The 57,671-nt window shown below is 73.9% G+C and carries 39 protein-coding genes and 2 pseudogenes (2 of these 41 only partly in view); 31 read left to right on the top strand and 10 right to left on the bottom strand.

Annotated elements, in window-relative coordinates; translation table 11 throughout:
• On the bottom strand, positions 1–291 hold the 5' portion of the coding sequence (locus SYYSPA8_RS22125; RefSeq protein ID WP_323448998.1) for a hypothetical protein. 252 nt of this gene lie to the left of the window's left edge; only the first 291 of its 543 coding nucleotides appear in the window; its start codon is at positions 289–291; the stop codon falls past the left edge of the window.
• Positions 292–355: 64 nt separating this feature from the next.
• Positions 356–1,162, bottom strand: a complete 807-nt coding sequence (locus SYYSPA8_RS22120; protein ID WP_323448997.1) for a VOC family protein — start codon at positions 1,160–1,162, stop codon at positions 356–358.
• A gap of 242 nt (positions 1,163–1,404) precedes the next feature.
• Between SYYSPA8_RS22120 and SYYSPA8_RS22115 the strand changes: the two genes are divergently transcribed.
• The 4 genes and pseudogenes from SYYSPA8_RS22115 (at position 1,405) to SYYSPA8_RS22100 (ending at position 8,637) form a co-directional block, all read left to right on the top strand.
• Entirely contained in the window at positions 1,405–1,656 is a 252-nt protein-coding gene (locus SYYSPA8_RS22115; RefSeq protein ID WP_323448996.1) for a DUF6158 family protein, read from the top strand.
• Between the two features lie 294 nt (positions 1,657–1,950).
• Positions 1,951–2,286, top strand: a pseudogene (locus SYYSPA8_RS22110) (TetR/AcrR family transcriptional regulator C-terminal domain-containing protein); the annotation flags it as partial.
• A 209-nt stretch (positions 2,287–2,495) separates the two neighbouring features.
• Positions 2,496–6,452: a phosphodiester glycosidase family protein gene (locus tag SYYSPA8_RS22105; protein WP_407706054.1), complete on the top strand. Its 3,957-nt coding sequence runs from the start codon at positions 2,496–2,498 to the stop codon at positions 6,450–6,452.
• Between the two features lie 25 nt (positions 6,453–6,477).
• On the top strand, positions 6,478–8,637 hold the full coding sequence (locus SYYSPA8_RS22100) for a PP2C family protein-serine/threonine phosphatase (RefSeq protein WP_323448995.1): 2,160 nt from the start codon (positions 6,478–6,480) through the stop codon (positions 8,635–8,637).
• Positions 8,638–8,679: 42 nt separating this feature from the next.
• Here the strand turns inward: SYYSPA8_RS22100 and SYYSPA8_RS22095 are convergent, their stop codons facing one another.
• Positions 8,680–9,741, bottom strand: coding sequence for an enoyl-CoA hydratase/isomerase family protein (locus SYYSPA8_RS22095; RefSeq protein WP_323448994.1), 1,062 nt, complete (start codon positions 9,739–9,741; stop codon positions 8,680–8,682).
• A 175-nt stretch (positions 9,742–9,916) separates the two neighbouring features.
• Here SYYSPA8_RS22095 and SYYSPA8_RS22090 point away from each other — a divergent pair, with 175 nt between their 5' ends.
• From SYYSPA8_RS22090 to SYYSPA8_RS22070, 5 genes are all read left to right on the top strand, one after another.
• Positions 9,917–11,107, top strand: a complete 1,191-nt coding sequence (locus SYYSPA8_RS22090; protein ID WP_323448993.1) for an acyl-CoA dehydrogenase family protein — start codon at positions 9,917–9,919, stop codon at positions 11,105–11,107.
• Between the two features lie 948 nt (positions 11,108–12,055).
• Complete coding sequence (locus tag SYYSPA8_RS22085) at positions 12,056–12,583, top strand: hypothetical protein (protein WP_323448992.1); 528 nt, start codon at positions 12,056–12,058, stop codon at positions 12,581–12,583.
• A gap of 208 nt (positions 12,584–12,791) precedes the next feature.
• Complete coding sequence (locus SYYSPA8_RS22080) at positions 12,792–15,128, top strand: hypothetical protein (RefSeq protein ID WP_323448991.1); 2,337 nt, start codon at positions 12,792–12,794, stop codon at positions 15,126–15,128.
• 56 nt (positions 15,129–15,184) lie between these two features.
• The gene (locus tag SYYSPA8_RS22075) at positions 15,185–15,913 is read left to right on the top strand and encodes a hypothetical protein (protein WP_323448990.1); all 729 of its coding nucleotides are present in this window, start codon (positions 15,185–15,187) and stop codon (positions 15,911–15,913) included.
• 733 nt (positions 15,914–16,646) lie between these two features.
• A complete protein-coding gene (locus tag SYYSPA8_RS22070; protein WP_323448989.1) occupies positions 16,647–17,366 on the top strand; it encodes a hypothetical protein in 720 nt (239 codons plus the stop codon).
• Positions 17,367–17,629: 263 nt separating this feature from the next.
• Here SYYSPA8_RS22070 and SYYSPA8_RS22065 read toward each other — a convergent pair whose 3' ends face one another.
• Both SYYSPA8_RS22065 and SYYSPA8_RS22060 read right to left on the bottom strand, forming a co-directional pair.
• A complete protein-coding gene (locus SYYSPA8_RS22065) occupies positions 17,630–18,148 on the bottom strand; it encodes an NUDIX domain-containing protein (RefSeq protein ID WP_323448988.1) in 519 nt (172 codons plus the stop codon).
• Between the two features lie 35 nt (positions 18,149–18,183).
• Positions 18,184–19,539: a tetratricopeptide repeat protein gene (locus SYYSPA8_RS22060; protein WP_323448987.1), complete on the bottom strand. Its 1,356-nt coding sequence runs from the start codon at positions 19,537–19,539 to the stop codon at positions 18,184–18,186.
• Positions 19,540–19,731: 192 nt separating this feature from the next.
• Here SYYSPA8_RS22060 and SYYSPA8_RS22055 point away from each other — a divergent pair, with 192 nt between their 5' ends.
• The 9 genes from SYYSPA8_RS22055 to SYYSPA8_RS22015 all read left to right on the top strand — a co-directional run bounded on the left by SYYSPA8_RS22055 (position 19,732) and on the right by SYYSPA8_RS22015 (position 32,350).
• Positions 19,732–20,481, top strand: coding sequence for a hypothetical protein (locus SYYSPA8_RS22055; RefSeq protein WP_323448986.1), 750 nt, complete (start codon positions 19,732–19,734; stop codon positions 20,479–20,481).
• 74 nt (positions 20,482–20,555) lie between these two features.
• Entirely contained in the window at positions 20,556–21,467 is a 912-nt protein-coding gene (locus SYYSPA8_RS22050; protein ID WP_323448985.1) for a BUD32 family EKC/KEOPS complex subunit, read from the top strand.
• Positions 21,468–22,160: a class I SAM-dependent methyltransferase gene (locus SYYSPA8_RS22045; protein ID WP_323448984.1), complete on the top strand. Its 693-nt coding sequence runs from the start codon at positions 21,468–21,470 to the stop codon at positions 22,158–22,160.
• A 15-nt stretch (positions 22,161–22,175) separates the two neighbouring features.
• On the top strand, positions 22,176–22,763 hold the full coding sequence (locus SYYSPA8_RS22040) for an HAD domain-containing protein (RefSeq protein WP_323448983.1): 588 nt from the start codon (positions 22,176–22,178) through the stop codon (positions 22,761–22,763).
• Positions 22,764–23,319: 556 nt separating this feature from the next.
• Positions 23,320–23,877: a sigma-70 family RNA polymerase sigma factor gene (locus SYYSPA8_RS22035; RefSeq protein WP_323448982.1), complete on the top strand. Its 558-nt coding sequence runs from the start codon at positions 23,320–23,322 to the stop codon at positions 23,875–23,877.
• A gap of 254 nt (positions 23,878–24,131) precedes the next feature.
• Entirely contained in the window at positions 24,132–27,350 is a 3,219-nt protein-coding gene (locus SYYSPA8_RS22030) for a helix-turn-helix transcriptional regulator (RefSeq protein ID WP_456115169.1), read from the top strand.
• On the top strand, positions 27,289–30,093 hold the full coding sequence (locus SYYSPA8_RS22025; RefSeq protein ID WP_456115170.1) for a LuxR C-terminal-related transcriptional regulator: 2,805 nt from the start codon (positions 27,289–27,291) through the stop codon (positions 30,091–30,093). Before SYYSPA8_RS22030 ends, SYYSPA8_RS22025 begins: the two co-directional genes overlap by 62 nt.
• Before the next feature lie 360 nt (positions 30,094–30,453).
• Positions 30,454–31,896 carry a hypothetical protein gene (locus SYYSPA8_RS22020; protein ID WP_323448980.1) on the top strand — a complete coding sequence of 481 codons (1,443 nt, stop codon included), beginning with the start codon at positions 30,454–30,456 and terminating at the stop codon, positions 31,894–31,896.
• Between the two features lie 139 nt (positions 31,897–32,035).
• A complete protein-coding gene (locus SYYSPA8_RS22015; protein WP_323448979.1) occupies positions 32,036–32,350 on the top strand; it encodes a zf-HC2 domain-containing protein in 315 nt (104 codons plus the stop codon).
• Between the two features lie 105 nt (positions 32,351–32,455).
• Here the strand turns inward: SYYSPA8_RS22015 and SYYSPA8_RS22010 are convergent, their stop codons facing one another.
• Positions 32,456–32,653 (bottom strand): hypothetical protein, encoded by a 198-nt coding sequence (locus SYYSPA8_RS22010; RefSeq protein WP_323448978.1) that lies wholly within the window; start codon positions 32,651–32,653, stop codon positions 32,456–32,458.
• A 1,174-nt stretch (positions 32,654–33,827) separates the two neighbouring features.
• Between SYYSPA8_RS22010 and SYYSPA8_RS22005 the strand changes: the two genes are divergently transcribed.
• The 4 genes from SYYSPA8_RS22005 to SYYSPA8_RS21990 all read left to right on the top strand — a co-directional run bounded on the left by SYYSPA8_RS22005 (position 33,828) and on the right by SYYSPA8_RS21990 (position 39,559).
• Entirely contained in the window at positions 33,828–34,679 is an 852-nt protein-coding gene (locus SYYSPA8_RS22005) for an oxygenase MpaB family protein (RefSeq protein ID WP_323449119.1), read from the top strand.
• Positions 34,649–36,868, top strand: coding sequence for a serine/threonine-protein kinase (locus tag SYYSPA8_RS22000; RefSeq protein WP_323448977.1), 2,220 nt, complete (start codon positions 34,649–34,651; stop codon positions 36,866–36,868). Before SYYSPA8_RS22005 ends, SYYSPA8_RS22000 begins: the two co-directional genes overlap by 31 nt.
• A gap of 218 nt (positions 36,869–37,086) precedes the next feature.
• The gene (locus SYYSPA8_RS21995; protein ID WP_323448976.1) at positions 37,087–38,688 is read left to right on the top strand and encodes a phytoene desaturase family protein; all 1,602 of its coding nucleotides are present in this window, start codon (positions 37,087–37,089) and stop codon (positions 38,686–38,688) included.
• A gap of 109 nt (positions 38,689–38,797) precedes the next feature.
• Positions 38,798–39,559 (top strand): PIG-L deacetylase family protein, encoded by a 762-nt coding sequence (locus SYYSPA8_RS21990; protein ID WP_323448975.1) that lies wholly within the window; start codon positions 38,798–38,800, stop codon positions 39,557–39,559.
• A gap of 347 nt (positions 39,560–39,906) precedes the next feature.
• Here the strand turns inward: SYYSPA8_RS21990 and SYYSPA8_RS21985 are convergent, their stop codons facing one another.
• Positions 39,907–41,796, bottom strand: a complete 1,890-nt coding sequence (locus SYYSPA8_RS21985) for a serine hydrolase (RefSeq protein WP_323448974.1) — start codon at positions 41,794–41,796, stop codon at positions 39,907–39,909.
• A gap of 181 nt (positions 41,797–41,977) precedes the next feature.
• On the opposite strand from SYYSPA8_RS21985, the pseudogene SYYSPA8_RS21980 reads away from it, so the two are divergent.
• From SYYSPA8_RS21980 to SYYSPA8_RS21970, 3 genes and pseudogenes are all read left to right on the top strand, one after another.
• A pseudogene (locus SYYSPA8_RS21980) lies at positions 41,978–43,072 on the top strand (nitronate monooxygenase); the annotation flags it as partial.
• Positions 43,073–43,146: 74 nt separating this feature from the next.
• The gene (locus SYYSPA8_RS21975; protein WP_323448973.1) at positions 43,147–44,697 is read left to right on the top strand and encodes an acyl-CoA synthetase; all 1,551 of its coding nucleotides are present in this window, start codon (positions 43,147–43,149) and stop codon (positions 44,695–44,697) included.
• A 71-nt stretch (positions 44,698–44,768) separates the two neighbouring features.
• Positions 44,769–45,860 (top strand): calcium:proton antiporter, encoded by a 1,092-nt coding sequence (locus SYYSPA8_RS21970; protein WP_323448972.1) that lies wholly within the window; start codon positions 44,769–44,771, stop codon positions 45,858–45,860.
• 83 nt (positions 45,861–45,943) lie between these two features.
• Here SYYSPA8_RS21970 and SYYSPA8_RS21965 read toward each other — a convergent pair whose 3' ends face one another.
• On the bottom strand, positions 45,944–47,206 hold the full coding sequence (locus tag SYYSPA8_RS21965) for a hypothetical protein (RefSeq protein WP_323448971.1): 1,263 nt from the start codon (positions 47,204–47,206) through the stop codon (positions 45,944–45,946).
• Between the two features lie 168 nt (positions 47,207–47,374).
• Between SYYSPA8_RS21965 and SYYSPA8_RS21960 the strand changes: the two genes are divergently transcribed.
• Positions 47,375–48,700, top strand: coding sequence for an alpha/beta fold hydrolase (locus SYYSPA8_RS21960; protein WP_323448970.1), 1,326 nt, complete (start codon positions 47,375–47,377; stop codon positions 48,698–48,700).
• 212 nt (positions 48,701–48,912) lie between these two features.
• Here the strand turns inward: SYYSPA8_RS21960 and SYYSPA8_RS21955 are convergent, their stop codons facing one another.
• Positions 48,913–50,538, bottom strand: coding sequence for an acyl-CoA synthetase (locus tag SYYSPA8_RS21955; protein ID WP_323448969.1), 1,626 nt, complete (start codon positions 50,536–50,538; stop codon positions 48,913–48,915).
• A 178-nt stretch (positions 50,539–50,716) separates the two neighbouring features.
• Here SYYSPA8_RS21955 and SYYSPA8_RS21950 point away from each other — a divergent pair, with 178 nt between their 5' ends.
• The 5 genes from SYYSPA8_RS21950 to SYYSPA8_RS21930 all read left to right on the top strand — a co-directional run bounded on the left by SYYSPA8_RS21950 (position 50,717) and on the right by SYYSPA8_RS21930 (position 55,598).
• On the top strand, positions 50,717–51,625 hold the full coding sequence (locus SYYSPA8_RS21950) for a crotonase/enoyl-CoA hydratase family protein (RefSeq protein WP_323448968.1): 909 nt from the start codon (positions 50,717–50,719) through the stop codon (positions 51,623–51,625).
• A 15-nt stretch (positions 51,626–51,640) separates the two neighbouring features.
• The gene (locus SYYSPA8_RS21945; protein WP_323448967.1) at positions 51,641–52,633 is read left to right on the top strand and encodes a Zn-ribbon domain-containing OB-fold protein; all 993 of its coding nucleotides are present in this window, start codon (positions 51,641–51,643) and stop codon (positions 52,631–52,633) included.
• Positions 52,630–53,730 carry a thiolase domain-containing protein gene (locus SYYSPA8_RS21940; RefSeq protein WP_323448966.1) on the top strand — a complete coding sequence of 367 codons (1,101 nt, stop codon included), beginning with the start codon at positions 52,630–52,632 and terminating at the stop codon, positions 53,728–53,730. Before SYYSPA8_RS21945 ends, SYYSPA8_RS21940 begins: the two co-directional genes overlap by 4 nt.
• Positions 53,720–54,886, top strand: coding sequence for a thiolase domain-containing protein (locus SYYSPA8_RS21935; protein ID WP_323448965.1), 1,167 nt, complete (start codon positions 53,720–53,722; stop codon positions 54,884–54,886). Before SYYSPA8_RS21940 ends, SYYSPA8_RS21935 begins: the two co-directional genes overlap by 11 nt.
• A gap of 211 nt (positions 54,887–55,097) precedes the next feature.
• The gene (locus SYYSPA8_RS21930; RefSeq protein ID WP_323448964.1) at positions 55,098–55,598 is read left to right on the top strand and encodes a hypothetical protein; all 501 of its coding nucleotides are present in this window, start codon (positions 55,098–55,100) and stop codon (positions 55,596–55,598) included.
• 55 nt (positions 55,599–55,653) lie between these two features.
• Here the strand turns inward: SYYSPA8_RS21930 and SYYSPA8_RS21925 are convergent, their stop codons facing one another.
• On the bottom strand, positions 55,654–57,671 hold the 3' portion of the coding sequence (locus tag SYYSPA8_RS21925) for a terpene synthase family protein (protein ID WP_323449118.1). 211 nt of this gene lie beyond the right edge of the window; only the last 2,018 of its 2,229 coding nucleotides appear in the window; its start codon lies off the right edge, out of view; its stop codon occupies positions 55,654–55,656.

Genomic DNA, 57,671 nt, shown 5'->3' with positions numbered 1-57,671 from the left:
GGCGAAGGGCGGCCAGAAGCCCAGGGCCGTGCCGGGGTCCCTGCCGTGCAGGTCGAGCACGCCGGCGGCCGGGACGCCGATCAGCGCCAGCGCGTTCAGCAGCCCCATCACCCCGGCCACGCGCCGCCCCCGGGGGCTCTGCGGGCCGTGCCGTTCCCGTATCGCGGGGGGACAGTCGTGGATCAGCGCGTCCCGTGCGACCAGCAGCCCGCCGACGACCACGGCCAGGAACAGGGCCGTCAGGACGAGTGCGTAACCGATGCCGACCGTTGCCACTTCCGTCCAGTCCATGACAATCAAGCGTAGCCCGGAAGATCGGCCGGCCGAGATCCCCGCGGCGGCGCGGAAGGGGCGTTCAGCGGCTGATCAGGGTGAAGAGGGCGCCGTCGGGGTCGCTGACGGCGGCCTCGTCCCGGCCGTCGGCCGTCGTGCGCCGCCCGAGCACCGTGCCGCCCCGGTCCTCGGCCGTCCGGACGGTCGTATGGAGGTCGTCCACCGGGAAGTGGACGTCCCAGCGGGGCCGTTCCATCGGGTCGGGCGCGGCCCCCCGCGCCCCCGAGGAGAGCCGTGCGAGCACATGGCCGTGGCTGACGAGCACCACCTCGTCGTTCTCGTACTCCACGTCGCAGGAGCCGAGGCGCCCGCTGGCCCAGTCCAGGACCTCGCCGTAGAAGATCGCGGCGTCGAAGGCGTTGCGGGTCCGCAGCAGCAGCCACGCGGGCGCGTCCCGGTGACCCGACTGCCAGTCGGGGATCAGCGCACCCTCCCAGATCCCGAAGACCGCGCCGTCCCGGTCCGCCGCCAGGGCGCCCCGCCCCAGGGAGAACGCGAGCGGACCCACCGCGACCGTCCCGCTGCGCTCCCGGATCCGGGCGGCCGCCACGTCCGCGTCGGGGATGGCGAAGTACGGCGTCCACGCCACCGCCACCTGGAGTGTGCGCGCCAGCGCGCCGATCCCCGCCACCGGGGACCCGTCCAGGAGCGCCACACTGAAGCCCTCGCCCAGATCGCCGGGGCGGAAGTCCCACCCCAGCACCGCCCCGTAGAAGTCCTGCGACGCGCCGAGGTCCCGGGCCATCAGGCTGACCCAGCACGGTGCGCCGGCCATCTCGGTGCTCGATGTCATCCCCGGCAGCGCGGCCGGGTCGGTCTGCTCGTTCATCGCACTCAAGTCCTGGGGGGTACGCGGCACCATGGCCCGGCCGGACGGCGCCGGCCGCGCGGGGAAACCGGCCGGGATCCGGTTCCCCATCCTGCCCCCGGTTCCGGCTCCACGCGACTCACCCCACGGGCCCCGGCGCTTCGGCCCCGGGTTGCGCCGCGCCCGGCGGGGCCGGAAGGTGCGGACAGCGCGGGTGGCCACCGGGGCAGCGGGGGCGCCGGCACGGAAGGAGGACGGCCGCCATGACGGAGCCCGAGGACCAGCACCGGGGTGTGGACGCCGCCGGGCTCGGCGAGCACGATCTGATCAAGGAGCTGGAGAACATCCACCGCAGCCGGCACGACACGCTGCTGCACGGTTCCCCGGCCGCCCTCGCCGCGCACACCACCCGGATGGCCGAGCTGGAGGAGGAGTACCTGCGCCGCCATCCGGAACGCCCGGTCGCGCCGGGCCGCACCCGCAGCGGCGCCCGTGCGCGTACGCCGAGGAAGTGACGCGCGGGCACAGGACATGCCCTGCGGCCCGGCCGGGCCCGTCAGCCGTTCGCCGTGGGTCCGGGATCGCACGGGAGTATCGGCGCCGAGTCCGCGTGGAGGGTGACGCGTACCGGGACACAGGCGGTGGCGCTCATCGCAACGGTGATCCGCGACGGCGTCCGGCCGGTCGTTCCCGGTCGGCCAGGACCGTCGCAAGACGTTGGTGGAGCGGCCCTGCGGGTCCACGTCCCGCAGGCGGGTGAACACGTCGGCGTGGCCGGTGTCCGTGGCGAGGCTCAGCAGCGCGGAGACCGGGCCCCGCACCCTGGCCTTACCCTGGCCTTCCTGGAGCACGCGCTCGCCGTCCTGCGGCCCACCGGACTGGACGGCGCGGCGAGGATGGAGAGGTGCGCCCGGCTCACCGCGTTCGTGGCCGGGCGTGCCGGGTGTGAGATCGCGCAGGCGGCGGCCGCGCGTCCCGTGGGCCGGGCCGGGCGGGGCCAAAGCCCGCTGCCTCGCCGCCGTCGCGGCGGACGGCCACCACCCCGAACTCGCCGAAGCGCTCTCCGCGCCCGGCCGCCCGTCACTCCCGAGGCCACCTTCGCCCGCTTCCTCCACCGCCTGATCGACGGCCTCGGCACCGACTGATCCTCCTGAAATCTCCCGACCTTCCCGAATCATCCTGATGCCCGGACTCCGGAACGGCGGTGTCCCGCCGGCCTCCCGCGTGTCCGGGCTCCCCGCCTCTGGCGTGTCCGGGCCGCCGCCCGGGATGCTGACGGCGGTGAGCGGGCGTCCGCTCCCACTCCGCACGTGTCAGGCGTCCACCGCTCGTGACCGGGAGAACGGGAGAATCCGTGCGCAGCAACCGCCCGACGCACCCCACACCCCTTCGCGGCCCCCGTACCGCGACCCTGCTGACCGCCACCCTCTGCGCGCTGCTCCTGGGGCTGGTCCCCCCGGCCGCCGCGGACGCCGGCCCGTCCGGCCCGCCCGGTGCTTCCAGTGCCTCCAGTGCCTCCGACCCCGCTGGCACCTCCGACACCTCCAGCGCCTCCTCCGACACCTCCAGCGCCTCCTCCGACCCTTCCGGCACCGATTCCGACCCCCGGCCCGCCCACCCGTCCGAAGTGCTGCGCCCCGTCGCGCCCCCGCCGCCGTCGGCCCCCCTGCGGGACAGCCCTGGCCCTGACGCCGAGTCCGCCGCGCCCCGGGGCATCGTGGACGGCGACGGCATCGAGACCGCCCGCAGCTCCCGCCCCGTCGCCCCCGGGGTCCGTCTCACCTCGTACGACCGGCTGGAATCCGGCAGCTGGCTGCGGGTCGACACCCTCGCCGTCGACCTCGGCGGCAGCGGCGTCCGCGCCGACTACCTCTTCCCGGGCCGGGTCGCCGCCCGCGAAACCGTCTCCGCGCTCGCCGCCCGGCACGACCCCGGGCCGGGCCGCCGCACCGTCGCCGCGCTCAACGGGGACTTCTTCGACATCGCCCAGACCGGCGCCCCCCAGGGCCCCGGCATCAGGGACGGCGAGGTCACCCACTCGCCCGCCGACGGCGCCCACCGGGCCGTCGGCATCGGCCCCGACGGCGCCGGGCGCGTGCTGCGGCTGTACTTCGACGGCACGCTGACCCTGCCCTCCGGCCCGTACCCCCTCACCGCCTACAACGCCGCCAACGTGCCCGCCGGGGGCATCGGCGCCTACACCCCCGCCTGGGGCAGTGCCGACCGGGCCCTGACGGTCGACGCGGCGGCCCCGACGGCCCCGGTCGCCGAAGCGGTCGTCCGCGACGGGGCCGTCGTCTCCGTGACCGGCCGCCCCGGCGCCGCGCCCGTCGAACCCGGCACCACCGTCCTCGTCGGCAGGGAGGCCGGGGCCGCCCGGCTCGCCGCGCTGCGCCCCGGCGACCCGGTGTCGTGGGAGTACCGGCCGCGCACCGACGGCGGACCGGTGCCCCGCACGGCCGTCGGCGGGCGGGAACTCCTCGTCGTCGACGGCGTACCGCAGAACCACGACGGGCAGGGCAACAACACCGCCGCCCCGCGTACCGCCGTCGGCTTCTCCCGCGACGGCGGCGCCATGCGGATCCTCACCGTCGACGGACGGCAGGCGGACAGCGGCGGTGTCACCCTCACCGAGCTGGGCGTGATGATGCGGGACGCCGGCGCGTACAACGCCCTCAACCTGGACGGCGGCGGCTCCTCCACCCTGCTCGCGCGGGCACCCGGCAGCGCGGCCCTGCGGGTGGAGAACAGCCCCTCCGACGGCAGCGAACGCACGGTCCCCAACGGCCTCGCGCTCACCGCGCCCGCCGGCAGCGGCAGGCTCCACGGCTACTGGGTCACCACCCGCACCCCCGCGCTCGCCGCGCCCACCGCCGACCCGGTCCGGGGCGGCCGTCCGGAACGCGTCTTCCCGGGGCTCACCCGCCGCCTGGCCGCCGCCGGGTACGACGAGACCTGGGGACCGGCCGCCGGTGCCCCGCGCTGGCGCTCCCTGCGCCCCTGGGTGGGCCGGGTGGACGCCGGCGGCGTCTTCCGCGCCCGGCACGGCGGTACGGCCGTCGTCACCGCCGCACGGGACCGCGCCCGGGGCCGTATCGCGCTGACCGTCCTCGACGACCTCGCCCGTATCGCCCCCACGACCCGCCGGATCGGCCTGGCGGGAACGGGCGCCACGGAGACGTTCGGCGTCGTCGGCTTCGACGCCCACGGCAACAGCGCCCCCGTCGAACCCGCCGATGTGCGCGTCGACCACGACCCGGACCTCTTCGACGTCCGCGACGACGGCGCGGGCTCCTTCGCCGTCACCGCCAGAACCCCCGGCGGCGCGGGCCGCGTCACCCTGACGGTCGGGGGCACGACCACCTCCCTCGCCGTCGCCACCGGCCTCGCCCGGCAGCCCGTCACCGACTTCGCGGACGCCGGGTCCTGGACGTTCACCCAGGCGCGCGCGGACGGCTCCGTCGCCGCGACCCCCGCCGGACACGACGGCACCGGCCTGGAACTGACGTACGACTTCACTCGTTCGACCGCCACCCGCGCCGCCTACGCGAATCCGCCCAGGCGGCTCGCCGTGCCCGGCACTCCGCGGTCGTTCACCCTCTGGATCCACGGCGACGGCCGGGGCGCGTGGCCGACCCTGCACCTCAAGGACGCGGCCGGATCCGACCAGCTGCTGCGGGGGCCGTACGTCACCTGGACGGGGTGGCGGCAGGTGGAGTTCACCGTGCCGGCGGCGGCCCCGGCGCCGTTCGCGGTGCACCGGTTCTACCTCACCGAGACCGCCGCGGCCCGCCAGTACACCGGACGCGTCGTCATCGACGACCTGGTGGCGCAGGTGCCGCCCCCCGTGGAGCTGCCCCCGCCGCCCCGGACCGCCGATCCGCTGATCGCGACGGCGGCCGCGACCGCCCGCCGGGACTGGCGGTTCGCGGTGATGTCCGACGCCCAGTTCGTCGCCCGCGACCCCGACAGCGCGATCGTGCGCCAGACGCGCCGCACCCTGCGCGAGATCCGGGCCGCCCGCCCCGACTTCCTGCTCGTGAACGGCGATCTCGTGGACGAGGGCGGCCCGGCCGACCTCGCCTTCGCCCGCCGGGTGCTCACCGAGGAGCTGGGGACGGCGCTGCCCTGGACCTACGTCCCCGGCAACCACGAGGTCATGGGCGGCCGGATCGACGACTTCACCGCCGAGTTCGGGCCCGCGCACCGGTCCTTCGACCACCGGGGGACACGGATCATCACCCTGGACACCTCCCGGCTGACCCTGCGCGGCGGCGGCATCGCCCAGATCGCCGCCCTGCGCGAGCGCCTGGACGCGGCGGCCGCCGACCCGGGCATCGGCTCGGTGCTGGTGGTGCAGCACGTACCGCCGCGCGATCCGACCCCGCAGCAGGGCAGCCGGCTCGGCGACCGCAAGGAGGCGGCGCTGCTGGAGGAGTGGCTGTCCGGCTTCCGCAGGACCACCGGCAAGGGGGCGGCCTTCATCGGCGCCCATGCGGGGGTCTTCCACGCCGAACGGGTCGACGGCGTGCCGTACCTGATCAACGGCAACACGGGGAAGACCCCGGCGGGCCCCGCGGACCAGGGCGGCTTCACCGGCTGGTCGCTGGTGGGCGTGGACGAGGTCGGCCCGGCCGAGCGGGCCGCCGCCCGGCAGCGCCCCTGGCGCGGCGGCCCGGACTGGCTCTCCGTACGCACCACCGCGCACACCGACGGCCTCACCCTCGACGCGCCCCCGGCGCTGGCACCCGGCCGGTCCGCGACGGTCCGCGCCACCGTGCTCCAGGGGACGCGGGAGGTGCCGGCGGCCCACCCGGTCAGCGTCGACTGGACCGGGTCGCGCGGGCTCCACCTGGGCCGCCCGGCCGCCGCCCGGCCCCGGCACACCGCGTCCTTCGACCCCGTGACGGGACGGCTCACCGCGCTGCGGCCGGGGACGGTGACGCTCACCGTCACCGTGTCCGGAGTGACCCGCTCCGCCGAGATCCTGATCCCGGCGACGACGCCGTCGGTACCGATGCCGACGACGACGATGCCGCCGGTGTCCGGGCCGGTGCCCGCCGCCCCGGCGCCCGTGCTCGTACGGCCCGCCGCCCCGTCTCCGTACGCGAATCAGGCGCCCGTCGTCGTACGGACCCCGGCCCCCGTGCTCGTACAGTCCCGGGCCCCCGCCGTCCATCGGCCCTCCGCCCCCGCCCCCGTACGGGCCTCCGCGCCCGCCCTCGTACGGGCCCTCGCGCCGTGCCGCACCCCCGCCCCGCCCCCGCGCTCGCCGTGCGAGAAGCCGCCGCACCCGGCAGCCTGGGGGTGAACCCTGGTGAGGAGGTGATCGCGGGATGGGCGGGCCGCAAGCCGCCGCCGGGGGAGCGACGGGCGGGGGAGCCGAGGCGGTGCGGCCGGTGCTGGCGCTCGCGCTGGCCGGCATGATGACCGACGTCCACGCCCACTCCGGCGCCCTCTACCTCCTCACCCCGGGCCCCGAACGGGACCGCCGCGCCCAGGTCCTGGAGATGGCCGTCAAGGCCGGCCTGCCCCGCGCCTTCTCCACGCCCTGGGAACGGATCTCCCTCGCCTCCCCGCTGCCCGTCGCCGACGCCGTCCGCCGGCTGCGGCTCGTCTGGGTCCCCGACGAGGAGGAGATGGCCCACCGCTACCCCCGGATCGCCGTCGCCCTCCCGTACCGCTACCGGTTCGCCGCCCTCCCCGTCGCCGTCGGCGAGCAGGTCTACGGCGCGGCCTACGTCACCTGGCCCGCGTCCCACCCGCCGACGCTGTCCCCGGCCGAACACAACCTCCTCACCGCGGCCTGCGACCGGCTGGCCCTGCGGCTCGCCGACGCCGCCCGCGACGGCGCACCGCTCCTGGCGGCCGAACCCGACTTCGTCGGCACCACACCGGTGCCCGACTGCGGCGGCGACCCGGCCGAAGTGCTGCGGACCCTCGCCCGGCTCCCGTACGGCGTCTGCGCCCTCGACGTCAACGGCCAGGTCACCTGCGCCAACCCCGCCGCCGGGGACCTCCTCGGCACCGACCCCGCCCGTCTCACCGGCCGCACCCTGTGGACCGCGCTGCCGTGGCTCAACGACCCCGTGTACGAGGACCGCTACCGAGCCGCCCTCCTCAGCCAGCGGACGTCCTCCTTCACGGCACTGCGCCCGCCCCGCGACTGGCTCGACTTCCGGCTGCACCCCGGCCACGACGGCCTCACCGTCCAGATCACCCGCGCCGAGGCCGCCGTCGGCGGCACCGGGGAAGCCGCGCCCGCCGAACGCCACCCCGCCCGGCTCGTCACCATCGCCCACATCGCCAACCTGGCCATCGCGCTGACCGAGGCCGTCGGCGTCTCCGACGTGGTCGACCTGGTCGCCGACGAGATCATGCCCTCGCTCGGCGGCAGCGCCCTGGTCCTCCTCGGCTCCGAGAACGGCCGGCTGAGGGTCCTCGGCCACCGCGGCTACGCCGACCCCCACACCGTGGAACGGTTCGACGGCTTCCCGCTGAGCGCGCCCCTGCCCGGCGCCCAGGCCCTCGTCGCCGGGGTGCCGTCGTTCTTCGAGTCCCGGGCCGAACTGGAACGCGTCTACCCGGAGCGGTTCGCCACCCCCGACGGCATGTCCGCGTGGGCGTACCTCCCGCTGATCGCCTCCGGCCGGCCCGTCGGCACCTGCGTCCTCGGCTTCGACCGCGAACACCACTTCACCACCGACGAGCGCTCCGTGCTCACCAGCCTCGGCGGGCTCATCGCGCAGGCCCTGGAACGGGCCCGGCTGTACGACACCAAGCACCGCCTCGCCCACGGACTCCAGTCCGCGCTGCTGCCGCGGACGCTGCCGCGGATCGACGGCCTGGAGGCAGCCGCCCGCTATCTGGCGGGCACCCAGGGCATGGACATCGGCGGCGACTTCTACGACCTGGCCCGCACCGGCGGCCGCAGTGCCGCCGCCGTCATCGGCGACGTCCAGGGCCACAACGTCACCGCCGCCGCGCTCATGGGCCAGGTCCGTACCGCCGTACGCGCCTACACCGCCGTGGGCCAGCCGCCCGGGCAGGTCATGGAGTCCACCAACCGGCTCCTCATCGACCTGGAGGCCGACCTGCTGGCGTCCTGCGTCCACCTGCGGATCGACCTGCCCGCCCACACCGCGCACATCGCCCGCGCCGGGCATCCGCAACCGCTGCTCCGCGCACCCGACGGCACGGTACGGGTGCTGGAGCTGACCGGCGGGCCGCTGCTCGGCGTCGACGCCCGGTCCGTCTACCCCACCACCTGGCTGCCGCTGCCACCCGGAGCCGTCCTCGCGCTCTACACGGACGGGCTGATCGAGACGCCGGGCACCGACATCGACGACGCGCTCGCGGCCCTCGCCCGGCGGCTCGCCGGGGCCGCGCCGGACGCCTCCCTGGAGGAACTCGCCGATCTGCTCCTCGGACCGCCGGAGGTCCGCGACCGGCGCGGCGACGACACGGCGCTGCTGCTCCTGCGCCCCACGGGCTGACCACCCGCCGGCTTGTGCGACCGGTCCGCGGGAGCCCGCGCGTCACCGGCCGAACAGGGCCCCGCCCGCCGCACTGTTCCCGTCCCGCCGGGCGAAGAAGCGGGCGACGTCCGCGTCCGACACCTCCGCCAGCGCCGCGGGCGACCAGCGCGGCGCCCCGTCCTTGTCGATGACCCGGGCCCGGATCCCCTCCACCAGATCGGGCCCGGCGAACGCGGCGCACGACACCCGGTACTCCTGCTCCAGCACCTGCTCCAGCGTGCCCAGCTCCCGCGCCCGCCGCACCGCCGCCAGGGTGACCTTCAGCGCGGTGGGCGACCGGGTGAGGATCGTCCGCGCCGCCTCCTTCGCCGCCGGATCGCCGTGGGCGAGCAGCCGCTCCACGATCCCCTCCACCGAGCCGCCCGCGTAACAGTGGTCGATCCACCCCCGGTGGGCCGCGAGTTCCCCGGCGGGCGCGGGCTCCGCGTACCGCGCCACCACGTCCGCCACCCCGCCGTCCGCGAGCGCCGCCGCGAAACCGGCCAGCCGCGCCGAGGGCACGTAGTGGTCGGCGAGCCCGCAGAGCACCGCGTCGGCGGCGCCCACCGGCAGCCCCGTGAGCGCCAGATGGGTGCCCAGCTCGCCGGGGGCACGGGCCAGCAGATACGTACCGCCGACATCCGGGACGAAGCCGATACCGGTCTCCGGCATCGCCACGGCGGACCGCTCGGTGACCACCCGGACACCGCCGTGCGCCGAGATCCCCACCCCGCCGCCCATCACGATGCCGTCCATGAGGGCCACGTACGGCTTGCGGAAGCGGGCGATCCGGGCATTGAGCCGGTACTCGTCCCGCCAGAAGCCGAGCGTGCCGCGCCCGCCGGAGACGGCGTCCGCGTGGAACGCCCGGATGTCCCCGCCCGCGCACAGCCCCCGCTCGCCCGCGCCCGCGACCACCACGACCCCGACCGCCGGATCCCCCTCCCACGCCGCCAGCGCGGCGTCCATGGCACGGACCATGGGACGGGTGAGGGCGTTGAGAGCCGCGGGCCGGTCGAGCGTGATACGGGCGGCCCTGCCCTCGGTACGCAGCAGTACGGAATCGGACGCGACACGGCCCATCGGCTGTCCCCTCGGCTCGTTCCTCCCGCCCCACCGGACGGGGGTCCATCCTCGCCGACGCCGCTCCCCGGCCTCCCGGGGGGCCCGCCCCACTTCCGGTTTACTGCAACACGTTCTACCGTGTCCGCCGCGCCGGGGACCGAGCCGGGGCCGACCACCGGACTCTGGAGGGGCCGTGCATCTCGCCTACACGCCTGAACAGCAGCGGTTACGCGCCGAACTGCGCGCCTACTTCGCCGGCCTGGTGCCGGACAACGCCTACGCCCGCCACACCGACACCGCCGAACAGAAACGCTTCTACCGGGCCACGCTGCGCCGCCTCGGCGCCGACGGCTGGCTCGGCGTCGGCTGGCCCGTCGAGTACGGCGGCCGCGGCCTGACACCCCTGGAACAGTTCATCTTCTTCGACGAGGCGGCCCAGGCCGGCGTACCGCTGCCGCTGATGGCCCTCAACACCGTCGGCCCCACGCTGATGCGGCACGGAACGGAGGAGCAGAAGGCGTACTTCCTGCCGCGCATCCTCTCCGGCGAGATCGACTTCGCCATCGGCTACAGCGAGCCCGGCGCCGGCACCGACCTGGCGTCGCTCACCACCCGCGCGGTGCGCGAGGGGGACACCGAAACCGGCCACTACACCGTCGACGGACAGAAGATCTGGACCACCAACGGGGACACCGCCGACTGGGTCTGGCTCGCCGTGCGCACCGACCCGGACGCCCCGCCGCACCGGGGCATCACGATGCTCCTGGTGCCCACCTCCGACCCCGGCTACTCCTGCACCCTGATCAGCACCCTCGCGTCGCACGACACCACCGCGAGCTACTACGAGAACATCAGGGTCCCCGCCTCCCGGCGGGTCGGCGAAGAGAACAAGGGCTGGCGCCTGATCACCGACCAGCTCAACCACGAACGGGTCACCCTCGCCGCCCACGGCACCGTCGCCATCCGCGCCCTGAGCGACGTCCGCGACTGGGCCGCGGCCACCCGCCTCACCGACGGCCGCCGCGTCGCCGACCTCCCCTGGGTCCGCGGCCGCCTCGCCCGCACCCACGCCCGTCTCGACGCGATGAAGCTCCTCAACTGGCAGATGGTCAACTCCGTCCAGGAGGGCACACTGACCCCCCAGGACGCCTCGGCCGTCAAGGTGTACGGCTCCGAGGCCCGCCGGGACGCCTACGCCTGGCTCCTGGAGATCACCGCCGCCGCGGGCCCCCTGAAGGAGGGCTCCGCCGGCGCGGTGCTCCACGGCGAACTGGAACGCGGCTACCGCTCCGCTGTGATCTTCACCTTCGGCGGCGGGAACAACGAGATCCAGCGGGAGATCATCTCCTGGATCGGCCTGGGGATGCCCCGGGTCCGCCGCTGATCCCGGTGTGACGAGGATTTTTAGTTGGCACTTAGGATGTCTCGTTGGCACCAAGATCACCTTCTCTTCTCTGAGGTGGCGGTGCACCGCTGTCCCGTCGCAGCACAGTTGACGGACTCTCACTCAGCCTCATCCGGGTTGGCGGATTCCCACAATGTCGCGCCCTGCGCGGCGGGGCGCTGCAGGTTCCTCTCGCACTCTGTGCATTCTCTCTGATCTTGCGCCCGCCCTGCGCACGCGCAAGATCAGCGAGAATTCCACAGGCGGCGTGACCCATCGCGCGGAAGGTTACGGCCTCTTGTAGTCCTTGCCTTGTTTGACACGGTCACGCATGCATGGTGAGAAGCGCGGGCCCGCCCACATCGGGCACCGGGCCTGGCTCCTCACCGGCACCCGCCTACTGGTTCGGCAGCGGGTTGGGTTACCTCACCTGGGAGTACGGGGCGGTCCATGCCCCGACGGAAGTCGAGAAGTCGAGCAGGGGTCCCTGGTTACGGTCCGCGTGGAGGCGCGTAACGCGGGCAGCTGGGTCGGCCATGAGGTGGTTCAGGTGTACCTGACCCATGAGATCCGGTGAGCGGACCCACAGATCGACCGGCGTAACAGGGTTTCCGGATACTTCCACCATCCGTGCGGCCACCGGTTTCCAGTCGCTTCGCCGCGGTACGGAGGATTCCAGGGTTGCCGTTTCAGTCCGGTGCGCAAGGTGAGGAATGCGGTACGGGCTGGCACAGGGGGATTCCGGGAGCGGCAATCGGCAGTTCAGTGGCCCGGGGAGCGTTGAAACCAGTCGCATATCCATTGGCTTGATTCATCATGTCAAGAGGTCGTATCCGGTCACGGCTCGGAGATTTCCTGATGATTCAAACCGTAAGGGTGACACTGTGAAACTCCGGCCGGATCCGTGCCGGGGTGTGAACTGCGGAGATCTCAAGAGGTGGGGACCAGATGAGTGACGTGTTTACCTTTCCGGTGCTGGCGGCATCCGCTCTCACGCAGGCGTTCGGTTTTCTCTATCGGCGTGCGGAAACCCTCCTTGACCGTCGGCGCGGGAACGCCTCCCAGCCGGAGACCGTGCCCGCTGTCGTGGTCGGCGACCCAGGGTCGGCGGAGGCCGACGGCGACGCCCTGACCCCAGAGCGCCTGGAACAACTGGAGTCCCTTTGGGAGGTACTTGGTGTATACGGCGATCACCAGGACCTGGTCAGGCCGGAAGACGAACGGCTGCGCCGCAACCTCGGCCAGCTGCGGGGACTTCTGGAGGAGATCTACGGCCGGCGTATCACCTTCGAGGGCGAGGACCGGGCGCGCAGCGGCACCCGAATCGTGCAGAACCTGGGCCAAGTGCACGGCAGTGCGCATGCCCTGAAGGTACAGACGATTGGGCGTGACGCGGCGGTGGAGGTTGAGCAGAAGGCCGAAGTGCTCCACCGCGGGGCCAGTGTGACCGCGGCCGAAATCAACCTCATCGAATAGATCGGCCGGGGCGCATGGAGCGGCCCGGCGGCACAGAAGGCATACAGAAAATCAGGGGAGGACGTGCATGAATCTACCCATGCCCGCGGATGATCACCGCACTGGTGACTTGGGTCCGAGTATTCCTGTTCAGCCAGGAAGGCAACCGCGTCCTGGTGCCCTACCCGACGATGCGGGCAGCGCCCCGCAGGCGGATGGGCTCTCTGGTTTGGACAAGGAAGCCGCAGACTTTGGGCGGCGGTTCGATCTTGACCCGCCGGGCGGGGGCGCGGGGACACCGTCCGCGCCCGCTCCGTTCGACAGCGGGAGCGGGTACACCGGCGATGCGACTGGGGAAGCCGGCCCGCAGGTGCCCGCGCATGAGGCCGGTGATACCGGCACCGCCGCTATGGATGAGGACGATCCCCGGGTACGTGACGTCTTGGCCCTGGCCCGTGCGGTAGCGAACCTGCGGCAAGAGGCCTTGTTCAACTTCGGCGAGATGACCGGTGTGAAACTCACCGCCATCCTCGGAGAGATGCTCGTGCACTCCGAACTGCCGGACAGTTACCTGGATACCGTGCGAGCCGTGTTCGCACAGCCGCAGGGCTATGCGGAGACCTATCGGGATTTTGAGGAGCGACCTGGCGCGGTCCTGGTGCTCTTGCGCAAGCCGGGAGCCGGGCAGGCGTTCACTGCCCATGCGCTCCTCGCCGACCTGCGGTTACGCACCGGTGCGCGGGTGGGCCCCTTGAGCTTCGGCGGAACCAACCGGTTCCCCGTGCGTAAGCTGCCGCTCGACCAGAACTGCGGGTACCTGCTCGAACTGCCCAGTGATGAGGGCAAGGAAGATGGCCAGGACGGCGACAGGTTCGAGATCGCGGCCGACTTCGGTGCCACGCTGACGAAGATCCAGTACAGCCTGGAGAAGCGGTCATCTCGGCTCGTGGTTCTCACTACCCCAGAGCAGTGGGAAAGGATCAAGCACGGAGCTCCCCCGAACGTGATCCCTACCCTTGGGCGCCCCGACCCCAAGGAGGTCGCCGCCGCATGGCTGGCGGCTGAAGCTCCTGAGCTTGACGCCGCCCTGTGGCTCGAACGTCCGGAGATCGGTGATCTCCTCAAGGAACAGGGCCCTTCCGAGGTGCTCCAGATCGTCACTCTCATCCTCAATGCCGACTGCGGCAAAGACCTCGTCACGTCCACTGATCCGGACCAGAACGAGTTCACCCGGCGTGTCATGAGTGTGGTGGCGGCGCGCCGTGACTGGCGCAAGGACCTGCGCAGTTGGCACAGCGACCCCGATCGCACCAGTTTCCACCGCAACTTTCTGCTGGTTGCTGCGCTGTTCAGCAATGCCCCGGTTGCCCACATCTACGCCAAGACATCGGAGCTGTGCGCCGCCTTGGAGGAGGGGGACCTGTCACTCAAGGGCCAGCAGGGCCCTGGCGTGATCGAGATGATTGAGGTCATCCATGCTGAGCTGAGCGACGAAGACGTCATCCAGTTTCCCAAACCTGGCTGGGACGACGCCGTGCTGAGCTACTTCTGGACCGACCGGCCCATGGCTCGCAAGCCCTTCCTCACCTGGATGGCCGCGGCCCCGGTAGCCAGAACCACGCAGTTCCTGGAGACGTTCACCACGGACGACCGGCTGCTGCTGGCCAACCGAGTCGGGGCGTTCGCCGTCCGCTGGGCGGAACGCCATCAGAAGAGTGAGCCCCTGGAAGAAATCGCCCAGGCATGGTGCAAGGACGACGCTTTGTGGCCCGCCGCCGTGTCGCTCGTCTCTGCTGCCGCCCTCCACCCGACCTTGGGACGCTTCATCCACGAGGCACTGCTGCGCTGGTCTAAGGGCCGCCGCGAGGGAAGTCTGGCACTCCAAAAACTCACGGTCGACGTCTGCGCCGGCGAGTTCGGCCGACTGCACACCGGCAAGGCGCTGCGCCGGCTGAGCCACGCTGCGGCCTCGCCCCACAAGGAAGTCCGGACCGCGCTGCACTCTGCGGTGCGCAACCTCTGGTCCGACCCTGCTGTACGGCAGACCCTCTTCGACGAAGTCATCACCTGGTGCGCGAAGGACCCCAAGCGTATCCAGGCGGGCCGCCATGCCTTCAACGCGCTGGCCACCCTCACCACCGTCGAGGAGCCCCGCGTGCCCGTGCTCCTTCCCAGTCTCAAGGAAGATGCCGAGACCGAACCGACCGTGGCCGATCTGGCCAAGGGGTGGAGGACTCTGCTCGATCCCGAAGCTGAAGACGAGAAGACCGCGGAAGCCCTGAGCCTGTGGATGGACACAGCCTGGCTGTACCCCGACCGGAGGCAGACGATCTTTGAGATCCTGCGGGGCGCGGTTGACGTCCCGGGCCGGGCTGGAGGAACCCACCCCCGCCACCGCCTGAGGGACCTGCTCTACCGCTGGCAGCCCGTCCCCGCACCCGACGCCGACCCAGAGCGCGTGCGGCTCCGCCACGAACTGGCTGACCTCCTTGACCACGACCGAGGTCTCGCCGTCGCGCAGTACCGCCGGGGCGCCGCGGCAGATGGCCAGGCAGCAGCGCGATGAGCATGTTCGCACGGCGTCGCTCTCGGCGTGGGAGCGGCGACCCGAGCCCGGGCTGGGTGCAGGAATTCCATGACGTCGTCGCGGGCGCGGAGCCCGGCATGGGATTTACCGCGCACTTTCGCGTCGAATGGCGCAGACCCTCCACTGTCACGGCTACCCGGGCCAGCGCCGTAGAGGCATGCGGGCTGGTACGGGCTCTGGTTGAAGGTGTGGCGGCAGGATGCAGTGTGCTGCGCCCTGCGGCCACCGAACAGGACATCAACGGTGTACTCGCACGCAAGATGCCCCTGCGCACCGATACCGCCGAGGTGACCTGGGCCCAGGTCAGCCTCACTGTTGACGAGCAGACCCGGCATGCCGCCCATCGCCTGGCCCAGATACGCCATGAGATCGAGCTCGATGCCTTGGCGCGGAAGCAGACCCTCGCACGAATCAACTTCCTGTACGACGAGGTTCTGCGGGACCCGGCAGCTGCCCGTATCTATCTGATGCTCGAACACTCCGCACGCATCGGGGACCTGCCGACCGACCTGGACCTGGACCGGGTGGTGCGGGAGATCCAGCAATGGCACCCCTCCTCGAAGTGGGTGGTCACCGCCCAACTCCTACACACCTTCGTCGAAGGTCTTACGACCGGCGACGCCGACGATCTGCTCCACACTCTTCATTCCCTCTTCACGGACTACGGCGAGAAGGAGCTGGCAGCTCGGCTCCCGTTACGGATCGCTGAGAAGCCAGAGTCGCCGGATTCTTCTGACGGACAAGGACAGCCGTGGCCAAACTGACGTGGACGCGCATCTTCCTGGCCCCGCTCACTAGCTGGCATGCCTACCGCATCATGCGATCCCATCCTGAGCAGATCGACTTCGACGTGGCTTGGAGGCAGGCCAGAATCCGCAGTCACCCCGACGAAGCGCCCTACCTGCTCCACGGCCACGGACGGATCGCCAACCCGTTACCAGACACCGAGGAGCGCCCCAGAAGCTCACCCGCATGGAAGACAAGGCGTATCTCGCCCTGCAGAAAGCGGCGCTGACTGCTGGCTGACGTCCCAGGCGGGCCTGCTGCCAGCGCTATGCCGCTCAGAGACGGCGCACGGACACGCGGGTGAGAGGACGACACGGTGCGGAACCGAGGCACGCCGTGGCTGACCGGCAGGTCACTGCCTGGCTCCCCGCGGGCCAGCGCCCCCTTCAGGAACCGCTGCCCGCCGGCCGGCACGTGAGCGGGATACCGGTGGCGAGGACCGTCGCTCTGCGGCGGTGAGCTTGATCCGCTAGTCGACTCACCTGTGCTTGTTCACTGTTGCTTTCACAGCAGCGCCTTGATACCTTGTCGCCGTTATGCAGACCCGGGCTCAAGTGCCGGGTCTGACAGCAATCACCCGGCAGGCCATGCGAACGAGCACGTAGCTCGGTCGACACGTCGATGTGCAGGGTGGGATTCCATTTGCTTATGGCGGTGTTGACATGTCGGCGCGTTCTATTTCCGCTTCCAAGACATCCAGTGAGGCTGACAATGATTTATTCGTTCATTGCACACACGAGCCCAGGGCGGAGCAGGGTATTCGCCCTTGTCAAGGACGACCCCGATCGGTTGGAGGCGGTCACTGCGCTGGGAGCAGGCGATCTCCACCTGGCCGAGGAGCTCGTCGGAGGCCTCAACAACTTCCTGGCCGATCGGGATGACACAGTGTTGCAGGCCGTGCTCGACCGCCTTCCGAACCCGGTGCGAATGGCTGCACAGCAGTACCTCAAGAATAAATGTAAGCCGGAGCCCGGCTCCTTCACCGGATACGGGCCGATCGACATAGTCCGTGAGGCCGTCTACTTTAGGCGACTTGATGACGAGCTTGAAGAGTACCTTGATAGTGCCTACATGATCGGGCTCGGTATCCGTATGTCGAACGAGCTCCGCCGTGCCGGTGGAATCACCTGGGTGGTCCAACTGCGCAGCGACGAGGTCTCCGTACCACTGAGCGCTGAGCCGCGCACGTGGGCACTTCCCGCAAAGGCGCAGCTTCTGAAGACTTGGACGAGCCAGCAGCCGCTCGCCCGTCTTGGGCCCGTTCGTGGTGCCCTCGACGTGGCGCGAGCCGCAAGTGCCGAGGGGCGTTGGGTCAGAGTTCATACACTGCTCCACAGCAGCAGTGATGTCGACTTCGAGGGCAGCGGTACTTCGGAGTTCGTTGTCGACGTCTTCGACGCGTCGATCCCACTGGAGGACACGGAAGAATGATTGGTTTCTTCGCTGCGCTGTTCTGATCCGTTGTCTGGATACGCCTCATGGGCTCAGGAGGGCACAGCGAAGTCGGCCACCCCGACTTCCGGAGTATGGCTGCGGGACAGGCTGCCCAGGGCGTCAGCAAGGGCCCGGGGGAGTCACGCGTCCAACGTCTGTGGGGCCGATGTCCGTCCTGGCCACGATGGGTCGCGGTCCGGGGTGGGGTCAGTGTCGTCAGCTCGTCGAGCTTCCTATCTGCGTGACCGGCTTAGGTCGCTTCATGCGTATGGTGGGCGGGGCGAAGACCAACCGTGCACGGAAATGGAAGCTCCTTGCGACAGGTGGTTCATGAGCGCGTCGCGCGTTGTTGCAACGAATGCCTCAGGGACGGAGTCGGCGTCGACCCATCGGACCTGGGAGTGTTTGCGGGGTTCCCGGTTCTCGGGTTCGCCCGTCCATTCGTGGGCGGCGAAGACGACGGTGAGGAAGCCGCCCGGGGCTTCGACGCCCCAGGCACTATGGATAACGTGGGCGACTTTGAGGGCTTCCGGCTTCACTTTCAGGCCGGTCTCCTCGTAGAGCTCGCGGACCGCCGTTTCCGTGATCGGCTCTCCAGGCTCGCTCTTGCCGACGGGTAGGTCCCACAGGCCCTGGGCGAACTTGGCGTTCTGGCCGCGTTGGAGGAGTACGACGCGGTTGGTGGCCTTGTCGTGGACGATGACGGCCGCGACCAGCAGGGTCATTGATTCGAGCGCCGGTTTGAGGGCTGGGGAGCGGTCGTCGGTCTGCCGGGCCACGAGGTTCCCTTCGTCGGGCGGGTCGTTCGGGCATGTTAGGCCAGTGCTTCGCGGACGCGGCGGGCGAGATCAGCGGCGCCTGGGACACGGCGGCGCTGGTACACGGCCAGGGTGGAGCGGATCGAGGTCATCGCCTTGCGGGTGCGGTCCGAGGTCATGCCTTCCATGAGGACCAGGGCTTGGGTCCAGGCGGCGACCGCCTCATCGGCGCGGGCCTGGGCGGCGAGGCTGTCGCCGAGGTCGGCGTGGGTGAGGGCGTGGACGCGCTGGTACTTCTGCGGGTCCCAGCGGGTGAGGGCGTCCCGGTGCTGTTGTTCGGTGCCGATGTGGTCGGCGAGGTCGGTCAGGGTCCGGGCGGTGTGGCTGGCCACGGTTCCGGCGGCGGGTCCACTGACGTGGGAGTAGCTGGGCTGGGGGCCGCTGTCCCGGAGGAGGGCGTCTTCGGCGGCGAGGAGGGCGCGGGCGGCTGAGGGGCTCTCGCCGACCGCCGCATAGGCGCGGGCATGGGTGATGTGGAGGAGGGCTTCGGTCCGGCCGTCGACGTGGCCGAGGCTGCGTGTGAGAGCGCCTTCGACGAGGTCGACGCAGTGGTGGGGCTGCTTGAGGCTGAGGGCCTGATGGGCGAGGGCGCGCATCATCCAGGCAGCGTGGCCGCGGGGGTCGGCCTCGCACGCGAGCTGGTAGCCGACCTGGTAGTAGCGCTGGGCGGCACCTTCGTGTCCGAGGTCGTGGTGTTTCCAGCCGGCGAGATAGGCGAGCTCGGCAACCGCGCCGAAGGCGGCCTGCCGTAGGAGTTCGGAGAGGAATCGTCCCCGGAGCATGGGGGCCGCCGTGTCGGCAAGGTAAGCGGCGACCGTGGTAAGACCGTGCCCACCGCCGAGGCGTTCGTCAGCGGCGCTGAAGGCCGCCGTGATCTGCCGTACGACATCAATGTCCGCACCACCGACGAGTGAATCGGCGGTGCGGGCACGGAGCATGCGGGAGGTGGCCTCTTGGTCGTGCAGAAGCGGCATGGCCACGCCGGTTGTGGTGAAGGCGGCGATGGCGAGGTAGCGGCGGCGTTCGACGTCCGCGCGGCCGAGGTCCGTGGCCGTGGTGACCGGGTTCGGGTCCGGCGGGGAGTCCACCTCTGACGTGCGGAGACCGATCTCGGTCTGGGTGACGACGCGGTCGAGGCGGCGGGACAGGGCCTCGGCGAGGTACTGGCCCGCCTGCCCGGACGGCGCGCGGGTGCCGTTCGCCCAGTGGGAGACGGCCGACTTGTTGGTCTGGAGCAGGTCGCCGTTCTCGGCGGCGATGCGGCGCACGTCCTTGGCGAGTGCCTCGTAGGTGCAGCCGGCGGCGTGGATTGTCTCGCGCAGGCGGGAGTTGGGGTGGGTCGGCGCCGACACGATCTCCTCCGCTTCGGAGCTGTAAACCGCGTATACCGCTTGGCATCGGACACACCGTACCCACTCTGTGTAGCGGACGGTTCACTTATCGACAGCGGCCCCACTTTCGGGCGGGGCAGCCCCCATTCCGTACGCCCCACCGGGCTCGGGCATTCCTGTGCCCCGGCCCGGCCGATCAGAGACGGAGAATCGATGACCACCGTCGACACCACGGCCATCACGGTCGAACTGCCCGACGCCTTCGACCCGCGCTGGAGCCGTCTGCCCGGCATCCAGGTGGACGGCCTGCGCATCACCATCGAGCCGGCCGAGTACTTCTTCCGCTTCGAGTCCAGCACCTGGCTCGTCGCCGACTGGGAGCTGGTCAAGTCCCAGCTCCTGGATGTGGACGAGACGACAGAGAGCGCGGTCGAGCAGCTCGCGCTCGACTTCATCAAGAACCACGGCGAGTCGACGTCGGATGCCGCCCGCGTGCTGACGACGGCGTACAAGGTCTACTCGTACCTCTTCCGCGAGGAGCACCTCGAATCGCTCGGGCTCCCGCTGATCACCGCCGGGCATCTGCGCATGCTGCGCGAGGCCGCCACACTGATGGCGCTCAACAAGGTCGAGCTGGACGGGCACATCTCCAACGTGGGCCCATGCTGGTTCTTCCCCGCGGCCACCTCCGTCGTCTTCGACCTGGACGACGAGACAGGCGGGATGCTGGACGAGGTCTACCACGGCAGCTGGTTCAACGAGCACCGCCGGATCGAGTCCATCAAGGCCCACGCCGCCCTCGGCGGCCGGCTCGTGCACGGCTGCCAGTCCGTGCCGGACCAGTCCGGCGGGGTCGTCGCACCCTACGGTGCCTCGATGGCGAACTTCCGGGACGACCTGGCCGAGTTCAAGGCGGGCTGGATCGAGCAGGTCCACGCCCACCGCGTCACCGCGGCCGAGTGACCCAACCCCACTACGGTTCCGGGGCGGCTGACCCGCTCGTCCGCCCCGGAGCCCACCATCTCGTGGAGACCCCCGTGGACCAGAGCCCGACCGCCGCCCTGCTGGACGACCTGTGCCGCCTTGTCGGCAAGCCCCTCCCCGAACGTGCCGAGATCCGCGTCTGGGGCATGTCCGGTGTCGAACGCGTCACCTTCCCCGACGGGGAGACCGCCGTCTTCAAGTACGCCAAGGAGCCCTTCGACCGCGAGGCCCGGGCCCTGCGGCTGGCGCACCAGCGCGGGCTGCCTGTCCCCGAACTGCACGCCACCACCATGCGGGACAAGTGGCTCGGGATGCTCATGGACGACCTCGGCACCCCTCTGCGGGATGCCGACGACCTCGACGGTGTCGCCGCCGCTGTGATGCTGCACGCCGCCCGCCCGGCAGACGGCCTGCCCCTCCTCGACCGTGCGGGCCTCACGGCCCTTCCCGACCGAGCCCTTGAACACCTCCGGCGGCTGCGGCAGGCCGGCCGCTGGACGGACTGCGACGACATCGAGACCAGCTTGGGAAAGATTTCCGCGGCGGCCAGGGACCGCGCCCAGGGGACGGTGCTCGACCCGTTCGGCTGGGTCCACTCCGAATTCCACCCCACCAGCGTCCACATCGGGGAGAACGGCTGGCACCTCCTCGACTTCGCCCGTGCCTTCACCGGGCCCGGCCTGATCGACCTCGCCTCCTACCACGGCACCACCGACGCACCGAGCCCCGCACGACTGCGGGTCCTCCTGGAGCAGTACGTCACGGCAGGCGGCCACCAGGACGCCCTCACCGCCCGAGGTGGCCTGGCCGCCGAGGCGTGGGCCCTGGGCTGGCACCGGATGTGGGCCGTGGAGTGGTTCATGGAGCAGGCCATCCGCTGGATCGACGACCCGGCCAAGGACCCCGCGTACATCCCCGTCGTCCGCCGCCACCTCGACGATGTGGTCCAGCTCCTGGAGGTCTAGGTGCTCGCCCAGGTCTCCCCCTGGTACGCCCACGCCGCCCAGCGGATGGCCGCCGCCCCCGCCCACGCCCTCGCCGCACCGGCCCGGATGGAATGGAGCACCCACCCGGGCCTCGGTCCCGGCGCCGAGATCCTCGGCCCGGACCTGCACCGCAAACACATACTGGAACTGGGCTGCGGCCCCGGCCACAACGCCGCCCACCTCGCCGAGCACCACCGGTCCCGCGTCACCGGCGTGGACCTGATCGGACTCCAGATACTCCGTGCCCGCTCCCACTACGGACACATCGACCGCGCCACTTTCGCCGTCGGCCACGCGCTGCACCACCTCCAGGCCACCGGCCGGACCTTCGACGCGATCTACTCCGTCTTCGGTGCCGTCGGCCTCGTCACCCCCGAACTCCTCCTCGCCGCGATTTTCCGCCGCTTGAGGCCAGACGGTGTCCTGGCCTTCTCGGTCCCGCACCCGGCACGGGCAGGAAGACATCCATCCGCTGACGACCGTCCGCGCGAGGACTACGTCATCATGCCCGACCGCACCCGGCTGCCCATCGCCCGCTGGGAGTTCGACTCCCGCCGGTGGGCCACTCATCTCCACCGGACCGGCCTGCGCATCACCTCCGCCCTGGAACTGCGGCACCCGCGCCTCGACCCATGGCCCACCACCCTCCTGATCACCGCCCGTAAACGCTGACCGACGGAGGTACCGATGCCCCTGCCCCGCCTGCTGCTGGACATCGACGGCGTCCTCATCCCGTTCCCGACGGCCGACGGGAGCACCCCGCCCACCCACATCCGCCACACCGTCCTGCCCACCGGCCGCAACCCCGGCGACTCCGTCACCATCTGGCTCAACCCCGCACACGGCCCCCTGCTCGCCGGCCTGCTGGGCAGCGGCCTCGTCGCCCCGGTGTGGTGCACCAGCTGGCGCAAGGACGCCACCACCATCATCGGACCGCTCCTCGGATTGCCGGAGTTCCCCTGCCTCGACCTCCCCCGCCCTCAGATCACCACCAGCCACCCCAACGGATATCTCTGGAAACGCGACCATGTCTCTCCGTGGCTCGGCGGAGACCCCGTCGCCTGGATCGACGACGACTTCACCGCCCTCGACCACACCTGGGCCGCCGAACGCACTGCCCGCGGGAACCCCACCCTGCTCATTCAGCCGGACGCGTACGCAGGGCTTCAGCCGCCGCATCTGGCAGACGCACACACGTGGGCGGTCCAACTGTGGGAAAGCTCCGTTCCGGCAGAAGAAACATCAAGGTGCGGACACCTTCCGAACGACAGTTGACCGCTCGTGTGACGGCAGTCGACTTCTGAGGTCGTGACCGGGAACGGGGCCTCAACGGAGCCGTACGCAAGGAGCGCCCCCCGGCCCGCCGCCCGCGGAAAGCGCCCCCGCCGCCGCGCTCCACCCGCGCTCCGGTGCTCGTACCCCCCCCGCCGCCCCGACCGCTCGGCCGCTCGGCGAAGCGCGGGCGACGCGGCAGGCGTTCGGATACCCGGCCGCGCGGAGGACCCCGTTCCAGCAGCGGTGACGCGGCGTGGGCGCATCTCCCGCGCGGCGGCGGGCCGGTGTGGCGAGGGGCGCGTGGTGATCGCTGCGGTTGTGACACGTACGGCCGGGGGCGCGGGTTCACCCCGGACCGTTCGACCACTCGTCGCTGCGCCGAACGGTCACCCCGTACCACTCGTCCGCCGACCGACGGGCTCTGTCAACTCCGCCACCCGGCGGATATCCGCCGCCCCGCCACGGCCGCAGGCTGACCGCACCCCGCAACTGAACCGTCACACAGCAAGCCACACAGTCAGCCAGCCACACAGCCAGCCAGACGAGGAGCGCAGCCGTGACCGCACCGGCCCCGGGACAGGCCCGACCGACCCCCCGCAGCACCCGCGCCACCGAGGAAGAACTGGCCCAGCTCCAACGTGAGCACGGCCGGGCCGTGTTCGGCTTCCTGCTGGGACTCACCTACGGCGACACCCAGCGCGCCGAGGACCTGCTCCAGGAGACGATGATCCGCGCCTGGCGCCACCCGGAAGCCCTGCACACCCGGCACGATTCGATGCGGCCCTGGCTCTTCACCGTCGCCCGCCGCCTCGCCATCGACGCCCGCCGCGCCCGCCTCTCCCGCGCCCGCGAGGCCGTCCACTGCGTGGAGAACACCCCGATCACCGCGGAGGACCCCATCGAGCCGTCCATCCAGGCCCTCGATGTGCGCGCCGCGCTGGCCCGGCTCTCCGCGGACCACCGGGCCGTGCTCCGCGAGGTCTACTTCCGGGGACTGTCCGTCAACGAGGCCGCCGAGGCCCTCGACATCCCCCCGGGCACCGTCAAGTCCCGCACCTACTATGCGCTCCGCGCGCTGCGCGGCGTACTGAAGGCATACGCGACCCTGGGCTGACGCGGACATCCGACGGCGACTTCCGGACAACACGCCCCCACCCGCCGCACACGCTGAACCACGACCCGTCCCCGCACGTAGCTGACTGCACAGCGAAGCGAGGGGAATCCGGTGGCACCGCCGGCCCGGCGACCAGGGCCGGCGACCAGGGCCGGCGACCGGGCCCGGCGACCAGGCCCGGCGCCGGGTCACCGGCCGCCGGTCGCCTGCCGGGGGTTCCCCGGTCCGTGGCAGCGGCGGTGAGGAGCGCGTCCGTGGTGGCAGAGCGAGACCCCGTCCCCGTACCCGCCCCCGTACCCGTGGCCCGGGAACCCCAGCTCCGCCGCGTCCGCGAACTCCTCAAAGCCACCGTCGCCGGGCACGGCGGCAGCCTCCTCGTGGACGGCGAACCCGGCTCCGGGAAGACAGCGCTGCTCGCCCGCGTCGCGGACGAGGCCGGCCGGCTGCGCTGCCGTGTCCTCGCCGGTACCGCACCCGAACTCTGCCCCACCCCCCTGGGCGCCCTGCTCGACTGCCTGGAACCCGATGCCACCACGGACGAGATCAGGCGGACCGCGCGGGCCGGCGGCCTCACCCCGGCGGGCCACCCCGCCACCGCCGTCCGCCGCCTCTTCGGTCTGATCGCCCAGACGTGCCGCACCACCCCCGTCGTCCTCGTCCTCGACAACCTCCACCGCGCCGACGAGGCCAGCCTGTTGGTGTGGCGACGGCTCACCGAGACCGCGTCCCGGCGGCCGCTGCTGCTCGCCGCCGCCGTCCCGAGCGCACCCGGCCGCCCCCTGCCCCGCCCCGCCGCCCGGATCGCCGACAGCGGTGCCACGCGGCTCACCCTGCCCCCGCTGACGCCCCGCGAGGCCGCCCGGCACGCGGGCGTCGTCCTCGGTGTCCCGCCCGGCCCCCGGCTGCTGCGCCGCCTCGGCGACGCGGCGGGCAACGTACGCCACCTGCACGACCTGCTCGCCGCACTCACCGCCGACGGCGCCGTCCGTCTCACCGCCGACTCCGCCGAACTCGCCACCACCGGAGCCACAGCCGAAGCCGCAGCCGGAGTCACCACCGGAGCCGCAGCCGGAACAGGCGGCACCGGTTCCGCACGCCCCGCACGCCCCGCACGCTCCGCAGGCCCCAGAAGCCCCGCAAGCACCGGGAACAACTCCCCCTACCCCCTGCCACCCCCGCTCGCCGCCGCCCTCACCGACCGGCTCGGCGCCCTCTCCCCGGACGTCCGCACCACCCTCCGGATCGCCGCCCTCCTCGAACCCCCCTTCTCCCGCCGCGAACTCGCCGTCGCCCTGGAACGCCCCCCGGGCGCCGCGCTCCCCGCCCTGGAGGAGGCCGTCGCCGCCGGAATCGTCGAAGAGGGGGCACCGGAGAGCCTGCGCCTGCGGAGCGAACTCCTCCGCCAGGCCCTGCACGCCGGTGTCCCCGCCACCCTGCGCGCGGCCATCCACGCCCGCGCCGCCCGCTCCCTCGCCGGGCTCCGCGCCCCCGCCCACCGCGTCGCCGCCCACCTCCTGGCCGCCGACCCCGCCGGCGACGACTGGGCCACCCCCTGGCTCCTTGGCCACAGCGCCGAACTCGTGGACCACCACCCCGGCGCCGCCCTCGAACTCGCCGGCCGCGCCCTCGACCGGCTGCCCCCCGCCCACCCCGGCCGCACCCGGCTCCAGGACGCCGCCGCCCAGAGCGCCTACCTGCTGCACCACCCGGACGCCGCCGGCCGCGCCAAGGACCTGCACGACCGCACCACCGACCCCGCCCGCCGCCACCGCCTCGGCTTCCTCACCGTCCTCGCCCTCCTCCAGGACGGCCGGCCCGCCCCGGCCCGTACCGTCGTGGACGACGCCCTCGCCGCCGCTGCCGTCACCGGCCACCCCACCCGGACCGCCCGCCTCCTCGCCCTGCGCGCGGCCCTCCTCTGCGCGTCCCACCGTCTCGACGAGGCCCGCTTCCTCGCCGACCGGGTCCTGGAACGGTCCCTCGCGCTCCAGGCCCCCGTACCCGAGGCCCACGCCCGCTCCGTCCGCGCCCAGGTGCTCACCCACACCGGCGACCACACCGCCGCGCTCCACGAGTCCACCCGCGCCCGCGCCGCCGCCCGCCGCCGCCGGGAGACCCGGGACCTCCAGCTCGTCCAGACCCTCCTGGGCGCCCATCTGCTGGGCGCCCACGACCGCGACGGCGAGGCCCGCGCCCTCCTGGACGACGCCCGCTCGCTCGCCGGCACCACCGGCTCACCGGCCCGCCGCGCCTGGGTGCACACCGTCGCCGCCCGGTTCCACTACCGGGCCGGCCGCTGGGACGAGGCCCTGGACTCCCTCGACCTCGGACACCCGCCGCCCGCCCCCTGGCTGCCCGTCCCCCCGCACGGACTCGACGCCGTGATCCTCGCCGCCCGCGACCAGCGCGACGCCGCCCGCGCCCGGCTCACCGCCGCCCGCGCCGCGGCGCCCGCCGACACCGACCCCGCCTACCTCCCGCTCGCCGCCGCCCTCATCGCCGAACGCGACGGCGACCCCGGAACCGCGCTGACCCTCCTCCGCGACTCCCTCGCCCCCGGCGGCCCGCCCACCGGCCGCTGGGCCCACCAGGCGACCCGGCTGCCCGACACCGTCAGGATCGCCCTCGCCCTCGGCGACCACGCCCTCGCCCGGGACGCCGTGGCCGCCGCCGAAGCGGCCGCCGCGCACGCCCCCGGCGCCCCGGGCCCCCGCGCCCTCGCCCAGCGGCTCTCCGGTCTCGTCGGCCACGACCCCGGACCCCTCACCGCCGCCGCCGACCACTATCTGCGCCAGGGCATGCGGCTCTGCCACGCCCGCACCCTGGAGGACCTGGCCGCCGTCCTCGCCGCACGCGGCGACACCGACGGCACGGACGGCGCCCGCGCCCGGCTCACCGCGGCCGTCGATCTCTACCGGTCCATCGGCGCCCACGGCTACACCGCCCGCGCCGACGCCCGCCTGCGCTCCCTGGGCGTACGGCGCGGACCGCGCGGACCACGCGGCACCAAGAGCCGCCCCGGCACCGGCTGGGACGCCCTCACCCCCACCGAACTCAGGGTCGCCCTCCTCGTCGCCGAGGGCCGCTCCAACCCGGAGACCGCCGCCGAACTCCTCCTCTCCCCGCGCACCGTCCAGACCCACGTCTCCCACATCCTCGCCAAACTCGGCGTCCGCACCCGGATCGACATCGGCCGGGAGGCAGGCCGCCGCAGACCACCGCACGGCCCGCCGCACGGACCGCCGACGGCCGTACGGCCCGCCGCAGGACCCACCACGAAGGAGACCGACGACCGTGACGACCGTGACGCAGGGGAGCCACGGGCACGAACCGGAGAGCCACGGGTACGAGCAGGAGAGCCACGAGGGCGAGCCGCGCGCGTGGACCGGCCGAACCGCCGAGACCCGGCGGCTGAACCGGCACATCGGGGAACTGACGAACGGCCGGGGCCACTCCCTCCTCATCGAGGGTGAACCCGGCATCGGGCGGACCGCCCTGCTCCACCGGGCCCATGACGAAGCCCGCCGCACCGCCCGCGCGAGCCAGGGAGGTCACGTCGTCCGGGCGGCCGGTTCCACACCCGGCGGCCCGCTGACCGCGCTCCTCGACGCCCTCGCCCGGACCGCACCGGACCGCCCCGCCCGCGGCGCCGAGGCCCAGCGCCTCCTGTGCGGCCTCCGCGCCCGCGACCCCCACCGGGCCGCCGACCCGGTCCTCGCCGAACGCGTCGCCGACCTCGTCCGCAAGGTCACCGACGACGGCCCGCTCGCCCTCCTCCTGGACGACCTGCACCACGCCGACACCACCACCCTCCTCCTCTGGCAGCGCCTCGGCCGGGCCACCGGCCGGCTGCCCCTGCTGCTCGTCGCCACCGCCCGCACCCTCCCCGGCCACCGCGACCTCGGCCGCCTCAGACGCGACCTCGCCGACAGCGGCACGACCCTGCTCACCCTGCCCCCGCTCACCGACGACGAAGTCCGCGACCTCGCCACCGCCGTCACCGGCACCGCCCCGGGACCCGAACTCCGCGAACGGCTCGCCCACGCCGGCGGCAACCCCCGCCGGGTACGCGAACTCCTGCCCGGCGGGCCCGCCCCCGGCCGCCACGACCCCGCCGCCGTCACCCGCCTCCTCCCCGCGGCCGCCCGCGAGACCCTCCGCGCCGCCGCCCTGCTCGGCCCCGACTTCACCGGCACCGAACTCGGCGCCGTCACCGGCCGCTCCCCGCTCGACCTGCTCACCCCCATCGACGACGCCCTCGCCGCCGGACTCCTCGTCGACACCGACGAACGCCTCCGGTTCCGCCACCCCTCCGTGTACGAGGCGCTGCGCGCCGGCATCCCCGCCCACGAACGCGCCGAACGCCACCACGCCGCCGCCCGCGCCCTCCACGTCACCGGCGCCACCCCGGCCCGCGTCGCCGGACAACTCCTGCCCCTCGCCAAGACCCTCACCGCCGGCCGGGACCGCTGGGCCCTCGACTGGCTCACCGCCACCGCCGCGGACCTCGCCGAACAGGCCCCCGGCACCGCCGTCGCCCTGCTGCGCGGCTGCCTCACCCGCCTCCCCCCGGACGACCCCCGCCACGACACCCTCAGGGGCCACCTCGCCCACGCGGCCCTCCTGCTGCGCGGCCCCGCCGGCACCGCGACCCTGCGTTCCCTCCTCGACGGAACCACCGACGCCGACACCCGCACCCAGCTCACCGCCGCCCTCGCCCACGGCCTCTTCCTCCAGGGCCGCTGGAACGACGCCCTCGCCGCCCTCGACCGCTCCCGGCGGGCCGGCCCCGTCGCCGCCCGCTGGAACCTCCTCCTCCAAGGGCTGCGCGCCACGATCCACCACGCCGCCGGACACGACGAACGGTGCGCCGTACTCGCCCGGCAGGTCATCGCACAGGCCCGCGCCGGCGGACACGCCTTCGGCGAGGCGTACGGCCGCCACGCCCTCTCCTGCGCCCTCCTGCGCGAGCGCCGCACCGCCGCCGCCCTCGCCGAGAACACCCTCGCCCTGCGGGCGTCCGCCCGCGTCGACCGCGCCGACGCCCGCTGGCTCACCTGCACCCTCACCGACCTCCGCCTGACCGTGCTGCTCCACCGGGCCGCCCTGCTCGACCAGTCGGACCGCCACGGCGACGCCCGCGCGGCACTCGACCTCGCCCGGGAGGAGACCGGGGAGCGGGCCACCGCAGGACAGCTCGGCGGCATCACCGTCTCCGCCGCGCACCTCGACTACCGCGCCGGCCGCTGGGACGAGGCCCTCGCCCGGCTCGACACCCTGTCCGACGACGCGGGCGACCCCTGGCTGCCCTGGCCGCGCCACGGCATCGCCGCCCTCGTCCACGGCCACCGGGACCTGGGCGCGGACGCCCGCGCCCACCTGGACGCCCTGCCCGAACGGCCCGAACGGCCCGAACGGCCCGAACGGTCCGAGCGGTCAGAACGGTCCGAGGCAGCCGGACCCCGGGGCGGCCGCCGCGGCCTGCTGCTGATGGCCCGCGCACTGCTCGCGGAACGCGCCGGCCGCCCCCGGGACGCGCTGGCCTTCCTGCTGCCCACCCTCGACCCCGTCCACGCCCGCGATCTCGACCAGCGGTTCCTGTGGACCCCCGACATCGTCCGGCTCGCCCTGCGCACCGGCGACCGGGCCACCGCCCGCGCGGCCGCCGTCATCAGCGCCGGAGAGGCCGACCGCGAACACCACCCGGGCCGGATCGCCGCCGCCGACCGCTGCCGGGGCCTCGTGGACGGCGACCCCGCACCCCTCGCCGCCGCCGTGGAGTACCACCGCACGGCCGGCCGCCCCCTCGACCTCGGCCACGCCCTGGAGGACAGCGCCGCCGTCCACGCGGCCGTCGGCGACCTGCCGGCCGCGCGGGAACTCCTGGAACGGGCCCTGGAGTGCTACCGCCCGCTCGGCGCCGCCTGGGACGTACGCCGCGCCACGGGCCGGCTCCGCTCCCTGGGCGTCCGCACCGGCCCCCGGGCCGCGCGCGGCGGCCGCCCGCAGGCCGGCTGGGACGCCCTCACCCCGGCCGAGTCCCGGGTGGCCCGGCTGGTGGCGCTGGGCCGCTCCAACCCCGAGATCGCGGGCGACCTCTTCCTCTCGCCGCGGACCGTCCAGACCCATGTCTCGCACATCCTCACCAAGCTGGGCGCCCGCTCCCGCACCGAGGTCGCCCGCCAGGCCGCCGAACGCGCCGCACCGCGCCACTGAGCCCCGACGGCCGTGGGGGTGCGCGCGCCGACGCGGCCAGGGGGTGTCTGACGGATCAGGCTGGGTCAGGGAGCGGGGTCTGGTGCATGGGGTCTCCCCAGGCCCGCCGGTGGACGAGGGATGGGGTCTCCCCAGGCCCGCCAGGGCCGAGGGGACGGATCGCAAGGCGGAGGATGGGGGTACTCCCCCTGGCTCCGCCGGTGGCACCCCCACCCGGGCCGCCAGGCCCAGGGGGAGCGCGGTGCCAGGGCACGCGAGCCCCAGCAAGATCCGTCAGACACCCCCTAGGGGTGAACCCGCGCCCGGACCGTGCCGTGCACCGGGGCGACAGCGCCGTCCCCGCGACTGTGAGGATCCCGCATGGCAGCACAGCACGTACCCCAGAGCCCGTCCGGCCGCCCCCGCCCGGGCCGCGCGGCGGTCGCCACCGCGGTCGCTCTCACCGGCCTGCTGCTGACCGCCGGAAGCCTGACGTACTACGCCGTCGACACCCCCGGGCGGGGCGCCCCCTCCGCCGGCGTCGTGAAGTACTACGTCGTCGCCGAACAGCCCGCCGGGGAGCCCGAGTTCCTGTGGACCATCGCACAGAGGACCCTCGGCGACGGCGACCGCTTCCCGGAGATCTTCGAACTGAACCGGGGGCGGCGGCAGCCCGACGGCGGAGTGAGGGAAGGCACCACCACCGTCCCGGCCGGCTGGATCCTCCGGCCGCCCGGCGACGCCTTCGGCCCGGAGGTACGGTCCGGCGCGCTGCCCGCGCGGGTGGCGGACGCGGCCCCGCCCGGACAGCCCGCCACGGGAACGACGAACAACGCCACCGGATCCCGCTCCGGCGCCCTGGCGCTGACCGCCGCCGGTGGCGCCCTCACCCTGGGCGCGGGGACGAGGGCCCTCGCCCTGCGCCGCCGCCGGCCCGCCGCGCCCTGTGCCTCCCGGGCCGTGACCGCCGTGACCGAGGCGTCCACCGGAGCCGGAGCCGGGGTCGAATCCGGGGCCGAATCCGGGTACGTGTACGAGGTCGTCCCGCCCGCCACGCGCGGAACCGGCCGGCCGGTGGCCCGCCGGGGGAACACGACCCGTGCGCCCCTGTCCCGTACCCCGGAAAGAGCGGCCGCGACGGGGGAACCCCCGGCCGACCCGGTGGCGCTCGCCACGGTGACCGCGCCGGTGAGTCCGGTGGGTCCGGTCACTCCGGTCGTGGAGCCCGTTGTCACGGTGCCCGCAGCCATGCCCACGGCCGTGCCCGCCATGTCCGCCGTGTCCGCCACCGCGCGCCCGGCCCGGGGGCCGCGCCCGGTTGCCAGGCGCCCCGCCGCGCGGACCGAACTGCTGCCCCCGGTCTCCGTCGCGTTCGGGGACGACACCGTCGACATCGACTTCGGCATCACCGGCCCCCGCGACCACGACGCCCGCGCCTGGACCACCGCGCCCCGTGAACTCCCCGAGAGCGGAACCGCGTTCGTCCGCGTCGGCTCCGGCGACCGGGGCTGCCTCCTCCTCGACCTCGCCCACGCGCCGGACACCCTCTGCCTCACCGGGGACCCGGCCGCCGCCCACCGCCTCCTCGAATCGCTCGCCCTCCAGCTCACCGAGGGCCCCGACCCGGCCCCGGTACACGCGTTCGCCACGGGCCCGCAGCCCCTCGCCGACGCCCTGGCGGGGCTGGACCGGCTGCCCGCCGCGCCGCACGAGGCCGCCGCCCTGCTCCACCTCGACGGCCGGACGGTGGCCGTCGTCCTGGGCGATCCGGGGCGCACGGCCTGGCGGTTCACCGCCCGCGAAGGGACCGTGGCCGACGGCTGACCGGGGGACACCATGCCATCCCTGCCGGACTGTCCGCCCTCACCACCCTTGTTGCCCGGCGGCGGCAGTCCGCAGAATGACCCCGGTATGTGCCGGGGCAGGGCTCCGGTGCGCCGGAGCACACGGATCGGGGGCCTGGGTGACTGAGCCGCGCCGGGCGGATGCCCATGTGACGCTGCTGCTGGGAGCGTATGTGCTCGACGCGCTGACGCCGGACGAGGACATGCTCGTCGCCGCGCATGTCCAGCGGTGCGCCGCCTGCCGTGACGAGTATCTGGAACTGGCCGAGATGCCGATGCTGCTGGCGTCGCTCGACGGCTCCGATCTGATGATCCCCCCGGAGTCGCCCCCGGAGTCGCCGCCGGAGTCGCCGCCGGAGTCGCCGCCGGAGTGGCCGCCGGGGGCCGACCGCGACGGCACGCCGGAGGACCCCGGCGCCGACCCGCACGGATAGAGCGCCGGACGCGCCGGACGCGCCGTGCGGTCCGGTGCCCGGGACCGTCCCGGGCACCGGACCGCACCGGCGGTTCGCGCCCCTGGGTCTGCCGTACCCGCCCGGTCAGTTCCGGTCCGCGCCGAACCGGGCCGGCTGGGCGAACTCGCCCAGCCAGTGGCTCGTGTTCACCGCTCCCACCCGGGCCGGCCCGTCGAGATCGAGCGGATCCACCAGCGGGTCCGCGGCCGGGTCGAACCGCTCGGCCAGGAACGGGGAGGGGGTCGCGCCCGGCCTGAGCGCCGCGATCTCCTGCTGGGACACCGGGTGGGCCGACGGGGCGACCGTCGTCGGACCCTGCTTCTCCTTCTTCGGCCTGCTCGCTCCGCCCTTCGGCCCACCGGGCGGCGGTGGAGGGGACGATGGGGGAAGGGACGGCGGAGGAGGAGGCGATACGGCGGTGGCGCGTTCACCGGCGCCCCGGCGGCCCCCACACCCAGGGAGGCGCTGCACGGCGAAGGCCGCTGCTCCCGCGGCCTGGGAGCGGTCGAGGGCATCGTGGACACATCGGCGGTGCTGCTCCCCGGCCGGATCGGCGCGCTGTTCGACAGCGTCGTCCCCTCGTTCCCCGTCCCGATGGGCGGAGGCGCGGAGGACTGGGGCTGCGGCGCCGGAGCCCCCGGGCCCGGCGACTCCGGAGGGGCACTCGGCGGCGGTGGCGGCGGAGTGTCGCTCCGCCCGCCCGGACCGCCGGGACCCCGGTCGGCCCTTCGCCGTACGCCCGCCCCGCCGGGCCCGTACGGAGCCAGTTCCGGCGGCACATCCGCAGACGGCCCCGAGACGGTTCCCGAAACGGTTCCGGGCTCCCGGCGGGGACGGTTCGCCACGACCGCCCCACCCGGCCCGGGTACGCCCGCCGTGACCGGGACGCGTACGGAGGAACGCGCCGCTGCCGCTGCGGCGGTGGGAGCCCGGCGGGCGCGCCGGTGTCCTCGCCCGGGGCGGTCGTCCGTCGTACGTCTGCCGTACCGGGCTTCCGTACGCAGGCGTACGCGCGGGCGGGTGCTGCGGCGCGGGTCACCCGTGCTGTCGGGCTTCCGCGCTCAGGTGTACGCGCGCCGGGTCCCCGCCGCTGCCCGGTGTCCGGCCGCCCGGTGTCCGGCCACCCCTGCTCCGGCCGTCGCGCGGGTGCGCCCGTGCCCGGGGCCCGTCGCCCCGGCGTCTGTGCGGGGTTGACGCCGGGCGCTCCCCCGGGGCAGCGTCCCTGGGAACACCTGATCGAGTCCCGTCCGGCGGGTGCTCCCGGCCGGTCCGCACGACCGAAAGGGGCCCCATGTCGCCCGTGCCCGCCGCGGACGGCCCGCATCCGCCCAGCCATTCGCCGACACATCCGCAGCCGCAGCCGCACCCGCGTCGGCGGCCTACCGCGCCCCCGCCGCCCGCCCCGCAGGCCACCGCCGACCCCGGTCTCTTCGGCCCCGACTCCGTCACCTGGCAGATGCACGGCGACCCGATGATGTGGATCGCCGGCGTCCGCGCCCTCTACCTCCAGGCCCTGCACCCCCGCGCGGTCCGGGGCGTCCTGGAGTTCTCCGACTTCCGCCGGGACGCCTGGGGCCGGCTGATGCGGACCGCCGACTACGTCGGCACCGTCACCTACGGCACCACCGACGCCGCCGAACGCGCGGGCGCCCGCGTCCGCCGCATCCACGAGCGGCTCAAGGTGACCGATCCGGCCACCGGCGAGCGCTACGGCGTCGACGAACCCGAGCTGCTGCTCTGGGTCCACTGCACCGAGATCGACTCCTACCTCCACGTCCTGCGCCGCTCCGGCTACCCCCTCGACGACGCCCAGGCCGACCGCTATGTCGCCGAACACCGCGACCGCACCCGGCTGGTCGGCCTCGACCCCCGCCGGGTGCCCGCGACCACCGACCAGCTCGCCCGCTACTTCGAGCGCGTCCGCCCGCTGCTCGCCGCCGGGCCCGACGCCCGTACCGTCGAGGACTTCCTGCGCCGGCCACCGGTCCCCGCCGCCCTGGTCCCCGCCCGCGCCCTGCTCTGGCCCCCGGTCAGCGACCTCGCCCACGCCGCCCTGCCGCCGTACGCGCACGAGCTGTACGGGCGGCCCGCCCCCGACCCCGCGCGGGTCACCCGCATGCTCACCGCGACCGGGCGGCTGCCGCCGGGCCATATCGTGGACGCGATGACACGGCTCGGCCCCGGCTCCCGCCCCACCCCGTACAAACTGTCCGTACCCGGGGCCATACTGGACCCCACGGGGAGAGCGGAGCACGGCGACGGGGGCGGCAGCGCGCGATGGCGGAGACGGAGACGGAGACCAGGCTGATCCAGGGCCGGTACCGGCTGCTGGAGGTCATCGGGCGCGGTGGCATGGGCGAGGTCTGGCGCGCCGTGGACGAGTCGCTGGGGCGGCGCGTCGCGGTCAAGTGCCTCAAGCCGGCGGGTCAGCCGCAGGGCGACGCCGGGTTCACCACCGTGCTGCGGGAGCGGTTCCGCCGCGAGGCCCGCGTCGCCGCCGCGCTCCAGCACCGGGGCGTGACCGTCGTCCATGACTTCGGCGAGTACGAGGGCGTGCTCTACCTCGTCATGGAGCTGCTGGAAGGGCACAATCTCAGCCAGCTGCTCGACCGGAACTCCGGCCGCCCGCTCGCCGTCCCGGAGATCGTCGACATCGCCGAACAGGTCGCTGACGCCCTCGCGTACACCCACGCCCGGGGCATCGTCCACCGCGACCTCAAGCCCGCCAACATCATGCGGCTCGGCGACGGGGCCGTGAAGATCTGCGACTTCGGCATCGCCCGGCTCGGCCAGGGCGTCGGTCTCTCCTCCCGCCTCACCGGCGTCGGCATCGCCATGGGCACCCCGCACTACATGTCGCCCGAGCAGATCGGCGGCGGCGAGGTCGACCACCGCAGCGACCTCTACTCCCTCGGCTGCGTCCTGTACGAACTCGCCACCGGCGTACCGCCCTTCGACCACGAGGACGCCTGGGCCGTCCTCGTCGGGCACCGCGACACCGTGCCCAGCCCCCTGCGCGACCACCGCGGCGACATCCCCGCCCACGTCGACCGCATCGTGCGCGACCTCCTCGCCAAGTCCCCCGACGAGCGGCCCGCCGACGCCCGGGAGCTGCGCCGGCGCATCCTCTCCGACGGCCGCTCCGCCACCGCAGGCCCGGCGCCGCTGCCCGCCTGGACCCGGGGCATGACCGCCGGCCACAAGGCCCTCCCCACCGGCCTGCGGACCGTCCTGCCCGACCACACGGCGGGGCTGACCGGCGAGTGGACCACCACCGTCGACCCGCGCGGGGCACTGCCGCCGCGCCCGGCCACCGGGGGCACGCGGCCCGCGCCCGCCGCCGCGCTCCTCGCCCAGCTCGCCACCCGGCACGGCGCCGGGCTCAGCCTGGGCCGCCTCGGCCGCTGGGAGGAGGCCGGCGAGGTGCACCGCGCCGTCGCCGCCGAGCGGGAGCACGTCCTGGGCGCGGACCACCCCGACACCCTCGCCAGCCGGTACGAGATCGGCTTCAGCCTCGGCCGCACCGGGCGCGCGGAGGACGCGCTGCGCGAGTTCACCCGGGTCGCCGACGGCCGCTCCCGAGCGCTCGGCCCGGACCACCCGGACACGCTGGCCGCCCGGCAGGAGACGGCGTACGTTCTCGGCCAGCTCGCCCGGCACTTCGAGGCCAACGACGTGTACACAGCGGTGCTCGCCGCCCGCGAGCGGAGCATGGGCCCCGACCACCCGGACACCCTGCGCTGCCGCCACAACCTCGCGTTCAACCTGAGCCGCCTGGGCCGTCTGGAGGAGTCCCTCCGGATGGCGGCCGGCGTCGCGGCGGCGCGGACCAGGGTGCTGGGCGGGGACCACCCGGACACCCTGGTCACCCGGTACGAGGTGGCGTACGCGCTCGGCCGGCTCGGGCGCTGGACCGAAGCCCTCGACGCCTACCGGGACGTGGCGTCCGCCCGTGGCCGCGCGCTCGGCCCCGACCACCCCGACACCCTCGCGGCCCGCTATGAGGTCGGCATCAGCCTCGGCAGGCTCGGCCGGGGCGCGGAGGCGCTGGAGCTGTACCGGGCGCTGGTCGCGGACCGCGCCCGGGTGCACGGCCCCGACGACCCGGAGACCCTGCGCGCCCGCCACGGCATCGGCGTGAACCTGGGCCGGCTCGGCCGCTGGGACGAGGCCCTGGCGGAGGCCCGTGACGTCAGCGCCGCCCGCACCGGGGCACTGGGCCCCGACCACCCCGACACCCTGGTCAGCCGGCGGGAGGTCGCGGTGGGCCTGGGCTGGCTCGGCCGCTGGGACGAGGCCCTGACGGTCTATCGCGAGGTCGCGACCGCCCGCGAGCGGGTCCTCGGCCTGGACCACCCCGAGGCGCTCGCCAGCCGCAACGACGAGGCGCACTGCCTGGAACAGCTGGGCCGGCCCGCCGAGGCGGTGGAGCTGTACCGCAGGGTCGCCGCCCTGCGCGAGCGACGCGGCACCCACGGCCGCCGCGCCCCGTCCTGACCGCCGGTGCCCGCGCTTTCCGCCCCGGTGGTGCGCCGGGGGAGCGTGAGGAATCCGCGGCCCTCCGGACAGGGGGACGGAGCGCCTGCCTCCGGCCGCTTGGCCCGACGGGCGGACGACGTCCGCTGCCGCGCCTTCCGGACAGTTCGGGACAGTGTCGGAGGACGAACCGCGCCGACGCCCTGCCGGGACCGGGGGACCGGTCCTAGGGTGACGCCATGCCCGTACCCGACTCGCCCGCGCACGCCTCGTCCGTACCCGACTCGTCCGCGCACGCCTCGCCCGCGCATGCCTCGTACGACGCCGTCATCGTCGGCGGCGGCCACAACGGTCTGGTCGCCGCCGCCTATCTGGCCCGCGCCGGCCGGACGGTCCTGGTCCTGGAACGGTCCGCGGCCACCGGCGGCGCCGCCGTCTCCGCCCGCCCCTTCGCCGGGGTCGACGCCCGGCTGTCGCGCTACTCCTACCTCGTGTCCCTGCTGCCGCAGAAGATCGTGCGCGACCTCGGCCTCTCCTTCACGACCCGCCGCCGGCGGATCTCCTCGTACACCCCGTCCGGCACCGGCGGACTCCTCGTGGGCGGCGACGGCACCCGGGCGTCGTTCGCCCGGACGACCGGCGGCGAGCGGGAGTACGCGGCCTGGCGGGAGTTCCAGGCGCTCACCGGCAGGGTCGCCGCCCGGGTCTTCCCGACGCTGACCGGGCCGCTGCCCCGACGGGAGGAGCTGCGGGCCGCCGTCGACGACGAGACGGCCTGGCGGGCCCTGTTCGAGGAACCCATCGGCGTCGCGATCGAGGAGCGGTTCCGCAGCGACCTGGTCCGGGGCGTGGTCCTCACCGACGCGCTGATCGGCACCTTCGCCGACGCCCACGACCCCGGACTCGCCCAGAACCGCTGCTTCCTCTACCACGTCGTCGGCGGCGGCACCGGCGACTGGAACGTGCCGGTGGGCGGCATGGGCGCGCTCACCGACGCCCTCGCCGGTGCCGCCCGGGCGGCCGGGGCCGAGATCCTGACCCGGCACGAGGCGCTGCACATCCACCCGGAGGGCACCGGGGCCGAGGTCGGCTACCGCACCGACCACGGCGAGGGCGCGGTCGCCGCCCGCCAGGTGCTCGTCAACGCCTCCCCGACGGAGCTGGCCGCGCTGCTCGGCGACGAACCCCCGCCACCCGCCGCCGCCCCCGAGGGCGCCCAGTTCAAGGTCAACATGGTGCTGCGGCGACTGCCCCGGCTGCGGGACCGCTCCGTCGACCCGCGCGACGCGTTCGCGGGCACCTTCCACGTCTCCGAGGGGTACGAACAGCTGGCGACGGCCTACCGGGAGGCGGCCGGCGGCTCGCTGCCGTCCGCACCTCCGTCGGAGATCTACTGCCACACGCTGACCGACCCGTCCATCCTCGGCCCGGGGCCCGCCGCCGACGGATACCAGACCCTGACGCTCTTCGGCCTCCACACCCCGGCCCGGCTCTTCGCCGCCGACCCCGAGGGGACCCGCGCCCGGCTGCTCGCCGCCACCCTCGCCGAACTCGACCGGCATCTCGCGGAGCCGATCGCGGACTGCCTGGCGCCCGACGCCCTGGGCGAGCCCTGCGTCGAGGCCAGGACCCCTCTCGACCTCGCCCGCGAACTGCGGCTGCCCGGCGGCCACATCTTCCACCGGGACCTCTCCTTCCCGTACGCCACCGAGGAGACCGGCCGCTGGGGCGTGGAGACCCGGCACCCGGCCGTACTCCTGTGCGGCGCGGGCGCGGTGCGCGGCGGCGGAGTCAGCGGCATCCCCGGCCACAACGCGGCGATGGCGGCCCTGGGCCACTGAGCGCCCTGCCCATGAGCACCGTGACACCGTGGACACAGCACCGGGGAGACGACGGACACCTACAGGCGCCGACGGATGACGCCGGACCTCACGAAAGGCGGTTCCTCCCATGCCCGTACCGAGCCTCCTCGGAGTCTTCGCCCACCCGGACGACGAATCCTTGTCGGCGGGCGGGGTGCTCGCCCGCCACGCGGCGGCGGGCGCGCGTACCGGGGTCGTCACGGCGACCTGGCACCCGGACACCGGGCGGGCCGCCGAACTGGCCGACGCGCTGCGGATCCTCGGCGCCGGCCCGCCCAGGATGCTCGGCTACGCGGACGCACGCGTACCGTCGTCGGCCCCGGGCCGCGCGCGGTTCCTCGACGCGCCGCTGGACGAGTCGGTACGGCGGCTGGTGGCCCATGTCCGGGAGTTCCGCCCGGAGATCGTCATCACTCACGACGCCTACGGCGGGCTGCCCGGCCATCCGGACCACGTGCACACCCACCGGGTGACGGTGCTCGCGACCGAGGCCGCCGGGCTCGACCGGTTCCACCCGGAGGCCGGTGCCCCCTGGCGGCCGCGCGCCCTCTATTTCGCCACCCATCCGCATGCGGCCATGCCGCCGCTGAGGGACGTCATCGGCGTGCGCAAGGCGGTGTACAGCGTGCCGGACGCGGACATCACCGCAGCCGTCGACGTCGGCCCCTGGCTCGGGCCGAAAGTCGCCGCCGTGCTCGCCCACCGCAGCGAGGTGGAGCGGGGAGCCCTGCCGGGGCTGATCGCCGGCCTGCCGCCCGAGGACCGGGCGCGACTGTTCTCCACCGAGTGGTTCATCCGCCACCCCCTGGGTTCCGCCGGGGCGGCCCGGACCACGGAACTGACCGTCTGACCCGGTCCATCCGCCGCACCGGCTCACGGCGTACCGGTTCCAGTCGCCCCACCGGGCCCACGGGCCCGCCGCACCGCCCCCACCGTCCGGCAGACCCGCCGACGGCATCGGCTCGCAGGCGCCGATCCAGCGCCACAGCAGCGACAGGAAGTGGTCCCTGCCCGTGGCCGGTTCTCGCTGCCCCAGGGCTCGGACGGCGCGCCCCGGGCCGCCGCCGGCAGGCATCCGGCCCGCGCGATCCCCGTACGGGCCTTCCGCTCCCGTACCGCCTCGGCCCCCGGCGGCCGTCCCCCGCGACCACGACGACGCCCCTTCCCCGTACCCCGGTTCCACCCGGAGTTCGCGGCTCAGTCGCGGGACGGGACCCAGCCGTCCGCCGTGATCCGCGCGGCGTCCCCGGGCCGTGACGCGTCGAAGACCGTACGCCCCGGCTCCGTCACCCGGATCGTGTCCACGTAGGCGCCCCGCCCGGTGGCCGGTCCGGCGGCGGCGTACCGCCAGCGCAGCCGTACCCCGGTGGCCCGCCAGCCGGAGAGGTCCGCCGTCAGCCGGTGCCAGACGCGGCCGGACCAGCCGGTCACCGAGCCGTCGGCGTGGTCCGCCGGCCCCTGCCCTTCACCACCGTCCTCGGCGGGGACGGTGGTGAAGGGCACCGGCCGCCAGGTGGCGCCGCCGTCGGGCGAGCCCTCCAGCGTCAGCGACTCGGTGGCGGGTTCGGTGTCCCACCACAGCGCGCACCGCAGCTCCGTCCGCGCGGCGCCGACCGCCAGCACCGGCAGGGTGAGGGTCCCCGCGCCGCTGCTCGCGGTGCCGGAGAACCAGGCGGTACGGGAGCGGAAGGGCCGTACGGGGATCGCGCGGGCCAGATGCCCGCCGGCGGTGGCCCGGGGCGCGCTGCCCGAGCGCCAGCGCCGCACCGGGTGCACGGAGTTGCCGAGGACGACGAGGAACGTGTCCGTGGTCGGGTCGATGACCAGGCTGGTGCCGGTGAAACCGGTGTGCCCGGCCGTGTACGGGGTGGCCAGCGCGCCCATGAACCAGTGCTGGTTCAGCTCGAAGCCGAGCCCGTGCTCGTCACCGGGGAAGGCGGTGTTGAAGTCGGTGAGCATCAGCTCGACGGACTCGGGGCGCAGGATGCGGGCCCGGCCGTACGCCCCGCCGTTGAGCAGGGTCCGGGCGAGGACGGCGAGGTCGAAGGCGGAGGAGAAGACCCCGGCGTGCCCGGCCACCCCGCCGAACGCGTGGGCGTTCTCGTCGTGCACCTCGCCCCGGACCAGCCCCCGGTCCAGGCCCGACCACGGCGGCCGGGAGTCCTCGGTGGCGGCGATGAACGGCTTCCAGGACGCGGGTGGGTTGAACCGGGTGCGGCGCATCCCCAGCGGAGCGGTGATCTCGTCCCGGAGCAGGGCGTCCAGCGGGCGGCCGCTGATCCGTTCCAGGATCAGCTGGAGCGCGATCAGATTGAGGTCGGAGTAGAGGTAGGCGCTGCCCGGCGGTTTCGCGGGGACCTCCGCCCACAGCATCCGCAGCCGTCCCTCCTGGGTGGGCTCCCGGTGGAAGGGGATCCAGGCCCGCAGCCCGGAGGTGTGCGTCAGCAGCTGCCGTACGGTGATCCCCTCCTTGCCCGCCGCGCCGAACTCGGGCAGATAGCGGGCGGCGGGGGCCTCCAGCTCCAGTTCGTCCCGCTCGATCCGGCGCACGGCGAGGATCGCGGTGAAGAGCTTGGAGACGGAGGCGAGGTCGAACACGGTCTCCCGGGTCATCGGGATCCGCTGTCCGGGCGGCAGTTCCACGCCCGTGTCGGTGGTCTCGTCGTACGCGGAGTAGCGCATCGCCCAGCCGATCGGGTGGTGCAGGGCGACGGTCCCGCCGCGCCCGGCGAGGAGGACCGCGCCCGCGTACCAGGGGTGGGTGGGGGAGGGGCCGAGGAACCGCTCGGCGTCGGTGACCAGCCGCTCCAGCGGGCCGGGGAGCAGTCCCGCCCGCTCGGGGGTGCCGTGGCGCAGGACGGTCCGCCGCCGTTCACCTCCCTGGCCGCCCGTTGCACCGGATGGGCTTCCTCCGGAGCCGCCGCCCGTCGCCTGCGCGAACGGTACGGGCGCCAGGGCCAGCGCGCCCCCCAGCGCCAGGACCCCGCCGCCCAGCCGCCGTCGGCTGATTCCGCTGATCCCGCTCGTCCGGCCGATCCCTCTGCTCCCGCTTCCGGCCCCTGCCGCCGCTTCGGCGTCCTCGGTCATCCGCCAATCACTCCTGAAAGTATTTTTTGGAATCTCAATCAAAATCGATCAGCAACTGAAACTTTCTTCCGCCCATCCCTGGCTGTCAACCACCTGGGCTCCGTGCCCGTACCGCAAGGAAACTGACGCTGCATCAGAAAGCCTCTTCCCTCGGCCACCGCACTGCGGCATCCTGCGCCCCATGGAGACGGAGCTGAGCCACGAACTCGGGATCGAACACGCGCTCTTCGGCTTCACGCCCTTCCCGGCGGTCGCCGCCGCCCTCAGCCGCGCGGGCGGCTTCGGCGTCCTCGGCGCCGTCCGCTACACCGACCCCGACGAACTCCGGCGCGATCTCGACCTGCTGGAGAGACTCAGCGGCGGCCACCCGTACGGACTCGACGTCGTCATGCCCGCCCGCACGGTCGAAGGCGTCACCGAGGCCGACGTCGAGGCCATGATCCCCGAAGGGCACCGCCGCTTCGTGGAAGACCTGCTCGACCGGCACGGCGTCCCCCCGCTCCCCGAGGGGGAACGCTCCGGCTGGCGGATCACCGGCTGGCTGGAACAGGTCGCCCGCGCCCAGCTCGACGTCGCCTTCGACCACCCCGTACGGCTGCTCGCGAACGCCCTCGGCCCGCCGCCCGCCGACATCGTGGCCCGCGCCCACGACCGGGGCGTCAAGGTCGCCGCCCTGGCCGGCAGCGCCCACCACGCCCGCCGCCACGCCGAGGCCGGGATCGACATCGTCGTCGCCCAGGGGTACGAGGCGGGCGGCCACACCGGCGAGATCGCCACCATGGTGCTCACCCCCGAGGCCGTCGCCGCCGTCGATCCGCTGCCCGTGCTCGCCGCCGGCGGCATCGGCAGCGGCGAACAGATCGCCGCCGCGCTCGCCCTCGGCGCCCAGGGCGTCTGGCTCGGCTCCCTCTGGCTCACCACCACCGAGGCCCGGCTCCCCTCCCGGGCGCTGACGGAGAAACTGCTCGCCGCCGGCTCCGGCGACACCGTCCGCTCCCGTGCCCTCACCGGCAAACCCGCCCGCCAGCTGCGGACCGGGTGGACCGACGCGTGGGACGATCCGGCGGGGCCCGGCGCGCTGCCCATGCCGCTCCAGGGCCTGCTGGTCGCCGACGCCGTCTCCCGGATCCAGCGGCACGAGGTGGTCCCGCTCCTCGGCACCCCCGTCGGGCAGATCGTCGGCAGCATGACCACCGAACGGAGTGTGCGGGCCGTCGTGGACGACCTCACCCGGGGCTTCGACCGGGCCGTACGCCGGCTGTCGCGCATCGCGGGCACGGGCATCGCGGGCACCACGGCAAGCCCGGCAAGCCCGGCAAACGCGGGCGGCGGCGCGACCGGAGCCGGCCGATGACCGGGCACCCGAACGGCTTCTGGGCCCAGGCGGCGGCCGACCCCGACCGCGTCGTCCTCGTCGCCCCCGACGGCGCACGCTGGAGCGCCGGCCGGCTGCACACCGCCGTCAACCGGCTCACCCACGGGCTCCGCGCGGCGGGCCTCGGCCGGGGCGACGCCCTCGCCGTCGTCCTCCCCAACGGCGCCGAACTCCTCACCGCCCACCTCGCCGCCGCCCAGTCCGGCCTCTACCTCGTCCCCGTCAACCACCATCTGGTCGGACCCGAGATCGCCTGGATCGTCGCCGACTCCGGGGCGAAGGCACTCATCACCCACGAACGGTTCGCCGCCGCCGCTGCCCTCGCCGCCGACGAGGCCGCCCTGCCCGCGAGCCACCGCTACGCCGTCGGGGCCGCCCCGGGCTTCCGCCCGTACGGCGAACTCCTCGACGGCCGCCCCGGCACCCCGCCCGCCGACCGCACCCTCGGCTGGGTCATGAACTACACCTCCGGCACCACCGGCCGGCCGCGCGGAGTGCGCCGCCCCCTGCCCGGCCGGCCCCCCGAGGAAACCCCCCTCGGCGGCTTCCTCGGCTTCTTCGGGATCCGCCCCTTCGACGGCAACGTCCACCTGGTCTGCTCACCGCTCTACCACACGGCCGTCCTCCAATTCGCCGCCGCCTCCCTGCACATCGGCCACCCCCTGGTCCTCATGGACAAGTGGACCCCCGAGGGAATGCTCCGGCTGATCGAGAAACACCGCTGCACCCACACCCATATGGTCCCCACCCAGTTCCACCGGCTCCTCGCCCTGCCCCGGGAGGTACGGGAGCGGTACGACGTGACCTCGATGCGGCACGCCGTCCACGGCGCCGCGCCCTGCCCCGCCCAGGTGAAACGCGCCATGATCGACTGGTGGGGGCCGTGCGTCGAGGAGTACTACGCCGCGAGCGAGGGCGGCGGCACGTTCGCCACCGCCGCCGAATGGCTGGAGCGGCCCGGGACGGTGGGCCGCCCCTGGCCCATCAGCGAGATCGCCGTCCTGGACGACGACGGCGAACGGCTGCCCCCGGGCACCGTGGGCACCGTCTACCTGCGGATGTCCACCGGCGGTTTCCGCTACCACAGGGACGACGCCAAGACCGACCGGAGCCGTATCGGCGACCTCTTCACCGTCGGCGACCTCGGCCTCCTCGACGAGGACGGCTATCTCTTCCTGCGCGACCGGAAGATAGACCTCATCATTTCCGGCGGGGTGAACATCTACCCCGCCGAGATCGAGGCCGCGCTGCTGGCCCACCCCGCCGTCGCGGACGCCGCCGCCTTCGGCATCCCGCACGCCGACCGGGGCGAGGAGGTCAAGGCCGTGGTCGAACCGGTGGACGGCGCGGAGCCCGGCGCCGCCCTCGCCGCCGACGTCCTCGCTCACTGCGCCCGGCTGCTCGCCCCGTACAAGCGCCCCAGAACCGTCGACTTCACCACCGCCCTGCCCCGCGACCCCAACGGCAAGCTCTACAAACGCACCCTGCGCGACCCGTACTGGGAGGGGCACGACCGCCCCCTCTGACCCCCGGGCGGCCCGACCCCGTTGGCCCAACAGCCCGCGCGTCCCGGGCGCCGGGCTGCCAGCGTGGTCGCATGACGACCGCCACGGCACGACAGTGGACGACCTGGGTACCGCTGCTCGCCGTCGTCGCGCTCGTGGGCGCCTGGGGCCGTGAGCTGCCCGGTTTCGCGTTGGTCATCGTCGGGCTCTGTCTGATCGGCGCCGTCCTGGCCGCCGTCCACCACGCCGAGGTGGTCGCCCACCGCGTCGGCGAACCCTTCGGCTCCCTGGTCCTGGCCGTCGCCGTCACCATCATCGAGGTCGGACTGATCGTCACCCTGATGGCCGACGGCGGCGACAAGGCGTCCACCTACGCCCGGGACACCGTCTTCGCCGCCGTCATGATCACCTGCAACGGCATCGTGGGCATCTCCCTCCTCGTGGGCGCCCTGCGCAACCGGGTCATCGTCTTCAACGCGGAAGGCTCCGGCGGCGCCCTCGCCACCGTCTGCACCCTCGCCACGATGACGCTGGTGCTGCCCACCTTCACCACCGGTCACGCGGGCAAGGAGTTCACCGGCGGCCAGCTCGCGTTCGCGGCCATCGCCTCCCTCGCCCTGTACGCGCTGTTCGTCGGCGTCCAGACGGTCCGGCACCGGGACTACTTCCTGCCGGTGCACCCCGACGGCAGCGAGTGCGGCCCCGACGAGCACGCCCCGCCGCCGAGCGACCGGGAGACCTGGTGGAGCGTGGGGCTCCTGCTGGTGGCCCTGGTCGCGGTGGTGGGCAACGCCAAACTGGTCTCCCCGGCCATCGAGAGCGGCGTGGACGCGGCCGGGCTGCCCACGGCCGTCGTCGGCGTGGTGATCGCCCTGCTGGTCCTGCTGCCCGAGACCCTCGCCGCCGTCCGCGCGGCCCGCCGCAACCGTTTTCAGACCAGTCTCAATCTGGCCTATGGCTCCGCCATCGCGAGCATCGGGCTGACGATCCCGTCGATCGCCCTGGCCTCTGTGTGGCTGCCGGGGCCGCTGATCCTCGGGGAGGACGCCACCCATATGGTCCTGCTCGCGCTGACGGGCCTGGTCAGCGCGTTGACCGTGGTGCCGGGCCGGGCGACCCTGCTCCAGGGCGGGGTGCACCTCGCCCTCTTCACGGCCTTCGTCTTCCTCTCCTTCAGCCCCTGAGCAGGCGCAGCTCCCGAGCAGGCGCAGCCCTTGAGCACGCGCAGCCCCTGAGTACGCGCCCGCCGCGCCCCCCGGGCCGGCGCTCACTCCTCCTGCGTACCGCCCAGCGCCCGCACCGGCCCGCTGATGTCCAGGACGTCGACGGAGCCCAGGATCTCCACGGCCGGCACCCCCGCGCCCCGTACCGTGATCCCGCCGTCGATGCGGATCCGCAGCGCCCGCGACCCCTCCTTGAGGCTGAGCGCACTGGCCGCGAGACGCATCAGCTCCCCCTTCACCAGACTCTCGCCGACCCCGCCGTGGGTCTCGATGCCCCGGTGCACCGTCAGCGTTCCGAACGGCTTGCTGATCTGGATGCCCACCGCCGCGTCCGCATGGGTGACGATCCGGTCGAACTCGGCCGTGTCCACGGTCCCGTCGTAGATGTTGAAGCCCCGCGCGCCGACGCCGAAGGTCTCGATCGGCGCGGCCACCGTCAACCGCCGGATCACCCCGAAGCTGACGAACCCGATGCCGCTGGGGCCGTGCGAGGTGACGGGCCCGCGCGCCGTCCAGCTCTCCACCTCGCCCCACAGGTCGAGCACCATGTCGTTGACGCCGTAGGTGGTCACCGGGCCCTCGTTGACGACCTCCCGGATCGCCGCGTACACGACGAAGACCCCACCCGTGATCCGCCCGGGGGTCCCCGCCGGAATGCCCCCGTCGCTGTGGACGGTCTCCGTGTGCAGCCGCCGGCCCTCCACCCGGCCCCCGTCCACCGTGCCCGAGACGAAGATCCCGCCGCCGCGTACGGGGGCGCCCTCCCGGCCCACGCCGATCCCCACCAGATCGCAGGTGATCAACGTGTCCGGGTCCGGCTGCTGGTTGTAGAGGGTGAACGCCCCCTGGAGCACCTCGACGTTGAACCCCCGAGGGCGCGGGGTGGCCTCCCGGGCGTCCGCCGCCTCGATGTCCAGGCCGTCGATCCGGACATGGCCGGATCCGATAGCGTCCCGGGCGAGCAGTTCGACCCGTCCCAGGGTGGAGACCTGCTCCAGCTCCAGCGTCCCCAGACCGTCGACGGAGGTGTCGTTGTGGATCGCGCGGGCGGCGGGCGCGGTCTCCAGCCGCAGCTCGGCCACCCGGTTGTCCCGGGAGAGCCGCAGTCCGTCCCCGCCGTCGAAGACCAGGGCCGCGCCCGGCCCGGCGCCGACCAGCGCGGCCCCCGGCGGCAGGGTGAAACCGGGGACGCCCGTCAGCCGCCCCTCGACGCCGACGACGGCCGGGCCTTCGCCCACCACCGCGTCGACGGCCTTCAGCAGCGCGCCGACCGTGCTCACCGTGACCGGGTCCGTGTCCGTCGTCATGGCGCGACCCTAGGACACGACACCGCCCGCCAGGGGCGCGGCGCGTACCGCCGTACCGGTGAATCCCCAGGGCAGGGGCGGCGGACGGCACCCCGCCGGCCAGCTCCCCGACGCGCCGGACGGCCCGGCACCATTGCCCAGGCGCCCCGGGCGGGCAACGATCGGTGCATGCCGAAGTTCACCGCGTACGACGGTACGGAACTCGCCTACCACCTGAAGGGAGCCGGGGAGCCGCTGATCTGTCTGTCGGGAGGGCCCGTCCGGGCCGCCGCCTACTACGGCACGCTCGGCGGTCTCGACGCCCACCACCGGCTCGTCCTGCTCGATCTGCGCGGCACGGGAGGCTCGGCGGAACCGGCCGATCCACAGACCTCCCGCTGGGACCGGCAGACCGACGACATCGAGGCCCTGCGCGAGCACCTCGGACTGGACCGGGTCCATCTGCTGGCCCATTCGGTCTCCGGGAACCTGGCCACCCTCTACGCCGCCCGGCACCCGGAGCGGGTCCGCTCCCTCACCCTGATCGCGCCGGGCGCCCGCCCCGGCGACGACGACGCCAAGCCGGAACAGGGCGGGGTGATCTGGCACATCGACGGCTTCGACCCGGCGCCCTCCCGGGCCGTCCTCGCCGCCCTGGAGGCCCCCGTCCTGGTGCTGACAGCGGCCCGGGACGGCGGCCCCCGCCCGGTCCGCGCGGCCGATCTCGCCCCCCTCTTCCCCTACGCCGGCCGCTCCGACGGGCACCACCCCTGGCTCGACGACCCCGGCGGATTCGTCCGCTCCGTACGGGCCTTCCTCGCCCCCGACATCCGTGAGATCGAAACCGACGGGGTCCGGCTCGCCTACCGCACCTGGGGCGCCCACGGGGCCCCTCCGGTCGTCCTCGCCCACGGCCGGGGCACGAGCGGCGCCGTCTGGTCGGCCGTGGCGGAACGTCTCGCCGCGACCCGCCGGGTGTACGCGCCCGACTTCGGCGGCCACGGGCTGAGCGACTGGCCCGGCGACTACGGCTTCCACCGCTTCCGCAACGAGCTGAGCGGCTTCATCCGGGGGCTGGGCCTGGACAGCGTCGACATCGTCGGGCACGCCACGGGCGGACTCGCCGCCCTGCTGCTGGCCGCCGAGGAACCCGAACTGGTGGACCGGCTGGTGGTCGCGGAGCCCACCTCGCCGTTCCCGCCCGCGAGACCCCGGCCGCCCGCCCGCCGCGTGGACGGCACCGCGCTGGACTACGACTGGGAGATGATCGTCCGGATCGACGCTGAGCTGAACGACCCCGACCCCGCGTGGGGCGGCCGGCTGGCCGCGATCGAGGCCCGTACCCTCGTCATCGGCGGCGGGCCGGTGGACGGGCACCCCGGTGGCCCCGACGGGCTGGCCCGGATGGCCGCCCTGGTTCCCGACGCGCGCCTGATCGGTGTGGACGGCGGGCCGGCGCCGCACGAGAACAGCCCGGACGCGTTCCTGGCCGTGCTCCGGGCGTTCGGCATCTAGCCCCGGCCCCGGCCCCGGCCCGACACGACTGAACCGGAACCGGACCGGCCCCGGCCCGGGTGCGACCCGGCGGTACTCGGAGGCACCCGGCATACCGGGCGGCAGGCCCGCCGCCCAGTAAGCCGGGGCCGGGCCGTGCCCGATGCCCCGGCACACCGGACACCGGGACCGGGACCGGGACCAGAGACCGGACCCCGGGCCCCCGCGCCCGGTCAGGCGGGCCCCGTCGCCTGTGCTGCCACCGCCTGCGCCCAGCGATAGTCCGCCTTGCCGCTCGGCGACCGCCGGATCTCCGCCGTGACGACCAGCTGCCGGGGGATCTTGTACCCGGCGAGCCGGGCCCGGCAGTGGTTCTGGATCTCCTCGAGGCCGGGCGCCCGCGCGCCCGCGCGCGGCTGCACCACGGCCGCGACCCGCTGCCCCCACACGGCGTCGGGCACCCCCGTCACCAGGGCGTCGTACACGTCCGGATGGGCCTTGAGCGCCTGCTCGACCTCCTCCGGATACACCTTCTCGCCCCCGGTGTTGACGCACTGCGAGCCCCGCCCGAGCACGGTCACCACACCGTCCGCGTCCACCGTCGCCATGTCCCCGAGCAGCACCCAGCGCTCCCCGTCCCGCTCGAAGAAGGTCTCCGCCGTCTTCTCCTCGTCCCGCCAGTAGCCGAGCGGCACATGGCCGCGCTGGGCGATCCGGCCCGGCACGCCCGGCGGGACCGGCTCCAGGGTCCCGGGATCCACCACCGCCGTCCGCTCGTTGACATGGATCCGGAACCCCTTCTCCGGGGCCGTGTCTGCGGTCGCCGTGCCGTTGAAACCGGACTCGGACGACCCGAAGTTGTTGATCAGCAGCACCTTCGGCGCCAGCTCGGCGAAGTCCGCGCGCACCGTCTCGGAGAGGATCGCGCCGGAGGACGACACGGTGAACAGCGCCGACAGATCGGTGCCCGCGAGCGGCCCGCGCAACGCGTCGACCAGCGGACGCAGCATCGCGTCGCCGACCAGCGACACCGCGCTGACCCGTTCCCGCGCGACCGTCCGCAGCACGTCCAGGGGCGAGAACGAGCGGTGCAGCACCAGCCGCTGCCCGTAGTGGAAGGCGATGAGCGAGGTGAGGGTGGCGGTGCCGTGCATCAGCGGGGCGGCGGGGAAGAAGGTGAGCCCGGCGCCGCCCGCCGCGACCCGTTCCGCCAGCTCCCCGGGGGAGGCGACCGGTGTGCCCGTCGGGTCCCCGCCGCCCAGCCCGGCGAAGAACAGGTCCTCCTGGCGCCACATCACCCCCTTCGGCAGCCCCGTGGTGCCGCCGGTGTAGATGATGAACAGATCGTCGCCCGACCGGGGGCCGAACCCGCGCCCGGACGGCGCGCCCGCCTCCGCCTCGGCGAGGTCCACGGCGTCCAGCCGGGGGGCGTGGGCGGGCGGCGTCCCGACCCGTAACAGATGGCGCAGCCGCTCCGTGCGCGGCAGCGCCCCCGCGACCCGTGCGGTGAAATCGGCGTCGAAGACCAGCGCCGTCAGCTCGGCGTCGCGATAGAGATGGACCAGTTCGTCCTCGACATAGCGGTAGTTGACGTTGACCGGCACCAGCCGGGCCTTGAGGCAGCCGAAGAGCGTCTGGAGGTAGGCCACTCCGTTGTAGAGGTGCAGGCCCACATGCTCGCCCGGCCGGAATCCGGCGCCGGTCAGATGGTGGGCGACCCGGTTGGCGGCCGCGTCCAGCTCCGCGTAGGTCAGCCGGCGCTCGGCCCCCGTCCCCGGGAGGTCCAGGCAGACCAGCGCCTCGCGCTCCGGCACCGCGTCCACGACCGACTCGAACAGGTCCGCAAGGTTGTAGTCCACCCGCTCCTCCTGACCCGGCGTGCCCCGGCAGGCACCGGGGCCCGGCCGTCATTAGAGCGCCCGGGCACCCGGCTGGGAAGGGGGAGCGGAGAAGAAAACTGACTGACTGTCAGAAATCTATTGAACTGGAACCGGCCCTCCTGCAACCTGTTCTCGATCCGGCGACGGGAGGCCGCACATGCAGCACACTCCAGGACAGCAGCCGACACAGCCGTCACAGCCGCACCCCGCACCGCCCCACCCCGCACCGCCCACCGGCACCGGTAGCGGCACCGGAGGCGGCGGGGGCACCGAACACCTCACCGTCCACCGCGAAGCCGCCACCCTGGTCGTCACCCTCGACCGGCCACAGGCCCGCAACGCCCTCTCCCTCGCCATGCTCGTCGGCCTCCACGACGCCTGGCTGGAAGCCGACGCCGACGCCGGCGTCCGCTCCATCGTCCTCACCGGCGCGGGCGGCGCCTTCTGCTCCGGCATGGACCTCAAGGCCCTCGCCGGCGGTGGCGGCACCATGGCGGGGGAGCGGCACCGCGACCGGATGCGGGCCGACCCCGACCTCCACTGGAAGGCCATGCTCCGCCACTACCGGCCCCGCAAACCGCTCCTCGCCGCCGTCGAGGGCCCCTGTGTCGCCGGCGGCACCGAGATCCTCCAGGGCACCGACATCCGGATCGCCGGCGAGAGCGCCGTCTTCGGCCTGTACGAGGTCCGGCGCGGCCTCTTCCCCATCGGCGGCTCCACCGTCCGCCTCCCCCGGCAGATCCCGCACACCCACGCCCTGGAAATGCTGCTCACCGGCCGCCCCTACACCGCCGCCGAGGCCCTGCGGATCGGCCTCGTCGGCCATGTCGTCCCCGACGGCACCGCCCTGGACCGCGCCCTGTCCCTCGCGGAACGGATCAACGCCTGCGGCCCGCTCGCCGTCGAGGCGGTCAAGGCGTCGGTGTACGAGAGCGCCGTCCTGACCGAGGCCGAAGGGCTCGCCGCCGAACTGGAACGCGGCCGTCCCATCTTCGACACCGAGGACGCCCGCGAAGGCGCCCGCGCCTTCGCCGAGAAGCGTGACCCCGTCTACCGGCGCCTCTGACCCAGGGAGCCCCGTATGCCCGAACCCCTGCGCGCCCCCGTCGTGGTGGAGTTCCCCTTCACCCGCTCGCTCTCGCCCGTCCAGCGCGCCTTCCTCACCGGGCTGCGCGAACGCGTCGTCCTGGGGGTCCGCACCCGCGGCGGCAGGATCCTCGTACCCCCCGTGGAGTACGACCCCGAAACCGCCGAGGAGATCGGCGACCTGGTCCGCGTCGGCGCCACCGGCACCGTCACCACCTGGGCCTGGAACCCCGCGCCCCGCCCCGGCCAGCCGCTGCGCACCCCCTTCGCCTGGGTCCTGGTCCGGCTCGACGGGGCCGGCACCGCGCTGCTGCACGCCCTCGACGCCCCCGGGCCCGGCGCGGTCCGCACCGGACTGCGGGTCAGGATCCGCTGGGCGGCCGAACGCACCGGCGCCATCACGGACATCGCCTGCTTCGAACCCGAGACCGCATCCGAGACCGCATCCGAGACCGCATCCGGGGCCGAACCCGGGGCCGAACCCGCCACCGCGTCCGCCGCCCCCCACGACGGCGTCTTCCCCGACCCCGTCACCGGCATCGTCACCCCCGCCCGCCTCGACTACACCCACACCCCCGGCCGCGCCCAGAGCGCCCACCTCCACGCCCTCGCCGAGCGGCGGATCACCGGCGAACGCTGCCCCTCCTGCCGCAAGGTGTACGTCCCGCCCCGGGGCGCCTGCCCCACCTGCGGCGTCGCCACCACCGAAGAGGTCGAGACCGGCCCCCGGGGCACCGTCACCACCTTCTGCGTGGTCAACATCAAGGCGCGCAACCTCGACATCGAGGTGCCCTACGTCTACGCCCACATCGCCCTCGACGGCGCCGACCTCCCCCTCCACGGCCGGATCGCGGGCATTCCGTACGACGAGGTCCGCATGGGCCTGCGCGTCGAACCCGTCTGGCTCCCCGGCGTCCGCCACCCCGACCACTACCGCCCCACCGGCGAACCCGACGCCGCCTACGACACCTACAAGGAGCTGCTGTGACCCACCCCGCGCGGGACGTGGCGGTCGTCGCCTTCGCCCAGAGCGACCACCGGCCCCGCAGCGACGACCTCTCCGAGGTGGAGATGGTGATGCCGGTCATCCACCGGGTCCTCGACCGCACCGGGCTGCGCACCGGCGACATCGGCTTCACCTGCTCCGGCTCCTCGGACTACCTCGCGGGCCGCGCCTTCTCCTTCACCCACGCCCTCGACGCCGTCGGCGCCTGGCCCCCCATCCCCGAGTCCCATGTGGAGATGGACGGCGCCTGGGCCCTGTACGAGGCCTGGGTGAAGCTGCTCACCGGCGAGACCGACACCGCGCTCGTCTACGCGTACGGCAAGTCGTCCCCCGGCTCGCTGCGCGATGTGCTCACCCGGCAGCTCGACCCCTACTACACCGCCCCGCTCTGGCCCGACCCGATCGCGCTCGCCGCCCTCCAGGCCCAGGCCCTCATCGACAGCGGCGCCACCGACGAGAGCGCGCTCGCCGCCATCGCCGCCCGCAGCCGCGCCGACGCCACCGGCCATCCGCACGCCCAGCTCAAGGGAGCCGTACCCCAGGGCGGATACGTCGTACGGCCGCTGCGCACCGGCGACTGCGCGCCCATCGGCGACGGAGCGGCCGCCGTGATCATCGCCGCCGGGGAGCGCGCCCGCGAGCTGTGCGACCGGCCCGCCTGGATCCGGGGCATGGACCACCGGATCGAACCCCACGGCCTCGGCGTCCGCGACCTCACCGCATCGCCCTCCACCCGGCTCGCCGCCGAGCACGCCGGAGCCTTCGACCGGCCCGTCGACACCGCCGAACTCCACGCCCCCTTCACCTCCCAGGAAGTGGTGCTGCGCCGGGCCCTCCGCCTCGGCCCCGGCGTCCGCGTCAACCCGTCCGGCGGGGCCCTCGCCGCCCATCCGATGATGGCCGCCGGCCTCATCCGGATCGGTGAGGCCGCCGCCCGCATCCACCGGGGCGCGTCCGACCGCGCGCTCGCCCACGCCACCTCGGGGCCCTGCCTCCAGCAGAACCTGGTGGCCGTCCTCGAAAGCACCGAAGGACAGGCCGCGGTGCCGGCGGCGGAAGGAGCCTCCCATGGCCGGTGAACCCGTCGCCGTCGTCGGCATCGGCCAGACCCGGCACACCGCCGCCCGGCACGACGTCTCCATCGCCGGACTCGTCCGCGAGGCCGCCCGCCGCGCCCTGGACGACGCCGGTCTCGACTGGGACGGCGTCGACGCCGTCGTCATCGGCAAGGCCCCCGACTTCTTCGAGGGCGTGATGATGCCCGAGCTGTATCTCGCCGACGCGCTGGGCGCCGTCGGCAAACCGATGCTCCGCGTGCACACCGCCGGCTCCGTGGGCGGCTCCACCGCCCTGGTCGCCGCCCAGCTCGTGGCCGCCCGCGTGCACGGCACCGTCCTCACCGTCGCCTTCGAGAAACAGTCCGAGTCCAACGCCATGTGGGGGCTCTCGCTGCCCGTCCCCTTCCAGCAGCCGCTGCTCGCGGGCGCGGGCGGCTTCTTCGCCCCCCACGTCCGCGCCTACATCCGCCGCAGCGGCGCCCCCGCTGGCACCGGCTCCCTCGTCGCCTACAAGGACCGCCGCAACGCGCTCCTCAACCCGTACGCCCATCTCCACGAACACGACATCACCCTGGAGAAGGTCCGCTCCTCCCCGATGCTGTGGGACCCCATCCGCTACTCCGACACCTGCCCCTCCTCCGACGGGGCCTGTGCCATGGTCCTCACCGACCGGGCGGGCGCCCGCCGCGCGCCCCATCCGCCCGCCTGGCTGCACGGCGGGGCGATGCGCAGCGAACCCACGCTCTTCGCGGGCAAGGACTTCGTCTCGCCCCGGGCCGGCCGGGACTGCGCGGCCGAGGTCTACCGACGGGCCGGGATCACCGACCCGCGCCGGGAGATCGACGTCGCCGAGATCTACGTCCCCTTCTCCTGGTACGAGCCGATGTGGCTGGAGAACCTGGGCTTCGCGGCGGAGGGCGAGGGCTGGAAGCTGGTCGCGGCGGGCGTCACCGGGATCGGCGGCGAGCTGCCCGTCAACCCGTCCGGGGGAGTGCTGTCCGCCAACCCCATCGGCGCCTCCGGGATGATCCGCTTCGCCGAGGCCGCGCTCCAGGTGCGCGGCCGGGCGGGCGCCCACCAGATCGACGGCGCCCGCCGGGCCCTCGGACACGCCTACGGCGGCGGCTCGCAGTTCTTCGCCATGTGGCTGGTGGGCACCGAGCCACCCCCGGGCTGACGGGGCGGCCACCCCGGGTCGGCCCGGCCACCGCCCCCGTCCCCTGTGTCCCGTCCCGTGTGCCACGCCCCCCGGGCCACGCCCCCCGCGCCACGCTCCCGGAACGCCGGTCCCGCGTGGCCGGGACCGGCCTGTCCGAGGGGGTCGGCCGGGCCCGCCGCGCACCCGGCCCCCGGTCGGCCGGATGTCCCCGGCCACGTACCATGGCGGTATGTCCTTCCTCCGCCGCCGCAGCGCTCCCACACCCGCTGGCCCGGACTTCGACGTCCTGGCCATGGACCCGGGGGACTGGCCCGGCAATCTCGGCGCCGGGCTGCTGCCCGCGCCCGACGGCACCTGTCAGGGCGTCTTCCTGCGGTACGACCTCTTCGGCGGCCGCGGCCCCGCGATGATCATCGGAAATCTGCCCCAGGGCTCGCCCGCGCGCGAGCTGGCCGACGGGCAGGTGCCCTTCGAGGTCTCCCAGCTCCTCCTGGCCCTGGAGAACGAGGAGGACGTCGAGGTCACCGGCGTCGAGGACGTGCCCGTGATGCAGGGCGACAATCTGCTGATCGTGCGCCGGCTGAAGCTCTCCGAGGGCCGGATCTCGTGCGTCCAGTTCGACCGCAGCGACGATGTCCTCGTCACCATCGCCAGCTGGGACCGCCCCATCACGGACGATCTCTACGCGCTGCTCAAGCCGCTGCCCGCCGAGCTGTTCCAGCAGGGCTGACCGACCCGCGGGGCGTGCCCGGAGCCGTCCGGAACACGCCCCCTCTCGCTCCCCGTCAGCGTCGGGCGAGGGTGCCGGCGAGCCGCACGGCCGACATGCCGAGACCGGTCGCCCGGGTCAGAAGCGGGCTGCCCGCCCCGTGCGCCAGGTCGCCTTCCCCGTACCGCCGGGTATTCAGGTGCCAGTTCACGACGCCGGTCTGCCAGTCCTCCATCTCCCGCACATACCGCTCCACGGCGGCCCGCTGCTCCTGGGTCAGGGCGAAGTCCTCGTACAACAGCGGCAGTTCGTGCTCCTTGACGTGCAGGAACTGCCGCAGCCGGCCGCGCATCAGATCGTGGACGATGCCGACGGCGGCGGGGTAGTCGCAGCCGAAGAAGGTCTCCACCACCAGCACCGCGTTGTGGATCTCGCCCTCGACCTCGATCTCCTTCTGGTACGAGACGAGGTCGTTGGTCAGGCAGCAGTAGTCCTGGGCGGCGAGCTCCAGGCTCCGGATCGTGCCGCCGGTCAGGACCTCCTGGGGGATCCCCGCCTCGTGCCGCAGCCGGGACAGCAGCATGGTGAAGTCGCCGCCGAAGGTGTCCCGCCGCATCTCCAGATAGTCGACGGGGTCCGGGATCCGGTGCTGGGCCTGGTTCCCCAGCTCCCACAGCCAGCTCTCCAGCATCGCCGCGACCGTGGTGGCCAGCCTGCGCCTTGCGTCCATGCCCATGGGGCCGGCGGTACGGGCCCACAGATCGGCCAGGCCGCGTTCGAGCGGGGAGGCCGCCGCGGCCGCGCCCAGGGCGGGTTCGGCGACGGGCATGCAGGCCAGCAGCCGTTCATGGCAGTGCCGGGCCCCCGCGAGATCACGCCGCCGGCCGAAGACCACGGGGTAGTAGTCGTCGGCGTACGTCCCCCAGGAGAACCATTCGGCGCTCAGCTCCAGTTCCTCGGGGGTGGCGTCGGGGTCGACCCCGGCCGCGGCGAGCGCGAAGTCGAAGCGCCGCAGCAGCGGTTCGTCCCACAGGTCCGCCAGCAGCCCCATCCGGTGCATCCAGTCGACCACCTTCTCCGCCGCGTCCTCGTAGTGGGGGCTCATCTCCAGCGGGAACGGCAGGTCGATACCGGGCACCTGGGACGGCCCGACCCGCCGGTGGGGCACATGGGTGAGGGTGCGCAGCCGCTGCGCCGCCGGCCGGCCGAAGAAGGTGTGGATGTCCATCGCGGACGTCCCGAGCACCCCGCCGGGCAGTCCGGCCACCCCGCCGGGCAGTCCGGGGCCACGGGCCGCCCCCGGGGCCCCGACCAGCCCCTCGTTCATATAGCGGCTGGAGCGCAGGTGCCACTCGTGGCCGCCGGACTGCCAGTCCTGGAGCCCCTTCACATAGAGCCCGATCGCCGCGGTGTCGGCGGGCGGAAGCCCCCGCTCCAGACAGAGCGCGGGCACCTCGGTGAGGGCGGTGTTCTCGAACTGCTGGAGCCGTGATGTCAGCAGGTCGTTGACGGCGTCGGCGGCCTCCTGCGTGGAGCAGCCGAGGAAGGTCTCCAGCACCAGGACGCCGTTGCTCAGCTCGCCCTCGTCCTCCACCTCGCGCTGGTAGGAGAAGAGGTCGTTGCGGAGGTGGATCGCGTCGGCGAAGGTGTCCCTGAGCACCCGCAGCGGCCGGGCCCCGGCGACCGGATCGGGCACCTCCGCCCCCACCGCGTACTCGACCAGGTGCGCCGACCAGGGCGCACCGCCCACCTTGCGGCGCATCTCGATGTACTCGACGGGGTTGGCGATCCGCCCCTCGTTGATGTTGGCCAGTTCCCACAGCGACTCGTTGAGCAGATTGAGCGTCGCCTCGGTGAACCGGACCCGCCACTGCGGCGACATGGCCGGCACCGTACGCGCCCAGAGGTCGGCGAGCCCCGCCTCCACCGGGTTCTGTGGCTCCGGGACCGGGGTGGCGGGGTCAGCGGGCATGAAGGCGGGCAGCCGGTCCAGATACGTTTTTCCACCCACCCGGTCCTGGGTCCGCTTGAACAGCTCCAGGAAGTGGTCGTCGAAGAAGAAGACCCAGGTGTACCAGTCGGTGACCAGATTCA

The sequence above is a fragment of the Streptomyces yaizuensis genome (genome assembly GCF_034961445.1).
GTDB lineage: Bacteria > Actinomycetota > Actinomycetes > Streptomycetales > Streptomycetaceae > Streptomyces > Streptomyces yaizuensis.
This window is presented reverse-complemented; position numbering and strand designations above follow the sequence as displayed.

Excerpts from the sequence above, each read along its gene's own strand:
- SYYSPA8_RS22120 (WP_323448997.1), bottom strand. The coding sequence starts at position 1,162 with ATGAACGAGCAGACCGACCCGGCCGCGCTGCCGGGGATGACATCGAGC.
- SYYSPA8_RS22115 (WP_323448996.1), top strand. The coding sequence starts at position 1,405 with ATGACGGAGCCCGAGGACCAGCACCGGGGTGTGGACGCCGCCGGGCTC.
- SYYSPA8_RS22100 (WP_323448995.1), top strand. The coding sequence starts at position 6,478 with ATGGGCGGGCCGCAAGCCGCCGCCGGGGGAGCGACGGGCGGGGGAGCC.
- SYYSPA8_RS22095 (WP_323448994.1), bottom strand. The coding sequence starts at position 9,741 with ATGGGCCGTGTCGCGTCCGATTCCGTACTGCTGCGTACCGAGGGCAGG.
- SYYSPA8_RS22085 (WP_323448992.1), top strand. The coding sequence starts at position 12,056 with ATGAGTGACGTGTTTACCTTTCCGGTGCTGGCGGCATCCGCTCTCACG.
- SYYSPA8_RS22070 (WP_323448989.1), top strand. The coding sequence starts at position 16,647 with ATGATTTATTCGTTCATTGCACACACGAGCCCAGGGCGGAGCAGGGTA.
- SYYSPA8_RS22055 (WP_323448986.1), top strand. The coding sequence starts at position 19,732 with ATGACCACCGTCGACACCACGGCCATCACGGTCGAACTGCCCGACGCC.
- SYYSPA8_RS22040 (WP_323448983.1), top strand. The coding sequence starts at position 22,176 with ATGCCCCTGCCCCGCCTGCTGCTGGACATCGACGGCGTCCTCATCCCG.
- SYYSPA8_RS22020 (WP_323448980.1), top strand. The coding sequence starts at position 30,454 with ATGGCAGCACAGCACGTACCCCAGAGCCCGTCCGGCCGCCCCCGCCCG.
- SYYSPA8_RS22005 (WP_323449119.1), top strand. The coding sequence starts at position 33,828 with ATGCACGGCGACCCGATGATGTGGATCGCCGGCGTCCGCGCCCTCTAC.
- SYYSPA8_RS22000 (WP_323448977.1), top strand. The coding sequence starts at position 34,649 with ATGGCGGAGACGGAGACGGAGACCAGGCTGATCCAGGGCCGGTACCGG.
- SYYSPA8_RS21995 (WP_323448976.1), top strand. The coding sequence starts at position 37,087 with ATGCCCGTACCCGACTCGCCCGCGCACGCCTCGTCCGTACCCGACTCG.
- SYYSPA8_RS21990 (WP_323448975.1), top strand. The coding sequence starts at position 38,798 with ATGCCCGTACCGAGCCTCCTCGGAGTCTTCGCCCACCCGGACGACGAA.
- SYYSPA8_RS21985 (WP_323448974.1), bottom strand. The coding sequence starts at position 41,796 with ATGACCGAGGACGCCGAAGCGGCGGCAGGGGCCGGAAGCGGGAGCAGA.
- SYYSPA8_RS21975 (WP_323448973.1), top strand. The coding sequence starts at position 43,147 with ATGACCGGGCACCCGAACGGCTTCTGGGCCCAGGCGGCGGCCGACCCC.
- SYYSPA8_RS21970 (WP_323448972.1), top strand. The coding sequence starts at position 44,769 with ATGACGACCGCCACGGCACGACAGTGGACGACCTGGGTACCGCTGCTC.
- SYYSPA8_RS21965 (WP_323448971.1), bottom strand. The coding sequence starts at position 47,206 with ATGACGACGGACACGGACCCGGTCACGGTGAGCACGGTCGGCGCGCTG.
- SYYSPA8_RS21960 (WP_323448970.1), top strand. The coding sequence starts at position 47,375 with ATGCCGAAGTTCACCGCGTACGACGGTACGGAACTCGCCTACCACCTG.
- SYYSPA8_RS21950 (WP_323448968.1), top strand. The coding sequence starts at position 50,717 with ATGCAGCACACTCCAGGACAGCAGCCGACACAGCCGTCACAGCCGCAC.
- SYYSPA8_RS21945 (WP_323448967.1), top strand. The coding sequence starts at position 51,641 with ATGCCCGAACCCCTGCGCGCCCCCGTCGTGGTGGAGTTCCCCTTCACC.
- SYYSPA8_RS21935 (WP_323448965.1), top strand. The coding sequence starts at position 53,720 with ATGGCCGGTGAACCCGTCGCCGTCGTCGGCATCGGCCAGACCCGGCAC.
- SYYSPA8_RS21930 (WP_323448964.1), top strand. The coding sequence starts at position 55,098 with ATGTCCTTCCTCCGCCGCCGCAGCGCTCCCACACCCGCTGGCCCGGAC.